Origin of the sequence: Laspinema palackyanum D2c, assembly GCF_025370875.1 — a bacterium.
Lineage (GTDB): Bacteria > Cyanobacteriota > Cyanobacteriia > Cyanobacteriales > Laspinemataceae > Laspinema > Laspinema palackyanum.
This window is the reverse complement of the sequence record NZ_JAMXFD010000010.1, coordinates 1-57,671: the sequence shown is the minus strand read 5'-3', so window position 1 is coordinate 57,671 and position 57,671 is coordinate 1. Positions and strand designations below refer to the sequence as shown.

The 57,671-nt window shown below is 46.7% G+C and carries 41 protein-coding genes; 34 read left to right on the top strand and 7 right to left on the bottom strand.

Going from position 1 to position 57,671, the window contains the following annotated elements:
- Window positions 1-77: 77 nt before the first annotated feature.
- From NG795_RS13930 to NG795_RS13855, 16 genes are all read left to right on the top strand, one after another.
- Window positions 78-350 carry a CopG family ribbon-helix-helix protein gene (locus tag NG795_RS13930; RefSeq protein WP_367289272.1) on the top strand — a complete coding sequence of 91 codons (273 nt, stop codon included), beginning with the start codon at window positions 78-80 and terminating at the stop codon, window positions 348-350.
- Window positions 350-715, top strand: a complete 366-nt coding sequence (locus tag NG795_RS13925; RefSeq protein WP_367289271.1) for a type II toxin-antitoxin system PemK/MazF family toxin — start codon at window positions 350-352, stop codon at window positions 713-715. Before NG795_RS13930 ends, NG795_RS13925 begins: the two co-directional genes overlap by 1 nt.
- A gap of 206 nt (window positions 716-921) precedes the next feature.
- Window positions 922-2,538 carry a protein kinase domain-containing protein gene (locus tag NG795_RS13920; RefSeq protein ID WP_367289270.1) on the top strand — a complete coding sequence of 539 codons (1,617 nt, stop codon included), beginning with the start codon at window positions 922-924 and terminating at the stop codon, window positions 2,536-2,538.
- Between the two features lie 72 nt (window positions 2,539-2,610).
- Complete coding sequence (locus NG795_RS13915; RefSeq protein WP_367289269.1) at window positions 2,611-2,796, top strand: WD40 repeat domain-containing protein; 186 nt, start codon at window positions 2,611-2,613, stop codon at window positions 2,794-2,796.
- 53 nt (window positions 2,797-2,849) lie between these two features.
- Entirely contained in the window at window positions 2,850-3,428 is a 579-nt protein-coding gene (locus NG795_RS13910) for a Uma2 family endonuclease (RefSeq protein WP_367289268.1), read from the top strand.
- A 113-nt stretch (window positions 3,429-3,541) separates the two neighbouring features.
- A complete protein-coding gene (locus NG795_RS13905) occupies window positions 3,542-4,540 on the top strand; it encodes an L-lactate dehydrogenase (protein WP_367289267.1) in 999 nt (332 codons plus the stop codon).
- Window positions 4,541-4,853: 313 nt separating this feature from the next.
- A complete protein-coding gene (locus NG795_RS13900) occupies window positions 4,854-5,486 on the top strand; it encodes a DUF6391 domain-containing protein (RefSeq protein ID WP_367289266.1) in 633 nt (210 codons plus the stop codon).
- 111 nt (window positions 5,487-5,597) lie between these two features.
- A complete protein-coding gene (locus NG795_RS13895) occupies window positions 5,598-5,957 on the top strand; it encodes a photosystem I reaction center subunit IV (RefSeq protein WP_367289265.1) in 360 nt (119 codons plus the stop codon).
- A gap of 3 nt (window positions 5,958-5,960) precedes the next feature.
- Complete coding sequence (locus NG795_RS13890; RefSeq protein WP_367289264.1) at window positions 5,961-6,818, top strand: DNA-formamidopyrimidine glycosylase; 858 nt, start codon at window positions 5,961-5,963, stop codon at window positions 6,816-6,818.
- A 343-nt stretch (window positions 6,819-7,161) separates the two neighbouring features.
- A complete protein-coding gene (locus tag NG795_RS13885; protein ID WP_367289263.1) occupies window positions 7,162-7,377 on the top strand; it encodes an NAD(P)H-quinone oxidoreductase subunit O in 216 nt (71 codons plus the stop codon).
- Window positions 7,378-7,407: 30 nt separating this feature from the next.
- Window positions 7,408-8,391: a malate dehydrogenase gene (gene mdh, locus NG795_RS13880; RefSeq protein ID WP_367289262.1), complete on the top strand. Its 984-nt coding sequence runs from the start codon at window positions 7,408-7,410 to the stop codon at window positions 8,389-8,391.
- A gap of 312 nt (window positions 8,392-8,703) precedes the next feature.
- The gene (locus NG795_RS13875; protein ID WP_367289261.1) at window positions 8,704-10,599 is read left to right on the top strand and encodes an ATP-binding protein; all 1,896 of its coding nucleotides are present in this window, start codon (window positions 8,704-8,706) and stop codon (window positions 10,597-10,599) included.
- A gap of 539 nt (window positions 10,600-11,138) precedes the next feature.
- On the top strand, window positions 11,139-11,321 hold the full coding sequence (locus NG795_RS13870) for a hypothetical protein (protein WP_367289260.1): 183 nt from the start codon (window positions 11,139-11,141) through the stop codon (window positions 11,319-11,321).
- A 127-nt stretch (window positions 11,322-11,448) separates the two neighbouring features.
- Complete coding sequence (locus NG795_RS13865) at window positions 11,449-11,586, top strand: hypothetical protein (RefSeq protein ID WP_367289259.1); 138 nt, start codon at window positions 11,449-11,451, stop codon at window positions 11,584-11,586.
- Window positions 11,587-12,207: 621 nt separating this feature from the next.
- Window positions 12,208-15,246: a PAS domain S-box protein gene (locus NG795_RS13860; protein WP_367289258.1), complete on the top strand. Its 3,039-nt coding sequence runs from the start codon at window positions 12,208-12,210 to the stop codon at window positions 15,244-15,246.
- A 172-nt stretch (window positions 15,247-15,418) separates the two neighbouring features.
- Window positions 15,419-20,857: a trifunctional serine/threonine-protein kinase/ATP-binding protein/sensor histidine kinase gene (locus NG795_RS13855; RefSeq protein WP_367289257.1), complete on the top strand. Its 5,439-nt coding sequence runs from the start codon at window positions 15,419-15,421 to the stop codon at window positions 20,855-20,857.
- Window positions 20,858-20,878: 21 nt separating this feature from the next.
- Here NG795_RS13855 and NG795_RS13850 read toward each other — a convergent pair whose 3' ends face one another.
- Window positions 20,879-21,817 (bottom strand): ATP adenylyltransferase family protein, encoded by a 939-nt coding sequence (locus NG795_RS13850; RefSeq protein ID WP_367289256.1) that lies wholly within the window; start codon window positions 21,815-21,817, stop codon window positions 20,879-20,881.
- 182 nt (window positions 21,818-21,999) lie between these two features.
- On the opposite strand from NG795_RS13850, the gene NG795_RS13845 reads away from it, so the two are divergent.
- From NG795_RS13845 to NG795_RS13820, 6 genes are all read left to right on the top strand, one after another.
- Window positions 22,000-23,397, top strand: a complete 1,398-nt coding sequence (locus NG795_RS13845; RefSeq protein ID WP_367289255.1) for a DNA phosphorothioation system restriction enzyme — start codon at window positions 22,000-22,002, stop codon at window positions 23,395-23,397.
- 69 nt (window positions 23,398-23,466) lie between these two features.
- Window positions 23,467-23,760, top strand: coding sequence for a hypothetical protein (locus tag NG795_RS13840; protein ID WP_367289254.1), 294 nt, complete (start codon window positions 23,467-23,469; stop codon window positions 23,758-23,760).
- Window positions 23,757-25,829: an AAA family ATPase gene (locus NG795_RS13835; RefSeq protein WP_367289253.1), complete on the top strand. Its 2,073-nt coding sequence runs from the start codon at window positions 23,757-23,759 to the stop codon at window positions 25,827-25,829. Before NG795_RS13840 ends, NG795_RS13835 begins: the two co-directional genes overlap by 4 nt.
- Window positions 25,830-26,094: 265 nt before the next feature.
- Window positions 26,095-27,018, top strand: a complete 924-nt coding sequence (locus NG795_RS13830; protein ID WP_367289252.1) for a hypothetical protein — start codon at window positions 26,095-26,097, stop codon at window positions 27,016-27,018.
- Window positions 27,019-27,275: 257 nt separating this feature from the next.
- A complete protein-coding gene (locus tag NG795_RS13825) occupies window positions 27,276-28,229 on the top strand; it encodes a hypothetical protein (protein ID WP_367289251.1) in 954 nt (317 codons plus the stop codon).
- A gap of 110 nt (window positions 28,230-28,339) precedes the next feature.
- Window positions 28,340-28,810, top strand: a complete 471-nt coding sequence (locus NG795_RS13820) for a DNA phosphorothioation-associated protein 4 (protein WP_367289250.1) — start codon at window positions 28,340-28,342, stop codon at window positions 28,808-28,810.
- Between the two features lie 137 nt (window positions 28,811-28,947).
- Here the strand turns inward: NG795_RS13820 and aqpZ are convergent, their stop codons facing one another.
- Together aqpZ and NG795_RS13810 are read right to left on the bottom strand one after the other, a co-directional pair.
- Window positions 28,948-29,682 (bottom strand): aquaporin Z, encoded by a 735-nt coding sequence (aqpZ, locus tag NG795_RS13815; protein ID WP_367289249.1) that lies wholly within the window; start codon window positions 29,680-29,682, stop codon window positions 28,948-28,950.
- A 78-nt stretch (window positions 29,683-29,760) separates the two neighbouring features.
- Entirely contained in the window at window positions 29,761-31,359 is a 1,599-nt protein-coding gene (locus NG795_RS13810) for a DGQHR domain-containing protein (protein WP_367289248.1), read from the bottom strand.
- Between the two features lie 186 nt (window positions 31,360-31,545).
- Here NG795_RS13810 and dndB point away from each other — a divergent pair, with 186 nt between their 5' ends.
- Window positions 31,546-32,700: a DNA sulfur modification protein DndB gene (gene dndB, locus NG795_RS13805; protein ID WP_367289247.1), complete on the top strand. Its 1,155-nt coding sequence runs from the start codon at window positions 31,546-31,548 to the stop codon at window positions 32,698-32,700.
- Between the two features lie 60 nt (window positions 32,701-32,760).
- On the opposite strand, the gene NG795_RS13800 is transcribed toward dndB, so the two are convergent.
- Window positions 32,761-33,936, bottom strand: a complete 1,176-nt coding sequence (locus NG795_RS13800) for a DNA sulfur modification protein DndB (protein WP_367289246.1) — start codon at window positions 33,934-33,936, stop codon at window positions 32,761-32,763.
- Window positions 33,937-34,209: 273 nt separating this feature from the next.
- Between NG795_RS13800 and dndC the strand changes: the two genes are divergently transcribed.
- From dndC to NG795_RS13770, 6 genes are all read left to right on the top strand, one after another.
- Window positions 34,210-35,835 carry a DNA phosphorothioation system sulfurtransferase DndC gene (gene dndC / locus NG795_RS13795; protein WP_367289245.1) on the top strand — a complete coding sequence of 542 codons (1,626 nt, stop codon included), beginning with the start codon at window positions 34,210-34,212 and terminating at the stop codon, window positions 35,833-35,835.
- A 110-nt stretch (window positions 35,836-35,945) separates the two neighbouring features.
- Complete coding sequence (gene dndD, locus NG795_RS13790; RefSeq protein WP_367289244.1) at window positions 35,946-37,928, top strand: DNA sulfur modification protein DndD; 1,983 nt, start codon at window positions 35,946-35,948, stop codon at window positions 37,926-37,928.
- A gap of 151 nt (window positions 37,929-38,079) precedes the next feature.
- A complete protein-coding gene (gene dndE / locus NG795_RS13785; RefSeq protein ID WP_367289243.1) occupies window positions 38,080-38,499 on the top strand; it encodes a DNA sulfur modification protein DndE in 420 nt (139 codons plus the stop codon).
- Between the two features lie 58 nt (window positions 38,500-38,557).
- Window positions 38,558-39,085 carry a DUF1499 domain-containing protein gene (locus tag NG795_RS13780; RefSeq protein ID WP_367289242.1) on the top strand — a complete coding sequence of 176 codons (528 nt, stop codon included), beginning with the start codon at window positions 38,558-38,560 and terminating at the stop codon, window positions 39,083-39,085.
- A gap of 118 nt (window positions 39,086-39,203) precedes the next feature.
- Complete coding sequence (locus NG795_RS13775) at window positions 39,204-42,155, top strand: DNA phosphorothioation-associated putative methyltransferase (protein ID WP_367289241.1); 2,952 nt, start codon at window positions 39,204-39,206, stop codon at window positions 42,153-42,155.
- Window positions 42,156-42,185: 30 nt separating this feature from the next.
- On the top strand, window positions 42,186-42,728 hold the full coding sequence (locus NG795_RS13770) for a Uma2 family endonuclease (RefSeq protein ID WP_367289240.1): 543 nt from the start codon (window positions 42,186-42,188) through the stop codon (window positions 42,726-42,728).
- Between the two features lie 95 nt (window positions 42,729-42,823).
- Here the strand turns inward: NG795_RS13770 and NG795_RS13765 are convergent, their stop codons facing one another.
- Window positions 42,824-43,399: a hypothetical protein gene (locus NG795_RS13765; protein WP_367289239.1), complete on the bottom strand. Its 576-nt coding sequence runs from the start codon at window positions 43,397-43,399 to the stop codon at window positions 42,824-42,826.
- Between the two features lie 267 nt (window positions 43,400-43,666).
- On the opposite strand from NG795_RS13765, the gene NG795_RS13760 reads away from it, so the two are divergent.
- Entirely contained in the window at window positions 43,667-45,118 is a 1,452-nt protein-coding gene (locus tag NG795_RS13760) for a bifunctional orotidine-5'-phosphate decarboxylase/orotate phosphoribosyltransferase (protein WP_367289238.1), read from the top strand.
- Between the two features lie 494 nt (window positions 45,119-45,612).
- Complete coding sequence (locus tag NG795_RS13755; protein WP_367289237.1) at window positions 45,613-48,090, top strand: ATP-binding protein; 2,478 nt, start codon at window positions 45,613-45,615, stop codon at window positions 48,088-48,090.
- 91 nt (window positions 48,091-48,181) lie between these two features.
- Here the strand turns inward: NG795_RS13755 and NG795_RS13750 are convergent, their stop codons facing one another.
- Entirely contained in the window at window positions 48,182-49,465 is a 1,284-nt protein-coding gene (locus tag NG795_RS13750; RefSeq protein WP_367289236.1) for a phospholipase D-like domain-containing protein, read from the bottom strand.
- A gap of 334 nt (window positions 49,466-49,799) precedes the next feature.
- Here NG795_RS13750 and NG795_RS13745 point away from each other — a divergent pair, with 334 nt between their 5' ends.
- Window positions 49,800-50,117 (top strand): hypothetical protein, encoded by a 318-nt coding sequence (locus tag NG795_RS13745; RefSeq protein ID WP_367289235.1) that lies wholly within the window; start codon window positions 49,800-49,802, stop codon window positions 50,115-50,117.
- 507 nt (window positions 50,118-50,624) lie between these two features.
- Here NG795_RS13745 and NG795_RS13740 read toward each other — a convergent pair.
- The gene (locus tag NG795_RS13740) at window positions 50,625-54,008 is read right to left on the bottom strand and encodes a hybrid sensor histidine kinase/response regulator (RefSeq protein ID WP_367289234.1); all 3,384 of its coding nucleotides are present in this window, start codon (window positions 54,006-54,008) and stop codon (window positions 50,625-50,627) included.
- A 771-nt stretch (window positions 54,009-54,779) separates the two neighbouring features.
- Here NG795_RS13740 and NG795_RS13735 point away from each other — a divergent pair.
- Together NG795_RS13735 and NG795_RS13730 are read left to right on the top strand one after the other, a co-directional pair.
- Window positions 54,780-56,081 carry a hypothetical protein gene (locus NG795_RS13735; RefSeq protein WP_367289233.1) on the top strand — a complete coding sequence of 434 codons (1,302 nt, stop codon included), beginning with the start codon at window positions 54,780-54,782 and terminating at the stop codon, window positions 56,079-56,081.
- A 417-nt stretch (window positions 56,082-56,498) separates the two neighbouring features.
- The gene (locus NG795_RS13730) at window positions 56,499-57,503 is read left to right on the top strand and encodes a hypothetical protein (RefSeq protein WP_367289232.1); all 1,005 of its coding nucleotides are present in this window, start codon (window positions 56,499-56,501) and stop codon (window positions 57,501-57,503) included.
- Window positions 57,504-57,671 lie beyond the last annotated feature (168 nt).

Sequence of the window (57,671 nt, the reverse complement as noted above, 5' to 3'; positions counted from 1 at the left end):
GCCCGCTACTAATCCCTCCCCTGGGCACTGCTCGGTTCAATGACTTAAACTAAATAGATAGCTTAGGAGGAAGGTCCATGTCTAGTCCTACCATTAAAACACAAATCCGTCTTCCTGCAAATTTGCTAGAAGCAACGGATAAAGCAGTGCAACAAGGAAAAGCCAAAAGCCGCGATGAATTTATTATGCAGGCGATTCGTCGGGAATTAGCGGCATTGAAACGAGCAGAAATTGATGCAGAACTTGCAGAGATGGCACAGGATCCTGAATATCAAGCGGAAGTCTTACAAATGGAGGCTGAATTTGCTACAGCGTCTTGGGAGGCGTTGCAATTGGCGGAGTCGGAATAATGAAAAGAGGAGAGGTATATCTGGCTCGTCTGGATCCTGTAGAAGGTTCTGAACAAGGGGGGAATCGTCCAGTGATTATTGTCAGTCGGGATGCGATTAATACTCACAGTCCAGTTCTGTTGGCAGTTCCTTGTACCAGTTATCATGCATCCAAGCGAGTTTTTGCCACTCAGGTTTTAATTAAAGCTCCTGATGGAGGGTTAGAGAGAGATTCAATCGTGAAAGCAGATCAGGTCAGGGTCTTGGCAAAAACTCGTTTATTGCGAAGGATCGGCAATCTTTCAGAGGCCACTCTTGCTAAACTGAATTCTGCTTTACTAATCGCGTTAGATCTACCCGGTCAAAATAGTAATGAGGAGAGTTAAAAAAGTGGGATTTAAGAATGGACAAAAACCTGGCACCCCAACCGAATTTAGGAGCAAGGCAGTCACCCAACCTGTCCCCAGCAGAAAATCACCGAGAAGATTAAGATTGTTATAGAAGGTGACCCCCCAGGCACTGCATCCGCCTATAATAATAAAACCCCTGCGATTCGTCGCCGCAACCACTCCTTCTCCCCCAAAGCGCGAGTATGCACTGCTGCCTAAATCCCAGTTGCCCGAATCCTCAGAACCCTGACGGCATCAAATTCTGCCAAAGTTGTGGCAATCCTTTGGTGGTGTTGCGAAGTCATTACTACCCCCGCCAACTCCTCTCCAACGAAGGCGGATTTGGGAGAACTTATCTGGCCGAAGACATTGACAAATTGCACGAAAAGTGCGTGATTAAACAACTCGCCCCCCAAGTCCAAGGAACCAGCGCACTCCAGAAAGCAAAAGAGTTATTTGAACAAGAAGCAAGACAACTGCAACAACTGGGAGAACATCCGCAAATTCCCACCCTTTATGCCTATTTTGAGCAAGATGGATATTTATATTTAGTCCAGCAATATATCGAAGGGGAACCCTTGCATAAATGCCAGCAGGGAACCTGGAAAGAAACTCAAGTCAGAGAATTATTAGAGCAATTATTGCCGGTTCTGGAATTCATCCATCAACGGGGTGTAATTCATCGGGATATCAAACCCCCGAATATCATGCAGCGCAAATCTGATGGCAAATATGTGTTAATTGATTTCGGGGCTTCTAAGCAATTAAAATCAACGGTGGTGGCAGGGCAAGGAACGCAAATCGGCACGAATGGATATTCCCCTTTTGAGCAAATGAAACGGGGAGAAGCGTATCCGGCCAGTGATTTATATAGTTTGGGCGTGACTTGTTTTTATTTACTAACGGGCAATGACCCTTTTGCGTTATTTTTGGATCAGGGCTATGGTTGGGTTGACTCTTGGCGAGAACATTTACTGCAACCGCTGAGTGAACAATTGCAGCAGGTGTTTGACAATTTACTGCAAAAAGAAAGTCAGAACCGCTATCAAAACGCAGGGGATCTGTTGAGGGATTTACAGAAAAAACTGACCCCAATACAACAGACTAAATTGCTACCAAAACCACAATTCCAACCACAATTCCCAGCACAACAGCACCAATCGAAACCACAACCGCCCCCCGTTTTGCGAATTTTAGCGGCAATTCTCCTGCTAGGCGGTGTAGGGTTAGTAATAACCCAGGCAGGGTCAGTAATAACCCGTTGGGGATCGCCGGATCGGGAATATTCAAACCGGGAATACTCGAACCCCACGGATCCCTATACCGACCCCCTCCTGACTCCGGATATTACCGAAGGGGCCACGATCGAACCTGGCCAGTACCTGCAACTGAGGCGTTCTTTCACCACTCAAGGGCCAGAGGATGGGGAGTTAATCTTGTTGAGGCAGCAAGGGGAGGCTATCCCTGGAAATCAACTGGGATTTATCCCCAGTGGCAGTGTTCTGTTGGTGATGGGTAAACCCCCAGCAGCAAGCGACACAGATGCCTGGGTTCAGGTCCAAGTTTGCTCGACCCCAGACCCGGTGGAATCGCCAGGGACTGCAACGGGTCCGGTTTCTCCGGGTGAAGGGGCCTCGGAACCCGTAACCGAGGAGCCAGCACCAGCCGCGCCACCCCTTGTCGGGGTCCGTCCGAGTAATATTGGGTGGATTTCAGAGAAGTTGTTACTTCCGCAGGTGCTGCCAAATTTCGTCCCCACCGCTACGGAACAAGGGGGATGTATCGATGAACCGAATCCTCAGTCCTTTTCGGTGCCGTAACTGTTGCCCTAACCGGGTTGTTGGGTCTGCAAACAGGCGATCGCTTATTTTATATTTTTGGCACATCCTGGGATGTGTTCCCCTCGTTACAAAATTTGGAATTTAAAAACCGGGGAACTGCTTGATACACTCACTGGGCATACCGACTCAGTTGAATCTCTTGCTATCAGTCCCGATGGACGGACTCTTGTCAGTGGCAGTGGAGGCGTTTGGACTGATCATGGTGACAACAGCATCAAGGTTTGGCGGTTACAATAACAGTATTTTTTTGATAACAGATTCTAGGAATTTATCAAGGGAAATCATAAATCATGTTCACTCAAACCGATAAAAAATATTATACTCCCGAAGAATACCGGAAATTAGAAGAACAATCTGATTATAAAAGCGAGTACCGCGATGGAGAAATTGTCCCCATACCGGGGGGAACTACCAATCATAATGAATTAGCGTTAACTTTAGCTGCTTTACTCAAACTGAAACTCAGAAAACAAAACTATCGGATTTATATGGGTGATATTCGGTTGTGGATTCCTCGCTATCGTCAATACACCTATCCCGATGTTATGGTGATTGGCGGCGAACCGATTTATACGGATACGGGAACGACTACGGTCACGAATCCATTGCTGATTGCGGAGGTTTTATCGAAGTCTACGCAAAATTATGACCAAGGCGATAAATTTATGTATTATCGCTCGATACCGGAAATGCGGGAATATTTGTTAATTGACCAAACTCGGTTTTATGTGATGCAATATTATAAAATTGAGGAGCATAACTGGATGTTAACCGAATGGGAAGGGGAAGCAGCCAGGGTCCGGTTGAAATCTGTTGATTTTGAGGTGTCTTTGGGTGAACTTTATGAAGGAGTGGAGTTTAAGGGATGATTAAATATTAGATGAATTTAACTTAATCTTTAACCAACCGTCTAAAAATTTTGCAGAATATCGAATTACCCTTTATCCTAGTACAGGTGAATATAAGCATAGGGAATCGTTTGATGTTTGAACAGTTATTTACGGAATTTACCGATCGCGATCGCACCGTCCAAAGCAATCGTCGTCCCCTCAAAGGCGTGATTATTGGTGCGGGTCAAGTGGGAATGGCTTGTGCTTATTCCATGTTAATCCAAAATACCCTGGATGAGATGCTCTTGGTAGATGTCAACCAAGAAAAACTCCAGGGGGAAGTCATGGACTTACTCCACGGTGTCCCCTTCCTTGACCCCACGGGAATCCGTTCTGGTACTTTGGCCGAAAGTGATGACCCAGATATCGTCATTATAACCGCTGGAGCAAAACAACAACCCGGGGAAACTCGCTTAGATTTGCTGAATCGCAATGTGCAGATTTTCAAAAAATTGATTCCGGATATTGTCCAATATTGTCCTCATGCAATTCTGCTGTTGGTGACCAATCCGGTGGATATTATGACTTATGTCACCCTGAAGTTATCAGGGTTTCCCTGTAACCGAGTCTTCGGTTCGGGGACGGTTCTGGATACGGCCCGATTTCGATATTTGTTGGCCAATCAATTACAGATTGATCCGCGCAGTTTTCATGCCTATATTATCGGGGAACATGGGGATAGTGAGGTTCCGGTTTGGAGTAAGGTGAATATTGCCGGGATGAATCTGTGCAGTGGTGGAATTGAGGACTGTTCTGAAGCGAATCAAGAGCGATTGCAAGGAATTTTTGACCAGGTAAAAAATGCAGCTTATGAGGTGATTAAGCGCAAAGGGGCGACCTCTTATGCCATTGGGTTGGGGGTGACGGATATTGTGAAAGCGGTGTTGAGAAATCAAAACCGGGTGTTAACGGTGAGTAGTTTTATTCATGGGGTTAATGGCATCAATGATGTCTGTCTGAGTTTGCCTGCGGTGGTGAATCGTGAGGGGGTGACTCGGGTGTTGGATTTATCTTTGACGCCTAATGAAGAAAATCTGCTGCAACAGTCGGCGACCGTCTTGAAAGAGGCGATCGCCAAGCTGGATTTATAAGTGAGGTAAGGTCTTTTTCACTCAGTCGCACATTTTAGTTGCAAGGGAGATAAGTATATCGATCGCCTCAAAGACATCAAGACCGCATGAGTGAGAAACCGGGTTTCTGGCCCAAGTTGCTGTTAATTGCTACAGATTTTGACAAGAAACCCGGTTTCTGGTCCCTGAGATGGAATCAGATACCGGCGTCTTGGTGAGGATAGCCGATCGCCCTCAAGATGGGCAATGGGTAGGCAAATTCGTTAAATTAAAACCAATCAACCCAACTATTTCTCAGCCTGAACCCACCCTAACTCCTTGGAGACTTAACCTCATGACTGCTACTTCTTCCCAGGCGAATCCATTTCCCTTTGATTTTGCACCGCATCCGACAGGAGATGCCGAACTGCTGCAACAACTCGCCTTTATTCCCGGATTGAAAGAAACTCTGGCAGTGCGTCAGGTTCATGCCTTGGAACACGCCACCGTTTGGGTATTGAGCGAAACCTCCGGTGAGAGGGCCCCCGAAACCAGCCAACCGGGGCGATCGCTGGATAATGATGGATTGGGGGGGATGTCCACCGATCGCGGATTTTATCTCTATGGTCAGGTTAACCTCCTGGACCTGCGTCGTGCCGTTCATGTCGCCCACGATCGCCTGACCCGGGGAGAATGGGACCTCGCCCTTCATCCCCGTTGTGGCACCAATCTGTCCGTGGGAATGTTGATCACCGCCGGGTTAGCTTTCGGAATCACGATGGTCCTTCCCCGAGACCCCATCTCCCAACTTTTGGGTTTAGGAGTCGCGGCAACTGCTGCCTCGCAGGTGACCCCAGACCTGGGCATTTTAGCTCAACGCTACCTCACCACCGCCATTCCCTATAATCTGGCCATCGAAGAAATCACCCCGACCCAAGATATGTGGGGACGTTCCGCCCATTTTATCGGGGTCCGTTGGATCGAGTAGTTAATAAAACTTAAAGATTGCAACATTCCAGAGTATCCCGTTAGAGTAGTACGCTGAGAAGCAATTCCACTTAAACTTTTCGTTCAATTCATCAGAAGGAAAAAAAAACACATGGTTCAACGTGGTTCTCAAGTTCGCATTCTGCGTAAAGAGTCGTACTGGTTTCAAGAAGTTGGCACCGTTGCCACTGTAGACCAAAGCGGGATCACCTATCCCGTGATTGTTCGCTTTGACAAGGTGAACTATGCCGGAGTCAACACCAACAACTTCGCGATGAACGAAGTCCAAGAAGTCGCCGGTCCCAAAGCTGGAAAAGCCTCTGCTGGCAAAGGTGGCACCACAACCAAGGCTGCTGCTCGCACAACCGGGACCGACGCCCGTCCCAAAGGCACCAAAACGACCGCCAAACCGGAAGCCGGTGCTAGCGGTACCGTAGAAGGCGATCCCAACCAAGGAACTGAAGCACGCTAACGGGTGCCGGAACTTCCTGAAGTTGAAACAGTGTGTCGAGGGTTAAATCAATTAACCCTCGGTACGAGTATTCTGGGTGGCGATGTTTTGCTGACGCGAACCATCGGCCACCCAGTTTCACCTAAAGATTTTTTGGCGGGAGTCCAGGGATGCGCGATCGCCTCCTGGCAGCGTCGAGGTAAATATCTCGTGGCGCAACTCTCCCAATCACCGGATTCCGATGGGGCTCACCGAGGCAGTTTAGGAGTCCATCTGCGAATGACCGGGCAACTGTTATGGGTCCAGCGAGAGGAACCCTTGCAAAAACATACCCGAGTGCGCCTATTCTTCGAGGGCGATCGGGAATTGCGATTTGTGGATCAACGCACCTTCGGTCAAATGTGGTGGGTCCCCCCAAATATCCCCACCCCCTCAATCATCACCGGATTAGCCAAATTAGGACCGGAACCCTTTTCCCCTGAATTTTCGGTTGAATACCTGACGCGCCAACTTCACAAGCGTCAAAAAGCGATTAAAACCGCCCTCCTGGACCAAACCATTGTGGCGGGGGTGGGGAATATTTATGCCGACGAAAGTCTGTTCCTGAGTGGGATTTTGCCCACCAAACTCTGTGCTCACCTGAGTGGGGCAGAAATTGAGCGACTGCATAGCCAGATTATTGAAGTTTTGCAAACGGCGATCGCTGCCGGGGGAAGCACCTTCAGCAATTTTCTCAACGTCAGCGGTGTTAATGGGAACTATGCCGGAGTCGCTTGGGTTTACAATCGCGCTGGGCAACCTTGTCGCGTCTGTGGTAGTCCCCTCCATCGGCTTAAACTCACGGGACGTTCTAGCCATTTCTGCCCCAATTGTCAGAGTTAGAGGATGGGGGATTGGGATTCATGTTCGTAGTAACGACTTCAGTCGTTCCCGCATGAGTTGGCGTTAGCCAAATCACGCGCACAATAGTCAGCGGTAAGAAGAGGGAGATGGGGGCTCATGTTCGTAGTAACGACTTCAGTCGTTCCCGCATGAGTTGGCGTTAGCCAAATCACGCGCACAATTGTCAGCGGTAAAAATAGGGAGATGGGGGTTCATGTTTGTAGTAACGACTTCAGTCGTTACTACAAACATCCTCCCGATCTCCCGTCTCTCCCCCATCCCCCGACCCCGGAAGGGATTAAAATTAAGGAGAGAAAGCGTTTTAAACAGTGCACAGCAAGTTATGGCAGTTAAAAAAGGTAGTATGGTTCGCGCCGTTCGCGAAACGTTGGACAATAGTTTAGAAGCAAGCGCTAGTGATTCGCGCTTCCCCAGCTATATTTTTGAAACTAAAGGGGAAGTTGTAGACATGAATGGGGACTATGCCCTGATCAAGTTTGGTCAGATGCCTGCCCCGAATGTCTGGCTGCGAATCGACCAACTCGAAGAATTCAAGTAAACCCTAAACTGTTCAACGGTTATATTAATCATGTCCTCCTCTCCCTTTTTTCCTCCCTCTTGTCATCAAGCTCGTGTTTCCATTATTGGTGCGGGTAAAGTTGGCAGTACCCTCGCCCAGCGAGTGGCCGAAAAAAATTTAGCCGATGTGGTGATGTTGGATGTCCTGGAAGGGATGCCCCAAGGGCTGGCCCTGGACTTGATGGAAGCCAGGGGGGTGGAGGGTCATGACCGGCAAATTGTGGGGACCAATGATTATGATGATACGGCGAACTCGGATATTGTGGTAATCACTGCCGGTCGTCCTCGCAAACCCGGGATGAATCGCGATGATTTGATTGAGATTAATGCCAAGATTGTTAAGACAGCAGCTAAGGAGGCGATCGCCCGATCGCCTGAAGCCATCTTAATTGTGGTCACCAACCCCCTCGATGTGATGACCTACGTTGCCTGGGAAACGACTCAACTCCCCTGCCGTCGGGTGATTGGTATGGCCGGAGTTCTGGATGCGGCGCGGTTTAAAACTTTTATTTCGATGGAACTAGGAGTGTCAATCCAGGATATCAAGGCAATGGTCCTGGGAGATCACGGACAATTAATGGTCCCCCTGCCCCGCTACACGACGGTTGATGGGATTCCCTTGATGGAACTGCTGGATGCTCAAACCATTGAGCGAATTGTGGAACGCACGCGCAATGGGGGCACGGAAATCGTAGAATTAATGAAGACCGGGAGTGCTTATTTTGCTCCAGCCTCTTCGGTGAGTCTGATGATTGAAGCGATTTTGCTTGACCAGTCGCGAATCGTTCCGGCTGCGGCTTATCTTCAGGGTGAATATGGGTTACGCGATTTGTTCATCGGGGTTCCTTGCCAGTTAGGACGTCGAGGGATTGCTCAGGTGTTAGAACTCGAACTGGATGAGGGAGAACGGGCGGCTTTCCAGGCTTCTGCTGAATCCGTTGCCCAGCATCTCAAGCAAGCTCACGAAATTTTATCAGGCAGTACCTTGGGTTAAGGCAAGTGGGTTGGCAAATCGGAGGTTTCTAAGGGAACGGGCGATCGCCTTCGGGACCTAGGGAGTCGGTTCAGTCGCAATTAGAAACCAGGTTTCTAGGGGACATCCCTGTTCATGAGTCACCAATTTGGACCAGAAACCCGGTTTCTTATCCTTTTGTGATCCTTTCTATGGATTTGATTCTGTACCGACGCCCGAGAAAGGGGTGGGACTAGAGAACCGATGGGCATTGTGTCAGGTTAAATGAGTTTCGCGGCACACTTTAAGTAAGAGCTGAATCTGAATTCGGTTTGCTCCTTTATACGTTTTGCTATGGATAGTTGTTCTATTTCTTCGATTAAAGACCTCAATGCGGCGATCGCCGCTCAGAATCCTTTCCCTTACCCGGCATCGGTCAGCGATCGCGAAATTTGGCGGGATGACCTTCCCAATCTCAATAGCTTGAACGATCGCATTCGTCAGGTGGTTTTTCAAGCCCTTGAGCGCTCTCGCCAAGGTCGTTCTGCTCTGAATGCGATCGCCGTAACCGGGAATCCCGGTATGGGCAAAAGTCATCTGATCAGCACCCTGCGTCATCAGGTCCAACAAGATGATAGTGCATTGTTCGTTTATATCAATGCCGGTCAATTAACCGATTTAAACCTCCTGCGCTATCAATTTCATCAGCGGGTGGTGGAGAGTTTACGCTATGCCGGTCAAGGGGGCGTCATGCAGTGGCAATGCCTAGCGGCAGCGATCGCCAATCATGCCATTCATGCGATCGACTCCAATGCACGGACCTTTTCTCCCTCCGAACTGATTGCCAAACTCAACAATCACACCCGGGCTAAAAATCAAACTTGGGTGACTCAACTCACGGAAGGATTCTGCAAACTTAAACCGGATCTCGCCGATCCGGATATTGTCCGGGGGATTATCTGGACCCTCTCTAGCACGGAAGCCCCCTACAGTATTAAATGGTTGTCCGGGATGGCGATCGCCCCTTCTAAAGCCACGGAACTCGGTTTACCCAATCGGTCCCGAGACTCCCGCGATGCCGATGCCTGGGAAATCCTCATGCATACCTTAACCCTAATTAGTGCTTATTACCCCCTAATAATATGTTTTGACGAGTTGGAGGCGGCAGATAAAAGCGATACGGGGTTAAAACGAGAACGGGTGGTTGCCAGCATTATTAAACGAATCTGGGATACCTTGCCTCGCGCCTCCCTAGAACAGGGATTGGTCCTATTCAGCGTCATGACGGAGGAAACTTGGCGCAATAAGGTCCAAGCGCTGCCCCCGGGAATCGCCAATTACCTGTGCAAACAAGGTGAACCGATGCAGTTATACCAAATCAGTCCTGATGGCATTGTGGAGTTGGTGCGCCTCTGGTTACAAGGGTTTTATGAACACTACCATTTAACCCCACCTAACCCGGTTTATCCCTTTGAAGCGGGTCAATTGAGGGCGTTAGCGCGGGAACAGTTGTCAGTGCGGGAGATTTTGGAATGGTGTGCGGAAAATTTCCATCCGGTGGAAGAAGACCCCTTTGAACAGGTGGAAGCGGCGTTTGAACGGGAACAAAATTTTCCCGCGACTCCGGACTCTGGGCTCGATAATGGGACAGTCGCTCAGGGGATTTATTTTGGGTTCCAACGGGTTCTGGGACAGAAGATTGCTGGGGTGGCAGTGGAGTCTGTGAGCGATCGCATTCAGGGCGATCGCCACAATCGCGGTTATATTCACTTTACCTTGACCACTCGTGAGAATGGCCGTTTATCCACCCTGGGTGTGGCGATCCTCCAAGAGATGCAGAGCCAAAAAGTGGAAGCGGCTTTAAAACGGTTGGTTCAATATGAAACTTTTGATCTCACCTGTGGCTGTTTAGTTCGCCCTTACGAGCAGGTGATTCCCCCGCATTGGCAAGCATCCCGTTATCTGCAACAGTTCGCAGGAGAACGGGGGGGACAGTGGGTGGATTTGAAAGCCCTGGAGATTCTCCCTCTAATTGCGATTTGGCGAGTGTATCAGCGCCGGATTGAGTATGGACTTCGGGCGGAACAAATTTTTGAGTTTATCGCTTACCGAAAACTCGCCACAGAAAATCCTCTGTTACAGGCGATCGCCCGCAGTACCCTTTCTCCGGAACGGGTCAAAGAGGCGACGCTCACTCCCGAGTCTGAATCGGTTAAAGGGATTAATTTAGCCACCTCTGACACCGTTTAGGGCAAGGATGAGTTGACCCCCACCCTTCACCGCACTGTCCCTGTGGGGTTGAATTTTCAGCGGATTATATCCGGGGAGTCTCTTTGTAAGCGATGATGATGGAGTTCCCTTTTTAATAAGTATTATTACTGAGTTAATTGGGTCGTTTTGCTGTGTAAACTAAAAGGAAAGAAACCGGATTGAGGGCGATCGCGTCTCAGAGAAAAATCAGCGGTTCCAGCCAAATCTCAAACTGTCCTAGTTTTCTCTATCAAAGGGTTTAAACCGCTTAGGCTGTAAATATTAGAACCGATGGGCCCATCCAACCGCCCATCCTTCTGAATTCAGGGAGAATCTACCCACCCTCGGCAATTCAGGTGCTTGTTTCTACTCAACTCTTAATTATAGCTAATCTCCATTGATCGGCCCCTTAACTTAATAATTCTTAACCGATTTTTTGGACTTTTGTAACTTTTGCTTTATAATCTGTTACAGAAGAGAAAAGCAAAGACCAGCGAGGGATCGCCTTGCTGAGTATGAGAACTAGACGAGGAAATGTTATGTCTGAGATATTCCCGGTTATCCTCCTGGCCCTTGGCACGATAGCGATCGCGTACTTCCTAGAGCTATTTGCCGCCATCTTTGGGGATGTATGGTTATTAATCGCCGCCATTCCCAGTTGGTCCTGGACTGTAGTCTTATTATTGGCCGTAATTGCTACTTATAAAGCCTTACCTGAATAAGTAATCATGCTTAATCCTGTTCGGTTAATCCGAGTCCACCCCTCAGAAATCCCCGGACAAATTCTGCACCCAACCATTTTATCCCCCGGGTGGTCAGCCCCATGCCCAAACTGACCCCAATAAATCGGTGGGAATCTATGACTTGGCGGGGTCAATTCAACGGCAACCACCGCCCAATCTTCCCTTTGGGAAATCTCACGATGGCAATATGAGCTATACTGTCGCCGCAGCAATGGCAGAACAGGTCATGAATGCTTCAGATTAAGAGTTGATCGCTACAAAACTCTTTCAACCCTGGGGAATGACGAGGGTCGGTTTTGGACCGATAGAAACTGCTGAGTCCGGCGATCGCGCCGGGAACCCGAACAGGATCATCCCCCCTTGATTGCAACGGCAGGGTCAGTTGATGTCTCTGGGGAAGATGATACTAAATCCGGTACTGATAGACCTATCAGTACCGAATTTAGTATGAACTGGGGTTGCGAGGGACGGATGAAGCCGTTGGTGCATGATTGGTAGTGGGATAGTTTGGGATAGTCTGCCAACAGTCAACGCCACGCAGGGGGGAGAGGCTCAACGGACAAATCTGCTCCTCTGGGAGTTCAATACAAAACAGGTGGGTAATAACCGGATTGGGTATAAAACAGGATATTATTATTAACATAAAATAAATATAAAGACTTTTTTAAAAGCTCTAAAACATTTTTTAGAAATTTTGTCAAGTCTCTCAAGAAATAAATAGGAAGAGTAAGGCGGGCGGGATATCAAATCAGTCCGACTACTCCGGAGAGTAGCGAGTCCAAAAGCGGTTGAAACCTCCGAGTTGTTCCCAAAAATGTAGTGAGTGAGGTAGGCTCCAATGGTCACACAGTCCCAACTTGTCGCGATGCAAAAAGAATACGCTGAACTCCAGAAAAGGCTTGAGGAGAGCGAAACCTTGTTGCAGGTGAGCTTTAGTCAAGCCCCGATGGGTATGGTGCAGTGTGGATTAGAGGGTCAAATTTGGCAGGCGAATCAGAAATTCTGCCAGATCGTCGGATACACAGTGCAGGAGTTGCGATCGCGAAGTTTTGAGGACCTGACCCACCCCGAGGACTTGAATAGAGAATTAGTCTGGGCCAAAAAATTAGTCAAAGGCGAGATTGATAGCTATTCCCTACAAAAACGATATTTGAGAAAGGATGGGGCGATCGCCCGAGTTTCCCTGCGGGTGAATTTGGTCCGGGATGGCAAGGGACTGGCGCATTCCCTCATGGGTTTTATCACAGAAATTACCGATGATCAAGGTAAAATTCACCCGTTCAAAGATGAGGTGAGACAGGAGAAAGCGGAACGGGAACGCGCCGAAGCGGCTTTGCATGAATATGAAGCCCGCTTTGAACGGTTAGCGAAAACTTTACCTGGAATGGTTTATCAATATCGTCAGTATTTGAACCAACCCGGGGAGGATATTTTTACTTATGTTTCCCCGGCTTGTCGAGAGATTTATGAACTCGAACCCGAAGCAGTCCTCAATAATTGTCACTTAATGTGGCAGATCATTCATCCGGAGGATAGTACGGGATTTGCGGACTCCTTCATCCGCGCGGCCCAAACGGGGAAAGAATGGTATTATCAGTGGCGGATTATCACCAGTTCGGGAAAACTGAAATGGCTGCAAGGGGCTGCCAAAAAGTCACCTCAACCCGATGGTGCGATGTTATGGGATGGGATGGTTCTGGATATTACCGATCGCAAGTTGGCCGAAGAGTCGATGCGTCAACAGATCGAGATGTTGGACCAAGCGAATGACTCGATTATCATTCGTGACTTAAACAACCAAATCGAATATTGGAATCAAGGTGCTCAACGATTATATGGATGGAGTCTCACCGAGGTTAGGGGAGAATATATTCATGAGTTTTTGCAGACGCGGTTTCCTGAACCGTTGTCAGAAATTATGGCAATTTGTTTACGCGAGGGGCATTGGCGAGGAGAGTTGGTCCATACCAAGCGAGATGGTACTCCAGTGGTGGTGGAAAGTCGCTGGACCTTGCAACGGGATGAACAGAATCATCCTCGGGCGATTTTAGAAATTAACACGGATATCAGCGATCGCAAACAAGCAGAACAGGCTTTAAAAGACAGTGAAGCGCGCTTTCGGACGACCTTTGAGCAAGCGGCAGTGGGGGTGGCTCATGTGGATTTTGAGGGCCGGTTTATTCGCATCAATCAACGGTTTTGTGACATTGTGGGATATTCCAAAGCAAAAATGTTAGCCCTGACCTTTCAGGAGATTACCCATCCCGACGATTTAGATGTAGATTGGGAATTGGCGCAGCAGGTGAAGCGAGAGCAAATTACTCATTATTCCATTGAGAAGCGCTACATTCGCCAGGATCAGACCTGGATTTGGGTGAATTTAACTGTGGCAATGGAGCAAGACGGGAATTATTGGATTTCGGTGGTAGAAGATATCAGCGATCGCAAGCAAGCTGAATCTGACCGACTCAAAAGTGAGGCTAAACTGCGAGAAAAAGTGGCCCGAGAGGAACTGCTGAATCGGCTGACTTCCCAAATTCGCAATTCCCTGGATCTGAATCGGATTCTGCAAACGGTGGTAACTGAACTACATCGGGTTTTGACTCTGGATCGCTGTTACTTTTTATGGCATGAAACGGAACCGACTGCGGTTTGGTCTTGCATTCAAGAGGCTAAACGGCCCAATTTAGACAGTTTCTTGGGAGAATACCCGATTCCAGAAAATAACTCTTTGTATGGGCAATTGACAGCAGGGGAAATGGTCTGGTGCGATGATTTGGTCCAATCGCCGGATCCGGACTGGCATAGTATTTATTTAGAACAGGGCTTCAGTGCGATTTTGTTAGTTCCCCTGCGAAAAAATAATGGCAAGTTAGGGGTGATTTGTTGTGCCACCTTGGGGGAACCCCGTACCTGGAAAACCTCGGACTTTGAATTGTTAGAGGCGGTCCGGGACTGCATGGAAATTGCCATTTCTCAGGCCCAACTGTATAAAGACGCCACGGCGCGATCGCAAAAACTCGAACAAACCCTCAAAGAACTCCAAAAAGCTCAAACTCAACTCATTCAAAGTGAGAAAATGGCGAGTCTGGGCCAACTGGTGGCCGGAATTGCTCACGAAATTAATAATCCCGTTAGTTTTATTTTTGGAAATATCATCCATGCTAGAGAATATCTGTCGGATTTGCTAGAAGTGGTGGAACTCTATGACCAACATTATCCGAATCCGGGGCCGGAGATTATGGATAAAGTAGAGCAGGTGGATTTAGAGTTTTTGAAGGAAGACTTTTCCAAACTTTTAGACTCAATGGAACAGGGGGCGATTCGCATCCGAGAAATTGTGACTTCCTTTCGGACTTTTTCACGGTATGATGAAGCGGCCCTCAAAGATGTAGAGATCCATTCGGGAATCGAGAGTAGCTTAATGATTCTGAAAAATCGGTTAGACTCTCAAGGGAATCGTCCCGAAATTGAAGTGATTAAAAACTATGGAACCCTTCCGAAGGTCCAGTGTTTTGCCAGCGAACTGAATCAGGTGTTTATCAATATTCTGACCAATGCGATCGATGCTATTGATGAAGCGTATTCTCGCCAGAAAAATCGCCAGGAACTGGGTAAAATCTGGATTCAGACTCAGGTTCTACCGGGCGATCGCATTGCGATCCAGATTAAAGATAATGGCTGTGGCGTTGCAGAAAATGCCCTCCCCCACCTCTTTGACCCCTTTTTTACCACCAAACCCATCGGGAAAGGGACGGGGTTAGGATTGGCCACTAGCTATCAAATTACGGTGGATCGCCACAAAGGTGGACTCCAATGTACCTCCACCCCAGGGATAGGGACGGAATTCACCCTTGAACTCCCCATTCACCAGGACCAATTTCACAAGGATGAAAAAGGATAAAAAAGACTGATAAATATTAGGCATCTCCCCCATCTCCCCCATCCTCCGGATCTCCCCCTCCCCATCGATCCTTAAAAAAATCTCAATCGTCGTTAACTCTCAGAGCAAGCGCGGTAGAATAGAAAGAAAGCAGAACACTTAAAAAAGTGCCAGGGACTGGAGAGACAATATAATGCAAGCGATCGCGGACTATTTGATCACCGAAAAAATTCATGAAAGTATTCATACCCTGGTGTACCGTGGATCTCGGCCCGGGGATGACAGCTCCGTGATGATTAAAATTCCCAATGCTGAATATCCGACTATGGGGGAACTGGTTCGGTTGCGGAATCAATATGCGATCGCCAAAAATCTCAACGTCCCCGGAATTGTCAAACCCTTAAGCTTAGAACGCGATCGCAATGGATTGGCTCTGATTCTGGAAGATTTTGGCGGAATTTCTTTAACAGATTATATCACATCTCATCCCCTTTCTATTTCCGATTTTCTCTATATTGGGATCCAAATTGCCGATGCCTTAGAAGCGTTATATCAAAATCGCATCATTCATAAAGATATCAAGCCGGATAATATTTTAATTCACCCCCTGACCAAACAGGTTAAGGTGACCGATTTTAGTATTTCTTCGCGGTTGCCGAAAGAAACCTTGACCTTGGTCAATCCCAATGCTTTAGAGGGAACCTTGGCTTATATTTCCCCGGAACAAACGGGGAGAATGAACCGATTCATTGATTATCGCACGGATTTTTATTCCTTGGGGGTAACGTTTTATGAACTATTAACGGGAACCTTACCCTTTGCCTCGACGGATGCGATGGAATTAGTCCATTATCATATCGCCAAACAGCCAGTCCCCCCGAACCGAGTAGTTCCGGAGATTCCCGAGGCGATCGCTGAGATTGTTATGAAATTGATGGCGAAAAATGCGGAAGAAAGATATCAAACAGCGGGAGGGTTAAAAGCGGATTTAGAAACCTGTTTGATGCAACAGCAAACCACGGGCAGCATTCAACCCTTTGCGATCGCCCAGCAAGATAAAGCGGCGCGATTCCAGATTCCGGAAAAACTGTACGGTAGATCCGGGGAAATTGAGCAATTAATGGGGGCATTTGAATCCGTTGCCGCCGGGACTGCTCAACTGATGTTAGTGGCGGGATATTCAGGGATTGGAAAATCGGCATTAGTTCAGGAAGTCCATAAACCGATTCTGGCAAAACGGGGTTATTTTATCTCAGGAAAATTTGACCAGTTCAAGCGAAATATTCCGTTTGAACCGCTGATTCAAGCGTTTCGCGATTTAATTCGCTACCACATCCTCACGGAAAGTCCCAAGGCGATCGCCACCTGGAAAAAACAACTCACGGCTGCTTTAGAAAAACAAGCACAGGTGATCATTGATGTGATTCCTGAAGTTGAATTTCTGTTAGGAAAACAACCGGCACTTCCGGAACTCCCGGCGGCTGAATCCCAAAATCGCTTTAATCGAGTCTTTCAAAACTTTATTCGGGTGTTTGCCAATGAACATCATCCCTTGGTGTTGTTTTTAGATGATTTACAATGGGCGGACATCGCCTCATTAAAGTTACTAGAGTTGCTGTTAAGCGACGCAGATTTACATCACCTGCTGGTAATTGGGGCTTATCGGGATAACGAAGTGAGTCCGGTGCACCCGTTGATGTTAATGGTCAATCGTCTCGAACAAACTCAGGGGGTGCCGATCAACCGCATTGAAGTTCCACCCCTGAAGCAAGAGGATTTGAATCAGCTAGTTGCCGATGCCTTAAACTGTCCACAAGGGCGCGCACAAAAGATTTCCGAACTGGTGTTTCAGAAAACTCAAGGGAATCCGTTCTTTGTCACCCAGTTTTTAAAATCCCTGGATGAGGATCATGTACTAGAGTACGATCGCGATCGCGGGTATTGGCAGTGTGATCTCACCCAAGTTAAATCCTTAGCGGTTTCCGAGAACATTGTAGAATTTATGGCGACTCAGTTGCAACGGTTACCGTCCTCCACCCAAACCGTTTTAACCTTAGCCGCTTGTATCGGACATCAATTCGACCTCGCGACCTTAGCGGTAGTCTATCAGCATTCCCTCGGGGGAACTTCAGCCCAGTTGTGGGAAGCGCTGCAAGCGGGGGTGGTGATTCCCGTCAGCGAATTGTATAAATTTTTCCAATCGGATTCGGGGTCTGAGGGAGAAGAACTCAACACCGAAGTCCCTTCGGTGCAGTATAAGTTTTTACACGATCGCGTCCAACAAGCCGCTTATTCTTTGATTCCTGACCCTGAGAAACAAGCCACCCACCTCAAAATCGGACGGTTACTCTTCCAAAATACCCCCGGGGAAGCGGTAGAAGAAAAAGTTTTTGATTTAGTCAATCAATTGAATATCGGGGCCGATTTAATCGAGAGTTTAGGGGAAAAATATCAATTAGCAGCCTTGAATCTGCAAGCGGGACATAAAGCCAAAGCGGCCACCGCTTACGAACCGGCATTACGGTATTTGGAGGCAGGGTTGGCTTTATTGAATCCCACCAGTTGGGGCGATCGCTATGATTTAACCCTCCCGCTTCATCTGGCCGCCGCCGAATCTGCCTATTTGAGTACCGACTTTGAACGCATGGAGTCCCTCGCCCAAATCGTCCTCGAAAAAGCCGAGACTCTCCTGGACAAAATTCAAATTTATGAAGTCAAAATTCAAGCCTACACCGCCCAAAATAAACAACTGGATGCCTTGGCTACCGCCAGAGAATCCTTGGCTTTATTAGGAATTAACTTACCGGAACAGCCCAGCTTTGACCATATTCAAAACGGACTAGGGGAACTGTTTTCCCGGTTAACGGCTCAGTCTGTCAAAGCCTTAAGCGAATTGCCCAAAATGAGCAATCCTGACAAAAAAGCGGCGATGCGGATTCTCAATAGTGCCATTGCTCCCGCCTATCAATCCGCCCCTTTATTGTTACCCTTACTGGTGTTTGAAGAAGTTAAGCTATCCCTCGAATATGGCAATACCGATGAGTCAACTTATGCCTACGCTTGTTATGGATTAATTTTATGTGGCATTGTGGGAGATATCGAAACCGGCCATCAATTTGGGAAATTAGCCTTAACGGTGTTGGCCCAATTCGAGAATCAGAAACTCAAAGCCCGGACGATGATGGTGGTGAATAATAATGTCCGGTTCTGGAAGGAACCCCTCCAGCACACGATTCCCCCTTTATTGATCGGGTATGAGAGTGGACTGGAAACCGGAGATTTAGAATATGCCGGGTTATGTGCTTATAATTACTGTATTAATTCCTTTTTTGCCGGAAAAGAATTGGGCCAGTTGGAAGCGGAAATGTCTTCCTACAGCCTGCTGATGGAGAAATTCAAGCAGACGAATACCCTCAACTATCAAAAAATGTACTGGCAGGTCCTATCTCACTTAATTCGAGGGGCTGATCATCCAGAGCATCTGGTGGGGGAACTCTATAATGAGTTCACTATGTTACCGCTCCATGAACAAACCAGCGATCGCTACGCTTTATGTTGTTTGTATTTGAACAAACTCATTCTCAGCTATCTGTTCAGACAAAGCAACGCCGCTTTTGAAAATGCCGGGATTGCGGCGAATTATTTAGATGGCTTGACCGCAGTTTATCCGTTACCTCTCTTCTATTTTTATGACTCCCTGGCTGCATTGGGTGTCTATGGGAAGCGGCCCGAATCTGAACAAAAAGTGCTGTGGGATAAGGTAGAAGAAAATCAAGAGAAGATGAAAAAATGGTCAGAATTTGCCCCGGATAATTTTCTCCATAAGTATGAATTGGTGGAAGGGGAAAAAGCCCGAGTTAAGGGGGATATTGCCGAGGCGATCGCCGGTTATGACCGGGCCATTCTCCACGCCCGGGAAAGCCAGTATATTCAAGAAGAAGCCCTGGCGAATGAACTCGCCGGTGAATTTCATCTCCAGCGAGGAAATCAACAAATCGCCCAATTTTATTTAACGGAAGCCTACTATGGATATGTGCGTTGGTCAGCCAGTGCTAAGGTGAAATGTTTAGAACAAAAATATCCCTTAGTGTTGGCCCGAGTCACCCAACGCTCAGTGATTCGGCCTTTCAGCATTCAGGAAACTATTTCCTCCTTTTCCACCAGCAGTACGAGCATCAGCCAAAATTCTTCCGCCTTAGATATGACCACGGTGATGAAAGCTGCCTTAGCGCTTTCCGAAGAACTGGTTCTCGATAAATTCCTCAATAAGTTAATGCGGGTCATTCTGGAAAATGCTGGGGCACAAACTGGGTTTTTAATCCTAGAAAAAGAGGGAAAACAAGTCATCCAAGCGGCGGGAAATATTGAGGAAGAGACGGTGACGACTACGATACCGTCTATTGAAATTAGTTGCGCGGGAATTCCTCTGGAAGATTTCTCCTGTTTGCCGTTGAGTATTATTAATTATGTGCATCGGACCGGGGAAGTTCTGGTTCTCAATAATGCAGCGGTGGAGTCGGTCTTTATGACGGATCCGTATATTATCACGAAGAAACCAAAATCAATTCTTTGCTTCCCGATCGCCTACCAAGGCCATACTGTGGCAATTTTATACTTGGAAAATAACTTGAGCACCGGGGTGTTTACCCGCGATCGCCTCGAAGTGTTAAAGTTGCTTTCCTCTCAGGCGGCGATTTCCCTAGAAAATGCCCGATTATACCAGAATTTAGAACAGTCGCTTCAGGACTTGAAAGAAGCCCAATTGCAACTGGTTCAGACGGAAAAAATGTCTACTCTGGGACAGTTAGTGGCCGGAGTTGCCCACGAAATCAACAATCCCCTCAGTTTCGTTCACGGCAATCTGAATATGGCCCTCCAATATGGCGAAGATTTACTGAATCATCTGCAACTCTATCGGCAATGTTATCCTGAACCTGTTGCCGATATCCAAAATCATGCCACGGCGATCGATTTAGAATACTTGCAAGAAGATTTCCTGGAAATGCTGCGGTCCATGAATCTGGGAACCGATCGCATCAAGGAAATTGTCAAATCCCTGAAGAATTTTTCTCGCAAAGACCCTGGAGTGTTTCAAAAAGCGGATATTCATGCCGGAATAGATAGCACTCTGCTGATTTTATCTAATCGCTTGAAAGCGACAGGTTCTAAACCATCCGTCACGGTCATCAAAGAGTATGGAAATCTTCCCTTAGTTTCCTGCTATCCTGGACAACTGAATCAGGTGTTTATGAATTTGATTGCTAATGCGATCGATGCGTTAGAAGTGGGGGTCTCTAATCATTTATCCTCGGTTACCAGGGGTTCATCTGGAGAGAATCACCCTGCACTTTTGCCGAAAGAACCCGAAACTAAAACCATTCGCATTCGGACAGAATTGAAAGAGAATAGTGTCGCCATTCAAATTGCTGACAATGGATCGGGGATGAATGAGGAGGTGCAGCAACAATTATTTCATACTTTCTTTACGACGAAACCGGAAGGAAAAGGAACGGGACTGGGGTTATCCATTAGTCATCAAATTATTGTGGAACGTCATCATGGCAAACTCCTGTGCAATTCCCAACCTGGGGAAGGCACAGAGTTTACCATTGAGATTCCGATTCGCCCTTAAAACCGGCGGGTTTAATCCGGATTAGGACCGAGGAACTCGCCCGACGGTTTCTAATATTTTCAGGGGACCAACTGCTTTGAGAATCTGCATTTCGTGGGAATTCCGGACAAATAGGGAACCGACAAAGGCGAGGGAGTTGATGGAAATGGACTCAAAACTTTCCTGCGATCGCGGAACAATCAGCATCCAGTCTCGGGTCATTAAAAGATTATAAGGACCTGCTTGTTTCGGTGTCGTTTCCCCGGCTTGTAAACCCACAGTTGCTAACAGTTTTAGATAGGATTGGAGGGAGAGTTCCGCTGCTGCCAAGGGATGGTTAAATAAGTCGGGTTCAAAAAAGGTGACGGCACAATCAAAGGGAAAGGCGGCGATCGTTCCCACCCCATCTACCACCGTTGCCGACAGGATTGCGGGTTCCAAAGGAATCCTCGGTCCATCGGAGGCGATCGGCAGAGGGACTAATTGCAAATGTTTGTGTCTCTGACTCGCCCCCGCTTCCTTGCCGCCATTATAAAACCCTAACCCATCAACCTGCTGTAAACAGCCCCACATTGCCTCAAAATCGGCCAAGGTGAGTAACATTTCCTGTTCCTCAAACTCCCGCGTCACTAATAACAGATGATAGTCTACGACATTAAATTTATTTAATAAACAAACATGAGTGGGGGAAATATCGGTGACAAATAAATCGCGTTCATAAGGTAAAAAGGGATTAAATTCTTGACCCGATTTCTGAGTTTTCTCGGCTTCGGATTGCTTGGCCTCCTGCTTGCGAACGAGATTCGACAAAATCCGTACTAAAAAGCGCAGTCCCAGGGTTTCTAAAAACTCAGAATCCGTGGGAATCGATTGGAGTGCACCGGATTCTATTCCATGTTGCGTACAGTGTTTCACCTTAAACCATAGGGTATCTGGTTCTAGGGTGAGGCTGCCTTGCATCCTCGGTTTGTCCTCTAGCATGATGGCAATGTGACGGATAGGATTACCGGATCTACTGTAGAACAGATTCGGACATTTGACTAGACTGGAGTCGGTGGGAACAATTCTATGGTGATCAATTTATCTATTTTATCAGAGGGGGAATAAAAAGTCCAGGATTTTAAGATAAAATAAAAAATATTTTTTTATCCCCAATTTGACAAATGAGTGCATCGAATTCTGCTGAAAGATCGGGACCGGGGGTTCCGACCCTGCCGCCTAATTTGACGCTGCGATCGTATCAAAAGCAGGCGATCGCCAGTTGGTTTGGCAACCAGGGACGAGGAACCCTGAAAATGGCAACGGGAAGCGGCAAAACCATCGCTGCCTTGGCGATCGCCACGGAACTCTATCAGCGCATCGGATTACAAGTATTGCTCATCCTCTGTCCCTACCGCCACCTCGTCAATCAGTGGGCGCGAGAATGTGAGATGTTCGGATTGGCCCCGATTTTAGCCTTTGAAAATGTTTCCACCTGGCAGAGTCAGCTTTCTACCCAACTCTACAACGTCAACGCCAACCTCCAACCTTTTCTCACAATTATTACCACCAATGCCACCCTGATCAGTGAGGGATTACAGTCTCAATTGCGGTACTTCCCTGCAAAAACCTTGATTATAGGAGATGAAGCACACAACCTGGGTGCACCGCGTCTCGAAGAAAGTTTACCCCGGCAAATTGGCTTACGATTAGCCCTTTCTGCCACTCCTGAACGCTATTTTGATGAGACTGGAACAGCGGGTTTACTCGACTATTTCGGCCCGGTTATTCCCCCGGAACTGACCCTTGCTGATGCAATTCGCGCAGGGGCATTAGTGCGGTATCTCTATCATCCAATTTTGGTGAATTTAACTGAGAATGAAGGCTATGCTTATTTGAAATTAACCAAGCGAATTGGGTGGATATTACGCCATCAAGAAAACATGGACCTCAATCATGAAGATTTAAGAGGATTAGTCATGCAACGGGCCCGGTTAGTAGGGTCAGCAAGTAATAAATTAACTGCGTTGCGGGAGTTAATGAAAACTCGCCTACATACCAGCCATACTTTATTTTATTGTGGCGATGGGACCGTTGAAGAGTCCGCTTCCCGAGGCAGTAATCGCCAACTGGAAGCAGTTTCTCACCTGCTGGGGTCTGAACTTGGCTATCGGGTCAATACCTATACGGCTGACACGGCGATCGAAGAACGAGAAGAACTCCGACGGCAATTTGAAAGTGGAGAATTACAAGGATTAGTGGCAATTCGCTGTTTAGATGAAGGGGTGGATATCCCCGCGATTAAAACCGCTGTTATTCTCGCCTCTAGTGGCAATCCGCGCCAGTTTATCCAACGTCGGGGCCGAATTTTGCGCCCTCATCCCAACAAGGAACGGGCGACGCTCTTTGATACCATTGTTATGCCACCAAAACTTGACCGAGAAGCATTAGAAGTTGAGCGAAATATCTTAAGAAAAGAATTGCACCGTTTCATAGAATTTGCTGATTTAGCCGACAATGCCGGAGAAGCACGAATGCAATTACTCCAACTTCAGAAATTTTACGGATTATTAAGTCTTTGACAGTTGGGGTTAATCCAGGTAAAATTGATGACAATTGGGTAAAACTTCAATCGGGGAGAAAATCACAAAATGTACGCCAGTCACCCGCCAGAATCAGATACAACCCTGGGAGTCCCCTATCCTTCCGGGACAGTTCCTGTCAAAAAACACCTCATTTTCGCAGAAAATCAGCCCACCTATCACCCCAGCAATCGACCCCATGAGGAACTGCGGGATATCGAAGAACCGATCACCGGTGCCTCCCCAGAAGTCCGCGCCATTATTGAGCGGGTTTTACAAGCAGAAAAAGATAAACTCTATATGAAAATGCCCCGAAATATTAACGATGATATCCTCAGAATTGTTAAGGAAGTAATTCAATGAAACTGATTTCTCTGACGCTTTGTAATTTCCGCCAATTTTATGGGAGAACCCCGGAAATTTTCTTATCCCGAGGGTCGCATAATACCACCATTATTCATGGTAATAATGGGTCCGGGAAAACTACGCTGATGAATGCCTTTACTTGGGTGCTTTATGAACAATTTTCCGGTGCTTTTGCCGGACCCGATCGCCTGGTGAATAAACGCGCCATTACTGAAGCAAAACCCGGTGAACCTGTTGCCTGTTGGGCGCAGTTGGTGTTTGAACATGACAGCAAACGCTATCAAGCAAAACGCCTAATTCGCGCTTACAATACTGAGACAGGAATCACTCATGGTTCCAGTGAGTTATTTATGACGATCGCTGGAGATGATGGCAGATGGTCCCCTCCTCCACCGCAACAACATCCCGATGATATTATTGGCCGTATTTTACCCGAAAGTTTACATCAATACTTCTTTTTTGATGGAGAACGCATCGAGTATATCGTCCGTTCCGAGAAAAAAGCCGAAATTGCCGAAGCAACTAAGAAATTACTGGGATTAGAAGTTTTAAATCGGGCAATTCGGCATCTCGGGGAAACCCGCAAAAACTTAGAAAATGAATTAAAAGCGATTGGCGATCCGCAAACCAAACAGTTATTAAAAGAAAAGGCAACCCGGGAGAAAGACGGCACTCGCCTTCAGAAACGACAAACGGAGATTACCAAAGAGTTAGAAGCACAAGCGCAACTCAAGAAAACTATCAGCGATCGCCTCCTGGAATTAGGCGGTGCCGAAGAATTGCAAAAGCGGCGCAAAAATTTAGAGGAACAAAATACCTCCATTCGTAACCAATTAAAACAAGCAAAAGAAGCGCTAAAACGAGCCATTTCTACCCAAGGTTATATCACTTTGCTGGGAGAATTTACCGGCGAATTTAGAACCCTAGTCAATGATTTACGCAACCGAGGGGAATTACCGGCAGGGATTAAACAACCCTTTGTCCAACAATTGCTCGATCGCCAACGCTGTATCTGTGGTGCCGAACTCAGCGAAGGCAATCCTGCCAGACAATTGGTGCGATCGTGGATGGACAAAGCAGGCATGGCAGACATTGAAGAAACCGCCATTCGCATGAGCACCCAAGTTGAGGCGATCGACAAACAAGTACCTGATTTTTGGCAAGAAATGGACCGCCAACAGAAGGCAATAGAAGGATTTAGAACCGAACTTTCTTCCATAGAAACCCAACTCGATGAAATCAAAGACAAACTGAGAAGCTATCCCGATGAAAACATCCAAGAGTTGCAGAAACGCCTAGATGAAATCGAGCGCAAAATGAGCGAACTGGACCGAGAATCCGGGTCTAATCAAACTCAGCTAGATAGCTTGCAGGGGGCGATTGACCGATTAAATAAACAAGTTGAAAAGCAGAAAACCAACGAAGAAAAACAAGAGTTAGCCAAAAAACGAGTGTTCGCCACCCAGGATGCGATCGACCGCTTAACCGAGGTGCGATCGCGCCTTGAAAACCAATTTAGAACCCAACTCGAACAGCGAGTTCAGGAAATTTTTAGCGAAATTTCCTTTACCCCCTATCTCCCCAAACTCAGCGACAAATACGAACTCACCTTAATCGAAAATACCAGCGGATTTGAAGTCCCCGTTGCCGCTTCCACCGGCGAAAATCAAATCCTCAGTTTATCCTTCATTGGCGGTATTATCGATGGCGTTCGCGAGTGGAGTAAAAAGAACACCTTGATGGGACCGGATAGCAGTACCTTTCCCATCGTCATGGACTCCCCCTTTGGCAGTTTAGACGAAATTTATCGCCGCCAAATTGCTAAAATCCTCCCACAACTTGCCAATCAACTCGTTGTTTTAGTCACCAAAACCCAATGGCGGGGAGAAGTCGCCCAAGAAATGAAACCTTATATCGGCAAAGAATATGTCCTCGTGTACAACTCTCCCAAACCCGATTGTGAAGAAGACTGGATCGAGTTAAAAGGAATGCGCTACCCATTAGTTAAGTTCAGTCCCAATGAATTTGAATATACCGAAGTCGTGGAGGTAGACGAGGCATTTTAAAAGAAGTGGGGGACGAGAAACCGGGTTTCTAGCAAAAGTTGCTGCAATTTAGCATAAACTTGGTTAAGAAACCCGGTTTCTAACCTTACCCTAGGACCAGAAACCGGGTTTCTCGCCAAAGTTGTGCAATTTAGCATAAACTTTATTAAGAAACCCGGTTTCTAACCTTACCCTAGGACCAGAAACCGGGTTTCTAGCAAAAGTTGCTGCAATTTAGGATAAACTTTATTAAGAAACCCGGTTTCTAACCTTAAACAAATGACAAATGACCCGATTTATTCATGACCAATTTGCCAAAGATTACTTAGAAGAATTGCTGTCCCCCTACGGAGAAGTCAAACCCTCCCGACGAGTTGCGGGAGAAGTTCGAGAAATCGATGTTTGGTTTGCACCCTCCCCGGAAGCGGATGCCAATCTTGCGGGATTAGGATTATTAGGACGATTAGCAGGGACCCCAGCAATCTTTGAACCCTTTCGTAACCCCGCTAACACCGACGACATTTGTAATTGTCTCTTAAAATTGCTAGAAGTTCGGGGAGATTACCAACGAGAAGCGAACCGGAATAATACGCGGGTTCAAGAGTCAGACTTACCCAGATTATGGATACTCACCCCCACCGCCTCGGCCAACCTTTTAAATGGATTTCGAGCTATCATAGAACCAAATTGGTTGCCTGGGGTGTACTTAATGGGGGACTCCCTCAGAACGGCGATCGTCGTGATTCACCAACTACCGCGCACCTCAGAAACCCTATGGTTGAGACTTCTGGGACGGGGAACAGTCCAAAAACGAGCGATCGACGAACTCGAAGCACTTCCACAGGACAACCCTTTTCGGGCAGTTGCCTTAGAAATGCTTTACAACCTGCGACAAAATTTACAAATTAATCAAAGTAATGATGCAGAAGAACGGGAGTTAATTATGCGATTAGCACCACTTTATCAACAAGACCGAGAACAGGCAATCCGCGAAGGAGAACAAATAGGAGAACAGCGAGGGATTCAGCAGGGACAGCGCCAATTGATAGAAAATTTCTTGCGGGTACGCTTTGGGGAATTAGATGAGGAACTTTCCGCGTTGATTGACCCGGTGTTGGCATTATCTCCGGAGGAATTGAGCGTCCTGATGCTGCAATTAGGAAATTTATCTCGGGAAGAATTATTAGGGAGATTTTCTGCAACTAACTAAATCTTTGATTCTGTCTCAACCCCTGAGAACCGCTAACCTAGCACATTTTTAAGAAACCCGGTTTCTAATCTGTTACCCAGGACCAGAAACCGGGTTTTTCGCCAAAGTGGTTGCTATTTACCATGAATTTTGTTAAGAAACCCGGTTTCTAATGACCCGCGATCGCACGAGAAGACGAAACAGGGACAATCCTGCTGCAACTTGACACAATTTAGGCTACAAATACGTCTTAAGACCGTGTAAAATTTGATAACTCAATGAAAGCAGCACAAGTCCTAGCAGGCGTTTTAGTCGCCTTTACCCTATCTAATGGTGCCGAATTGGTGCCACCGGGGAGAGGGACCCGCCTCCCTGAGTTGGGGGATACCTTCGAGGAAGTCGGTTGGAGTTATAACTTCAATAACCCTAAACTCCACAATCAATATCACAATCCCGGTTCGGGTCCCGTTGAAGTGATCCATGCCGGGAATGCTCCCACTAGCGTTTCTGTCAATGGCAGGTGGATCGAGGGACCGACTCGGGGACATCCGGATATTGTCGAACAAGTCAGAACCCCACCCGGAGGCATACCCGGAAGTCAATATTCCTTGCGTCTAAGAACTACAAATTCTGGCACTCCTAATATTACGGAAGGGACAATTCAGCAAGATGATTTACTGAATATTATTCCCGGAAAAACCATCGGGGATGTTCCTCTCGGTTCTGGGTTGAGTGTGGTGACGCGAATTTATTTACCTCCCCTGAATGAATGGCACGATATGGGTGGATATCATATTGGTTTTCGCGTCGGTGCCACTGGACGTAAACCGGATGGTCAATTAGCAGATTATTGGCCCGGAATTTGGATTTGGATGGACAAAGAAAGTAGTGGTCGTCGCTCTTTTCGCTGGGTGGTTCGGGCCAATAATGAAGGGGTAGATGTCAATGCTAGTGAACAAAAATTTACCAATACTGGATGGTGGACTCTTGGCATGGCATTCAATCCAGATGGTTCAATTAGTTACTATGCCAGTCCGGGGGTTGATGATTTAACTCCGAGAGATTTACTCACCTTTCGCGCCGGTTCTCAGTCTGCTGCTGCGACTTATACCCCTTATGGATTTAAGTTTGATAATTTGGACTATTTGTTCTTTTCTACGGGGAATACAGATGGTCAAAATTCCACTGAATTTATCATTGATGATGTGGGGGTTTATCGAGTCGGACCCTAAAATGATGATTTTCCCACGATGAAAATGCCCCCATCTGTGCTATCTTAACAAGATGGGGGCGTTGCTTCCTGAAACCTGTTCACTGTTCAATAAAACACAGGCCGATCGCAATGGGTGCATATCGAATTAAGGTTGCCAAAGATAAAGCAGATTTAGTCACCTCCTTAACCTCATCGGACAACAAAACCGGCGTATTTCGTCACTTTACTGATGTTCTCGTTTTTGCTGCCGCCTTGGGTGCAAAACGCAAAAAACGAGTTCCCCTCGGCGCAATTTCTAAAACCGAACCGGGTCCAATAGACATCGATACCTTTGTCACGAAAGGATATGATTTGGTGATTAAATTGCTGGCGATCGCCGAAACCAAAGACTCCAAAATTATCGCCCCCAACGACCCCGATTCTGAAGAAAAACGCGCGCATATCTTTGAAGAATATGCCAACGGCGGCCTAGAAATCCTCCGCGAAGAGTTACGGGGTGCTGTAGACTATACCGAACGAATCCTTCTCATTCTCCTCTCAGAACGCTTCAAAAAAACCACCTCAGAACCCGATGATTTTGACCTCAGTCGATTTTTGTAAATCCAGGAGTTTTGCAGTTGATATATAAAATGACCGCTTTTAAAAACTCGGTTAGGGATTAAAAAACCCGCTTTCAAAAAGCGGGTTTCCATATTTATCACACAAACACAAACACTCACAAACACTCACAAAATTAATTAGATTTTTAGCTTCATGCGCCGCAGTTTGACATCACCCACCAGTGTGGAATAGACAAGTCCAGCACAAGCGGCACCGGCCAGGGGTGCTAACAAGAATAACCAGAGTTGTGCCATCGCCCAACCCCCGACAAAGACTGCAGGTCCGATACTGCGTGCAGGATTGACTGAAAGATTAGTAACGGGAATGCCAATTAAATGAATCAGGGTCAATGCTAACCCGATCGCCACGGGTGCGAAACCTTGAGGAGCCCGGCGATCGGTTACTCCCATAATCACAAACAAAAACATGAAGGTCAAGACAAATTCAGTCACCAAAGCGGCTAACATTGAATAGCCACCGGGAGAATGTACTCCATAACCATTCGCGGCAAATCCATCCATGAGAGTAAATCCAGGTTTACCACTGGCAATCAGATAAAGAAGTCCCCCAGCAAAAATCCCCCCACCGATTTGCGCGCTGATATAAGGCACGAGATCGGTTTTTGGAAACCGTTTTCCCACCCATAAACCCAGGGAAACCGCTGGATTCAAGTGACACCCCGAAATGTGACCGATCGCGTATGCCATCGTCATCACCGTTAACCCAAATGCCAGGGACACCCCCAAGAGTCCGATTCCCAAAGCATTGTTTGAATCGGGGAAAGAGGCCGCAAGCACTGCACTGCCACATCCCCCAAAGACCAACCAAAACGTTCCAATGAACTCTGCAAGACACCGCTTAGTTATTGACATAATCTGCCCTTATTCCTGAATTAAGCAGAAATTATATCACGCCTCCCCAGGGACAGTGGTAGCTTAGGGAACAATTCTTTACAAAACCTCCGGCAAACCCACCTCCTTCGGTTTCACAAATTTTCCCTCAAAACTGACTGCTTTCCCTTCAAAAGTACGCGCATCCGCTAACGCTTTGCGAAGATTGGCGCGTTCATAATCATCCTCAATTCCCCCTAAAATATAAACTAACAATTTCGCCGCTAAATCCCGACCCGAAACTAACACCCGCCTTTTACTCGGGTCATACAACACCCCATACCAAAGGGACCGGGGATATTCCATCCCACTAAATCCCCCATCCACATCAAATTCCTGCAACTTCTCAATCAACTCTTTCAGGGAAAACCCTTTCTCAAACACTAAAATTCCCATCGCTTGCGCTAAGGCAATTTGTCCAATGGGACGAAAGAGTAAATTCCCATCGCCGTTGCCTTTTTCATGACTAAATCGGCGCATTTCTGGAGTTTCGGTTCCCGATTCAAGTTGCTGATAGCTGACTAAGCTGGATAATCCATCAAATAATGCTTCAAATTCCCGTAAACCTTCCTCTAGTTCGTCATCTTCTGGACGAATCGGAATAAATCCTTTTTTATTCGCAGGTTGCCACTGGGGAAACTTCGGGCCCAAGTAGCGTTCGGACATATCCTTAAGCGCCTGAAGGGTAGTTAAAACCGTTGATTTAGCAGCAACCGTAGCACTATCCCAATTCACCCGCGCATTCCGTTTCTTTTGTTCTTTCAATAAGGGATGAGTGACCGCAACTTTCCGCGCTATAATTGAAAATCCGTCATCTTCATTCAGGACCGCGAGTTGTCCTTTACTCAGGTTGACGGCCATCAGGTTAACATGAACGAAAATCGACCGAACCCTCCGCCTTGCTTCATCTCGTGTTTCTCCTTCCAAGACTGCGGGAATGAATTCGATGCCGATTCTTTCGGAGGCTAATTTTTGCAGATGTGCCGATTCGACTTGATATTGCTCTTTTAAATCATCGATGGTAATTGCCGCACCTACGGGTTTTTTGTTTTTGTTATAGCGTTGGAGTCGTCCGGTTTTAATCAGTTCCATTAATCCCTGGACTCCCATCAGTCGATGTTGACCATCTAAGGCAAAAATTGCAATTTTTTCAGACAGTTCTAAGAGTCCGATGGTGTTGTCTTTGTCTAAGGAAATGAAGTCACAACTAGATTGACGCGATCGCCCAGTTTTATCCCACTCTGGCGCATCGGGATTATCCACCCACGCCGGACTTTGTACGACCAACAATGCCGGAAATTTATGGTTTTTTCGTGCCACTAAATACAGGGTCAAAGCTGCTTGGCGGGACCAATCTAGGGGACGTTGTAGCAGTTCGTCAATGGTTTCCCGGTCCCGGACAACATTATCGGTTTGGGGGTCATACTTTTTCTGAAAGAGTGGCAGTTGGGAGGCGAAACGAACCCGACTGCTTAACCATTCTAAGGTGACGGATCCAATAAATGCCTCGGTATTCCCCATCTGGGTTTTCTGAACCAGGAGGCGATCGCTACGGGAGAGATGGCGATCCAGCAATAACGCCAACGCTTCGCGATCGCTGTTTTCCTGTTCCAGGATTTTATTGGCAAGGTCCGTTGCTGGTTTCCGGGGAGGGTTCATGAGGACGTTCACATCGATAGGCACATCCTTAAACATAGCAGGAAACTTCCCAGACTGACCCACCCTTTCTCAAACCCTTTCCCCGTAAGGGTTTTAACTATTTTGCTAAAAAGCTGGTTTTTAAAAACTTTTTGTGCTTTACTAAAACAAAGGGATTAAATCCGGTTTGCTTATAACATATTAATCTTGATTCGTCAAGAGCAGTCTAAAATAAAAGGGGGAGTTGCCAGTGGGATACCATCTACCGCACATACCGGGAGGGCGATCGTGCTAAATACCGCGTTTGAATATGTTTTACCTGTCGTTCGGGGAATACAGGCGGGACGGGAATACTATGTGTCCATGTGTCCCCTGCGACTCCTGCCGAAACTGTTCCCCCTGGAACAGGTGGAAACGCCGCCAGAAAGTCGGGGGAGGCGATCGCTGAATCGGACAAGGGTGCCGCAAATTACCCAATATATTTTGGATAATCCCCGCAGTTATACTATCTCGGCGATTACCGCCTCTATTGATGCGGATATCACCTTTGAACCCCTGGGAACCGAAGCGGAAGGGCGAAAAATCGGACGCTTGCGAGTGCCGATGGATGCGCGATTTACCATCAATGACGGTCAACATCGGCGGGTGGCATTTGAATCGGCATTGAAGCAGAATCCGGATTTGGGGTATGAAACGATTCCCCTGATTTTGTTTCTGGATGTGGGTTTGAAGCGATCGCAGCAAATTTTTAGTGACCTCAACCGCTACCCGGTGCGATCGGACCCTGCCTTAAACTTGCTGTATGACCATCGCGATGACAAAGCGGCATTAGGGAGAGGAGTATATCAGCAAGTGGAGGTATTCCGCACCCTGACGGAAACCGAACGCAGTCATTTAAGCACCCGGTCTGGTAAACTGTTTATACTCCCCCATATTTGTCAGGCAACCTTGACATTATTGGCAGACTGGCAAGGGGAACCCCTGGAAGCACAAATCAAACAGGCAGTCGATTACTGGAATGCAGTCAGTCGGCATATTCCAGATTGGCAACTTGTATTAGACCGCAAAGTTAGTGCCTATGAGATTCGGCGAGATTACCTGCATACTCAGGCGATCGCCTTAATCGGGTTAGGCGCAGTGGGTGCCACGTTACTCAGGACTTATCCAGACACCTGGCAAGACCATCTGGATCCCTTACGGCAAGTCGATTGGTCGCGATCGCATTTAGACTGGGAAGGGAGGGTGATTTTCAAGGGTCAACTGTCCCAAGGGTCAAATAGCGTGATGCGGATGACTGCTTATCTGAAAAAGCGCTTAAATTTGCCGTTAACGGAGGAAGAGAAGCGTTTGGAAAATCAGTAGAAGTTTTAGGAGGGAGAATTTAGGGCGATCGACTCCCTCTAAAATAGCTAAAGGCACACTTTACATCCATCCTAGATGTGTTTTTGCCCGATTTACAGCAATTCTTACAGCACTAGAAACATAAGAAATTTTGTAGGGTTTGGCTGGATTTTTAGGCTTGGGGTCAATTAACACAACATTGTCTTTCCATAAATGACTGTCTCTTGACCAATTTAGTAGAGCTATTTGTGATACTTGGCTGGATTCAAAAGACATACTATTGGGGTGGTAGGTGTAATAGAGTAATCGTCCAAGAATATCCAATCCTACACTTATTCCCAAGACACAGTTCTCTCTAAATTCAGCTACTTGTTCAATCGTCAAATCTTCAGGGTTTGTTTCAAAAATATGTCGAGTATGACTACATTCCGAAAAAAACTCATTCAGTGTATTTACTAAAGAATCTGATGCGCGATCTACATCATATCCTCTTAATTCATTATTTGGGTCGTTAGTGAAGGCACAGCTTACGGCTCTGATAATGTAATTATTGGTGTAAATCAACTTCTTTTTAAGAGCAGGAGAATTTTTGATTTTTTCCGTCTTCCCTCGAAACATGAAAACTTCATCGACAACTCGTTTAGTAATGCCGACTCGACCTTCAAATTCCCCAAAAGACAACAGCAGTGATTTATCCAGTTGCTTGGTCTGCGCCATGTCTCTAAAATCAGTCTGGCACTGGTTAAAATCCGGTTCTAAAACCAGGGTAATGGGGAAATCATTATCGCCAATTACCTCGCCAAATTCACCGATAATTAAATCTTGGATGGCACTTTTACGATGTTGTCCATCTGTAATATCTAATTTGACTCCCCGAGGAATGACTACTAAGCAAATCCCTCTCCCCAATTCAATGATCTCAATCTTGCTGGGATCGACATTTGCCGTTAGGGTTCCCAAAATCCAGGGTTTACCGTTGCTGGCACGTTTCAGAATATACTCTTTGATTTCCTCGGCATGACCCTTAACTTCTGGGCGATTTTTACCCGAATCCGGGTCGTTATCACTAGAGGGTTTTGCTTGGAGAAGCGTCGGCAAATCATCGGCAGGGACATTGATTTGCACCATCTGGCGCTTCCCTTGGCGGAAAATCAGACCGGGATAACACTTTTCGCGATGATGTTTTGCGAAATAGGGCTCAAGGAACGGATCCAGGCGAGGGGAAGTTTCTGTCTCGGGTAAGTGGTTGTCCATCATATAAAATCGTAAGAGTAGGGAGAACTGACATCCGATAAGGAATTGAACACCGATCCACCCGAGTTGGTAACCTCGATTCAGGAGGGGACATCTCGGATAGATTAATACAAGTCTATTCACTCATTATAAAAGTAACTAGAGGGTGTAAAGCATGAATAAAATATGTAAAAAAAGTCAAAAATTGAGGATGCCCTTTTACCTCTTAAATTAAAAATGTTTTCAATTTTACCATAGATCACTAAATTTAGCAAGATAGCAAGGAGTCTTCATCAAATGTCAGAACAATCGCAAATGTCATTATTCCCACCTCGCAGTGTGGATGAATTAGTCGAGGACATAGAAAAACTAACCCAAGAAGTTCAATCTTTATATTGTTTAGATGAAGTTCCCTGGATTGTGGGATATTCAGGGGGGAAAGACAGCACGGCAACATTACAGTTAATCTGGAATGCAGTCGCTCAACTTCCAATGGAAAAGCGAACCAAAACTATTCATGTAATTACGACCGATACTCTGGTCGAAAATCCAATTGTTGCCACATGGGTTCGCAAATCGCTGGACCGGATGAAAGAAGCAGCTATGGAACAACAAATGCCATTTGAGCCAAATTTGCTTCACCCAAAAGTTAAAGATACATTCTGGGTCTGTTTAATTGGAAAAGGTTATCCAGCACCTCGTTCCCGTTTTCGATGGTGTACAGATCGTTTAAAAATTCAGCCAGCTAACAACTTCATTCGTAGCATGGTTAGGGACAATGGAGAAGTCATTCTTGTTTTAGGTATGCGGAAGGCTGAAAGCGTCAGCCGTTCGGCAACCATGCAAAAACACGAAGAAAAAAGGGTGCGCGATCGCCTAAGTCCTAGATCAAGTCTGATTAATTCTTTAGTCTATACTCCTATCGAAGACTGGCGCAATGATGAGGTATGGCTTTATTTGAATCAGTGGTCAAATCCCTGGGGACAAAGTAACAAAGATTTATTTACTATGTATCGGGGTGCAACAGCAGACAATGAATGTCCCCTCGTTGTTGATACCTCTACCCCAAGTTGTGGGGATTCTCGCTTTGGTTGCTGGGTTTGTACTCTTGTCAATCAAGATAAATCCATGCAAGCCATGATCCAAAATGATGATGAAAAAGAATGGATGATGCCATTGTTGGAAATTCGTAATGAATTAGATATTCATGAAGACCATGATAAACGAGACTTCCGTCGTATTTATGGGAAAGTTGAACTCTTTGAGCGCAACAATGAGGGGGAAATGACGGTAGTGCCTATTCCTGGACCTTACCTTAAAAAATGGCGGGAGCATTGGCTGAGAAAAGTTCTATCGGCTCAAACGGGAATCCGAAAAAATGGTCCTGAAGATATGCAGGATATCACCCTGATTACTTTAGAAGAACTCAGCGAAATTCGGAGAATTTGGCTGGAAGAGAAGCATGAATTTGACGATAGCTTGCCTAAGATTTATGAAGAAGTAACCGGGGAAGTGTTTGAGGACCCTCGTCCTGGCGCTGGGAATCAGTTGTGGGGAAGTGATGAGTGGGAGGTTTTGCATGAAATCTGCAACCCGGATACGATGCACTTGGAATTGATGTCTAAATTGATTGGGACGGAGTATCAGTATCATACAAAATCCCGACGGACGGGGGTGTATGATGCGTTAGAGAAATGCTTTGAAAGTAGTTCGCGATCGCAGGCAGAAGCAATTGAAAATGCTCATTACAAGCGGGACTTAAAAACTGCTGCTAAGGAAGGGGATGTTTATGCGATTAAACAGCTTAAAAATCGGGATATGAAACCCTTGGGGACTGATGAGGATGTTGCTGGGGTTAAACAGTTAAGTTGGGGGACGATGAAATATCCAACTCTCGATGCTGATGATGATGTAGAGGATTAATTGAAGAGACCCCCCCTAACCCCCCCTTGCTAAGGGGGGGGATTGGAATTCTGCCTAGTAGGGGGGATTGGAATTCTGGTTACTGTTGACTTTATTACCTTGACTGTATCGTGATTTTTATTGAACTGGTTCTGCAAAACTTTGGTCCTTATATGGGACGACAAGTGATTGATTTACGTCCCCAAATTCATGGGGAGACTCGTCCGATTATCCTGTTTGGGGGGATGAATGGTGGGGGGAAAACGACCCTGATGGATGCCATTCGGTTGGCACTTTATGGTCCTCGCGCTCAATGTTCGACCCGAGGCAATTTGAATTATAGTGATTTCCTGACTCAATGTGTGACTCGGGATTCGGATCCGGTGGAAAAAACTCGGATTGAGTTGGTGTTTGAGCATTTTGAAAATGATGCGGCGGTGGAGTTGCGGATTGTGCGCTATTGGGAAGCAAATCCCAAGGATGGTAAGGATACTTTAGGGATTTTGGAAGGAGATTGGCCGCGAACGGATTTGACGAATATTTGGGATGAATATATCGAGAATTTGTTGCCGTTGGGGATTTCTAATCTGTTTCTGTTTGATGGGGAACAGGTGAAGGAGTTGGCGGAACAGGAAACGCCGCCTCCGGTGGTGGTGGATGCGATTCAATCTTTATTGGGGTTGGAGTTGGCGGAACGGTTATCCATAGATTTGGATATTTTGGTCCGGCGAAAGCAGAAGAAGTTGGCGAGTGCAAAGCAGTTGGCGAGTTTGGAAGAAATTGAACAAAAGTTATCAACATCTAACGATGAATTGGATAAGGCCAAACAAGAGTTAGGGGGATTGCAAAATAAGTTAGAACAGGCGCATGAACGGCAGCGGGATGCTTGGGATAAGTTTATTTCGGAAGGGGGGAAAATTGCGGCGGAACGGACTCAACTGGAAAAGGAAAAGCGCAGTTTAGAGGGAAGTCTGGAACAGATGCGCGAGTCTTTGGGAGAATTAGCTGGGGGGAGTTTACCCCTGGTTTTAATTCAACCGTTGCTGAATGATGTGCAGGTTCAAGGGGAAAGGGAGGCGAAATCTCTTCAGGCCAAAATTGCGCGGGATGTGGTGAAGGAACGCAGCAGTCGTCTGGTAGAATATCTGGACAAATTGAAGCTGAAACCGCAGCAGTTGGATAAGGTTAAGTTCTTCCTGGAACAAGAGGATGAGGCGCTTGATAGGGAAATTGGTTCGGAAGAGGATTTCTGGTTATCAGCGGATGAAGAAACCTTGTCTTTGTTGGCGAATGTGTTGCGTCATGAACTGCCAAGTCAGGTGAAGTTGGCGGAGGAAAAGTTGCAGTCTTTGGAAGCATTGGAGATGGAAATTACCTTCAATGAACGACAACTGGCATCGGCACCTTCTCCAGAGATTTATGAACAACTGGATGCGGCATTGAAGGCCGCACAAGCGGCAGTGGTGAAAGCTCAAGCGGACTATAATAATGGTCAGCAGCGATGCGATAAGTTAGGGAAAGATATTGAGGGGTTCAAGAAGGAACTGGCGGTGTACAGTGAAAGGAGTATTGAACGCCAAAATGATGAGCATATTATTGAGTCATCGAAGAAGGTTCAGGAAACCCTGAAATTGTTTAAGGAACGGTTGACCCTGCGGAAGTTAAATAAGTTAGAGGTGGAGGTAACGGACTGTTTCCGCTATCTGTTACATAAAGTGGATTTAGTCCATCGGATTGCGATTGATAAGCAAAGTTTTGGATTGTCCCTGTACAACCCCGAGGGTCAACCTGTGCCGAAACATCGTCTTTCGGCAGGGGAAAAGCAGTTGTTGGCGATCGCCTTTTTGTGGGGATTGGCGCGAGTGTCGGGACGGCATCTACCAGTGGCGATCGATACCCCATTGGGACGGTTGGATTCTTCCCATCGGAATAATTTAATTGAACGCTATTTTCCCTCGGCATCTCATCAGGTGATTCTGCTATCTACGGATACGGAAATTAGCAAGACTGAGTATGAGCACCTTGTAGAACAGGAGGCGATCGCCAATAGCTACCTCCTCAAATATCAACCCGCAACCCGAAAAACTGTTGTAGAAAAGGGCTATTTCTGGTAAACTATAAAACTCTGGCAAATAACGGAGGGATCCCCCCAACCCCCCTTAAGAAGGGGGGCTTTAAAGAATTTTGCAAGAGGTTTATTAAATTACCCCACACCTCTATTCTTAACCCACGTCGGGTTTATCCACCTTTATTTTTACACCATCAATGGAACCACCCCTCGACCGAATTAAACTCTCTCAAACTGCAAAAGAACAACTCAGCAAACTCAAGCGTTATACTAAAATTGACCAATGGAATATTTTATGCCGTTGGGCATTTTGTAAGTCTTTGTCGGAAAATTCTACCCCATCTCCGGTTCCAATTCCGGCAGATAGTAACGTCGAAATGAGTTGGCGAGTCTTTGGGGGGGAAATGTCAGATATTTTAATTTTGGCCTTGAAACAACGCTGCCACCAAGATGGATTGGGGACGGATAAAGAGACTTTGGCAACACAGTTTCGCTTGCATCTGCATCGCGGAATTGGGTATCTGGCAGGGGACCCGAATATCAAGAAAATTGAGCATTTAATTGATGTGGCAGTGGCGAGTCAGACAACGGAGAAAGAATCAAAGGGGAAACGGTGAACCAGTAGTTGCCTTTGCCGCTAGAATGAGAAGAGCATTTTACATCAAACGGTGATTTATGTACAAGTTATCTCCTGTCAAAGTTCTCACTCTGTGTTTTTCGGTCACCTTGGCACTCTTGTGTTATTTGGGTCCAACTCCGGCGGCATTCGCTGCTGAAATTTCCCCAAATGCGATCGCCAGTCTGTTCTCCTTTTCGGGAGAACGTCCTGATAACTTAGGCGTCAGCATGGGAAAATTATCTCCTTGTCCAACTTCTCCCAATTGTGTCTCTTCTCAAGCGGAAGAAACGGATAAAAAGCATAAGATTGAACCGTTACGATATGAATCTTCGGCCAAAAGAGCATTTACTCATCTCAAGGAGATTATCGAAGAAACAGAGAATGCCAAGGTAATTAAATCTGATGCTCATTATCTGTATGCTGAGTTTACCAGTTCTTTGATGGGATATGTCGATGATGTGGAATTTTTTCTTGATCGCAAGTCCGATGTCATTCAAGTGCGATCGGCGTCGCGGTTAGGACAGTCTGATTTAGGGGTAAACCGCAAACGAATCGAAGAGATCCGCAGTAAATTTAGCGCATAATTCTCCATCGGTTTCTGCCGTGACGGGGTAGCGGCAATAAAAATTTAGACTGGCGGCAGCCGTTTTGTGGTATGAAAAAGGTGGGTCACGATCGCTGCTGAGTTACACCTCCAATCTTATGGATAAATCCAGTTTGCCGCTACCCCCAACTAAACTAGACCGTTTGGCATCGGTTCACCGCCATCTCCCCCGTCCCCTGCGTCTCGCCGGAGAAGCGGGAATTCTGACTGCTGAAACCACGTTTTTGGACTATGGGGGAGATGCCAATCACCATCCTGCGGATGTTGTTTATCTTGCCGATATCCTCAATATAATCCAGTCCCCGGAAGAACGTGAGGATGTCTTGCAGGATGCCTGGAAATTGACCGAAAATGTTTTAATTATCGCTGCCTCAGTCACCGTTTCCGAAGTCAATCGAGGAAAAATTGCTTATGGGAAAGAGGGCGTAATTCCCATAAATTCGGTTCAGACCTATTATGAACAAGTAGAACTTAAAACTGAACTAGAACGCATCTTATCCGTCGAGGCAACCCCAGCAGGATTGGGGGTTTATTTCATCTTTCGCAATCCGGCAGATGCTCAAATTTATCACTTCAATTTAGGGCGATCGCGCTCAATAATTCCTCCCCTCAACCCGGATGCTACTGCATTAATTGAACAGGAAGAAATCCTCACCCCGTTGATGGAGTTTATCGGGGACTGGGGACGGTTACCCCAGATTAAGGAGTTATCCACCGCCAAAGCAATTATCCGAGAATTTGGCAGTTTAGAACAAGCATTCCATCACATTCAAGCAGCAACCTCCGAGGAAATTTGGCAGCAAATTCAGGAAAAATGCCGTCAAGATGCCTTAATTTATCTAGCAAGTCTAATTTGGGAGAAACAGCGCGTTCCCTCCTTCTCGGAATTTTCCCCGCAAATTGCAGCTAATTTTCGCGCCTTATTTGGGAATTGGAATAACGCAAAACAAGCGGCGCAAAACTTGTTATCCCAATTAGAATCACCGGATGGAGTCGCCACCGCTTCCCAAAATAGTCCCCTCGGGAAAAAGCTACCCGGTGCATTGTATATTCATGCTTGGGCACTAGAATCTTTAGACCCAATCCTGCGTTTATACGAAGCAGTTGTCCGTCGTCATTTGGGACGAGTCGATGGCGCAACCTTAATTAAATTCAACCTTGATAAACCGATTATTTCTTATTTATTTTATCCCGAATTTGACACTGACCCACATCCGGCATTAGAGGCAAGTCTACAGATTCATTTCCCCGAAGGTCGAATTCGCTATCGAGACTATCGCCAAGCAGATAATCCTCCCGTTCTCCACCGTAAAGAAACCTTTGTCACCCCAGATTATCCGCTGTATGAACTGTTTGAAAACCTCACCCAAGCAGAAGAAAAATTAGGACTATTAAAAAAGTCTCGGGGGATTGGAACGCGCAATGGATGGTTAGAACATTTGGCCGATGCTGGGGTCGAAATTCAGGGACATACGGTGATTGTCACATCAGAACCAAAAACAACAAATAAAACCCTAAAAACCACCCCCAAAATCGAACGCCATCGCGCTGCAATTGTCAGAAATGCCATATCCCGTCCCATGCGATTAGGATTAGAAGCGGGATTTTTTACTGAAGGAACGACCTTTTTTGATTATGGATGTGGTCATGGGGGAGATATTAAACGCATTGCCGAACAAGGATTTCCGAGTAGTGGTTGGGACCCGTATTATTCTCCAGATACACCTCGGACTCCGGCAGATGTGGTAAATTTGGGTTATATCATTAATGTAATTGAAGATTTAGAAGAACGCCGACAAGCGCTGATTCAATCCTGGGAATTGACCCAAAAAGTGTTAATTGTTGCATCTTTAGTGTTAGTGGATGACCGCAATTCTGGTCAAGTTGCCTATGGAGATGGAGTAATTACGCGCCGCCATACTTTTCAGAAATATTATGAACAGGAAGAACTGAAACAGTATATCGAAACTGTGCTCCAAGTGGAAGCAATTCCTGTGGCGTTGGGGATTTATTTCGTCTTTCGGGACCAACAACTGGCACAACGGATTCAGGCGTATCGGTTCCGCAGTCGGACGACGGTGCCTAAACTGCTGAAAAGTTTTGATGAGTATCGGGAAATCCTGACGCCACTCATGGAATTTGCCAGCGATCGCGGCAGACTGCCAGTTCCCGGAGAACTCCCCCAAGAACCGCAAATTATCGCCGAATTTGGCAATTTGCGCCGCGCCTTTAAAGTGATTATGGAGTTCACTCACCCGGAAGAATGGGAGGCAATCACCGAAAAACGCCGCAAAGACCTCCTGACTTATATTGCTGTTACTAACTTGTTAAAACGAGTCCAACTGTCTCATTTACCCTTAGAAATTCAAAATGATATTAAAGCACTCTTTCCCTCCTATCGGACTGCCTGTATTATGGCAGAACAACTGGTTTTTAGTTTAAATGATATTCAATTAGTGGCAAGTAGCTGTAAAAATAGTTCCGTGGGATTGCTCAAACCTAATAGTTTCACCGTTCATGTTTCCGCCTTAGAAACCCTCGAACCCTTACTGAGAATTTATGAAGGGGTCGTGAGTCGGGCAATTGGCCGGATGGATGAGGCCACTTTAATTAAGTTTAGCCTGAAAAAGCCGAGAATATCTTATTTATTTTACCCCAATTTTGACAAAGAAACCCATCCCCGCTTACATACCCGGATGGATATTGACTTAATCGATTTGCGGGTGATTTATCGAGACTATGACAAAGATGATAATCCCCCTATTCTCCATCGCAAAGATGCCTGTGTCACTCCGGACTATCCCCAGTATGAAAAACTGGTTAAACTGACCCATCAGGAAGAAAATCGGGGATTGCTAGACCGACCCTGGGAGATTAAAACCCTTAAAAGTTGGCAAAAACGGTTAGAAGAAAATTGTGCCGAGATTCGGGGAAATACCGTATTTTGGCGCAAAGATGCTGACCCCTATCGCTTGAAAATCCTCAAAGCAGCAACAGCATTGCGATCGCGTCAGAAAAAGCAAGTTGAAACTGAACCGGATTTAAGCTAAAATTAAATAAAGCTACAGAGAGGTTAAGTTATGAGTTTAACAATTGCCGACCTGGAACAAGTCCAATTAGAACATCCCGAGTGGAACCTGGAATTAATTGATGGAGGTATTAAGGCAATGGGTCCATCCGATGATACATCTAGCGAAATTGGTGCTCAATTTACCTTTTTGCTGAAACTGTGGGTAAATCCCCGGCGATTGGGGCGAGTTTATGACTCCAGTGGTGGGTTTATCCTGCCGAATACGGACTTGCGAGCACCGGATGTATCCTTTGTTCTTGCGGACCGAATCAAGCGCAGTAATCGGGATTTTGTGCGCCTCGTTCCAGATTTGATGGTAGAGATTAAATCTAAAAGCGATCGCCTTAATCCCCTCGCCGATAAAATTAAACTATTTTTAGCATTAGGAACAACAGTCGGGATATTAGTGGACCCCGATAAAGAAACCGTAACCGTCTATCGTCCCACGGGAGAAACTACCGTTTTAAATAGCGAAAATACTTTAACAATTCCCGAATTATTCCCGGGTTGGGAAATGCCAATTGCTGATTTATGGCCGCCCGTATTTGAGTAATTAACCCGCCTGTTTTTGTAGGGCCATGAATACTTCTATAATTAGCCCGCGCAGGCGGGCTTTGTTCGTATAGCCCCACCCTTCAGGGTGCGGGTTCATTTAATACTTTTCGCCAACTCCACCCACTCCTCAATCCCCTTCTTAGTCGGCTGTCTCCCGCGAGTAAAAGTCCAAATATCCCGCTTCTGTTGGGGACCATAACTAATATGAATCGGTCGATTTTCTCCATAAAAATAAAGGGAATCAAAAGGTAATTGATGGGCCAACATCCAATCCACCAAAGCTGCACTAGATAAATCGAGAATCATAAAATCGCAGGAGGCACCCAGGCGCTTACAATAATAATGGCCCTTCTGATTCACCTCATGGGCCAAATGTTGGTCCAATTCCGGGGCCACCCGACCATTTTTTTGTCCCGTTACTGGGTCTTTTTTCTCCAGATAGCGCTTTAAATCTTTGGAACAAAATCCATAAGTCAAGCGGAACCGATCGCGTCCGAACTCGTCGATAACTGGATCGACAATGGCATCAATTAATGCCAAAATTGCCGGAATCGTTTCCTGGGGGTTCTCGGGAAAGGGATTAATCTGATCCTTGTAGGTTCTATAGGTTTGCGTACAGGTACAAAATTCTTCTAGGGTGAGGTATTTGCCAATTTTTTCTCCAGTCATCGTTGCGATCGCTCATTAATGGTAAAATAAGCCAGAGTGAGGGCAACAACAGATTCCTCTGTTCCTACCTCGTCCGTTCATTCCCTAAGTTATACTCCATTGATATCGTAAATATCCGGTTTTAACCAGAATTCACAGGATTTGTGAATTGCAAATTGCTAATTTTAGACCGGGTTAGGCGACAATCGCCGTGGGTGATTTCCCCGGTGAGTAAAACCCGGGGAGGTGAGCAAAATTCGTGCAAAATCGATTCAATCTTCACCCATTATGATTAATTTTAGCGATAAATTGCAAAGTGCGATCGAGCGCAATAATAGCCTACTGTGCGTGGGACTCGACCCTGATCCCGAAGCCCTACCCCCCCGATTCGGGACCCCGGATAACCCCGCCACGGTGATCGCGCAGTTGACAGATTGGCTGCATTTTATCATTGCCCAAACTGCTGAACTGGTCTGTGCCTACAAACCAACCCTCGGATTTTACACCGCCTTGGGTGCGGAGGGCCTTAATTTATTGCAGCAAATTTTACAAGCGATTCCCCGTTCCCTCCCGGTGATTTTAGATGTCAAACACTCGGATTTGAACAGTAGTACCGTATTTGCCCAGACAATTTTTGAACGCTGGCAAGTGGATGCCGTGACCCTGAGTCCCTATCCCGGGCAAGATTTAGCCGCCCCATTTTTACTGTATCCCGATAAAGCCGTCTTTGTCCTGTGTCACACCTCCAATCCGGCGGCACAAATCCTGCAACATTATCCTAAAAATGACGCCCCATTATACCTGCAAATTGTCAAAGAAACCCGAACTTGGGGGACTCCGGAACAGGTCGCAGTCGAGGTGGGAACCAATACGCCAGAAGTCTTGAAACGAGTCCGGTCCGTTGCTCCAGAACGGCTGATTCTCGCCCGCAGTATCTGGTCCGAAGGAACAGTTTTAGCTAACATTCTCAAAGCCGGTTTAAACAGTCAAGGAGATGGTTTAATCCTGCCGGTTCCCCAAGATTATTTAAGTAGTGAAAATGCCGGTTCCCTAATTTTAGGGCTGCGAGAAACGATTAATCAAGTGAGAGTTCGCATCCCCTCGGAGGCACAAGCTTGTCCCGTGTGGTTTCCAGATATTCCCGCCACTGATGCTCATCCCCATACGGATTTAATTCTGCAACTCTATGATTTGGGTTGCATCATGTTTGGAGAATATGTCCAAGCATCCGGGGAAACTTTTCCCTATTATGTTGACTTGCGAACAATTATCTCAAATCCGCAAATTTTTGATAAAATTATTGGTGCTTATGCTGAGGTTTTAAAAACTCTCAAATTTGACAGGATTGCCGGAATTCCCTACGGGGCATTACCCACGGCAACGGGACTCTCTTTGCGGTTGAATTATCCGATGATTTTTCCTCGGAAAGAAGTGAAAGCACATGGAACAAGACGGTTAGTGGAAGGTCACTTTAATCCCGGGGAAACCGTGGTGGTGGTGGATGATATTTTAATCAGTGGAAAAAGTGCGATGGAAGGGGCGCAAAAGCTGCAATCGACCGGGTTGAAGGTGGAGGATATTGTGGTCTTTATCGACCATGAAAAAGGGGTGAAACAGCGATTAAAAGACAATGGGTATCAAGCACATTCGGTCTTGACTCTTTCGGAAATTGCCGAAACTCTTTATGATGCAGGGCGCATCACCGACTGCCAATTCCAGTTTTTTAAAGAGTCCCATTAATTCCTCTTGGGAAACTTGGATTTTGCCCGATGATGCGGGTAGATTCGGCCATTGACTCCCTGTATAGCCCACAAGGGACGAGAGGGATTCGGGGGTTGGAGGGGTGATCACGGGGGAAACTCGCTGTCCTGGGGCTGCAAAAGGGCGATCGCAGCCGATTCCGTTGCCCCCTCTCACAAACCCGAGATTTCAGCTACAGGGGGCGATCGGTCTGGGTTTTGCTAATCCTGAACCCTCTGGGCTTCCCCGGTTTTCTGACACAATTGGGACTCGCCAAATCAGGAGATTAAGAATTGTTACAAAAAGATTTTTTTCCTCGAAAAGTAAAGTACGAGCCAACGGTTATGATAAAATTTTAAGAAAATATTAAGCAAAATAACCGGCTAAAATAAACCGTCCAATGCAATAACCCGAAAGGCCCAATTTCCTCTTTCTTTAAACCCAGTTGTCGTAAAACACGGTCCTAGATTCACCCAGACAGTCGGAGAATTCAGATGATGCAGTCAGAAACACTAAGTTGGGCAAACTACGAACGAGAACCGATCCAAAGTCCCGGTTTAATCCAACCCCACGGGATCCTATTTGTCTTGTCAACGGAGCTCAATATATTACAAGTTAGCAACAATACCGTTAAGTTTTTTGGACGCCCACCGGAAACGTTTCTGGACCAACCTTTAGAGACTTTACTGGATGCCACTCAGATCAATGTTATCAAAGAATCTATCAATTATCAGACGTTGGGGAGTATCAATCCTCTCAACATAACGATTCATACGGACTGGAAAACCCTCTACTTTGATGGCATCATTCATCATTCTCATCCCGATTGTTTAATTTTAGAACTCGAACCCGCTCTTTCTCCGAAAACGGTGGGATTTTTAAGCTTTTATAAGTTAGTCGAAGCGGCTGCATCGACGATTCAAAATTCCAAAAATTTTCAACAACTCTGCGAGTTTGTGGTCAAAGAAATTAGGAATATTACGGGATTTGACCGGGTAATGCTCTATCGGTTTGACCCTGCCGGACATGGAACGGTTTTGGCTGAGGAAAAACTGGAGTCTATGAACTCTTGGTTAAACTTAAATTATCCGGCGGAGGATATTCCCCCCCAGGCCAGACAACTTTATTCAATTAATTTGCTTCGCTTAATTGCCGATGTCAACTACAAGCCGGTTGCCATTGTTCCGACAATTAATCCCCTAGACAAAAGACCCCTTGACTTGAGCCATTCGGTTCTTCGCAGTGTGTCCCCTTGTCATATCGAGTATCTTCAAAATATGAAGGTTCGGGCATCAATGTCGATCTCGATTGTCAAAGAGGGGAAACTGTGGGGACTGGTTGCCTGCCATCATAACTCCCCCAAATATGTGTCTTATGAAGTGAGGAAAGCCTGCGAATTCTTTGGTAAGGTGATGGCATTGGAACTCCGGTCTAAAGAAGATGATAGCTTTTATGAATATCGCCTGCAATTGCAAGCCACCACGGCAAAATTAGTCGAATATATGTCAAGGGAGACTAATTTTATTGACGGATTAGTAAAGTTTCAACCGAACTTACTGAATCTGGTCAGGGCTGATGGGGCGGTAATTTATTTTAAAGAAACCTATCAGCAAGTGGGGAATACTCCCAGTCGCGATCGCATTGAGCGGCTGATTCATTGGTTGGAACAACAGAACTTTCCCACCGTTTATCATACAGATTCCCTAGCGAGTGTTTATCCAGAAGCGGAAACTTATAAAGATATTGCTAGTGGATTGCTGGCGGTGGTGATTTCCAAAGAACCCAAGCATTATGTGTTATGGTTTAGAACCGAGGTGGTTCATCAAGTCAGTTGGGCGGGAGACCCGAATACCCCCTTTGAACTGTTACCGGGCAGAAATCCTCGACTGCATCCTCGAAAATCCTTTGAAGTGTGGCAAGAACTGGTCAAATTAACGTCTTTACCCTGGAAACCCTGTGAAATTGAGGCGGCATTAGACCTCAAAAATGCGATCGTCACCATCGTTCTGCGGCAAGCGGATGAACTGGCTAAATTAAATGTCGCCTTGCAGCAATCCGAAGCGAAAACCCAGGAAAAAGCCAATCAGCTTGCCAAAGCCTTGCAAGAACTCCAACGGACCCAAACCCAGTTAATCGAACAAGAAAAGATGTCGGAGCTGGGGGAATTAATTGCCAGTATTGCTGCGGAAATTACGAATCCGATTAATTTCATCACGGGAAATATTTCTCATGCTCAGGAGTATGCTGAGGATTTATTAAATCTCTTGTATCTTTATCAACAGCACTATCCTGAACCTGTCCCAGAAATCTTAGAAACCATAGAATCAATCGACCTGGAATTTACTTCCCAAGATTTTTCCAACATGATTGAATCGATGAAAGGGGGGGCGGAACGCATTCGAGATTTAGTTCATGCCTTGCGAAATTTCATGCGCTTGAATGAATCTGACTTGAAAGCGGTGGACATTCACGAGGGAATTAATAGCACGTTATTGATTTTACAACATCGATTAAAAGGGAAAGGGGGTTTGCCGGGAATTCAAATTGTCAAAGCTTATGGAAACCTACCCGAGGTGGAGTGCTATCCCAGCCAACTCAATCAAGTGTTTATGAATCTGTTCTCCAATGCGATCGATGCGTTAGAGTTCCACCCCAATCACCCGGGACAAAAAACCATTTTGATTCGCACGGAAGCCCTGGGAGGCGATCGCGTCTTAATTAGTATTGCCGATAATGGGATGGGGATTAACCCCACCCTTCAAGACCAAATCTTTGAGCCGTTTTTTACCACTAAATCCACAAAAAAATCCATCGGGGTTGGGTTGGCGATCGCCAAGGAAGTTGTCGTGGAGAAACATCAAGGTGAGATTCGCTGTATTTCCGAACTGTCCCAGGGTGCCGAGTTTATCCTGGAAATTCCCACCAAACAGTCTTATCCAACTCCTGTTCAAGCGGTTGATGCCGCCGGATAAACCCCTGAGCACTAGAAATGTTTGTAGTGACTCCTTGATTGAGTCATCTTAAGAAACCCCTGAAGGGGTTACTACAAACGCAGGAATTGCACTAAAGTTGCCATTCAAAGAAGCGAACGGTTTGTCCCACCATTCGCTTCCAGAGCGCTCGCTTGCGCCAATCTTCCAAACTGGCTACTTTGGATTTAGAAAAACCCCGTTGAAAAATTTGCTCAACTTCTTTTAAAACATTCGGTTCCCCGGTGGAAAAATCTAATTCATCGTTATGAAAAAAACTGCGGGGGTCGAAATTGGCACTTCCGGTGGTCATCCAGCGATCGTCTATTAATAATAGCTTAGCATGGGTCATACTCGGTTGATATTCATAGATTTCAATGCCTGCGGCTAACAGGGGTCCATATCCTTCATAAGAAGCGTAATAAACCTTCTTTTTATCACTTACTGAACTGGTGGTGAGAATTTTGACATCCAACCCACTCTTTTTGGCTGCAATCAGCAAATCCCGGGAATTCAGGTCCGGAAAAAAATAGGGACTCGCCAACCAAATTCGCTTTCGGGCCGCTAATAAACTGGTTTGAAATAAAGCTCGAATCGGGGAAAATCGGTAAGTGGGATTAAATGAAGGAGTCACGAGGGTAATTGGCTTCTGTGCCGGGTCTTTTTTAAACGTTTCTGGACCGAGATTTGATACCCCACTCGCATAAGTCCAATGCTGAACAAAGACCCCTTCTAATACAGCAACAATCTCTCCTTCTAAACGAAATTCACAATCAAACCACGGTTCTTTTTCTCCGGAACCGGACTCGCCGTCCCAAAAATCGGAAATTCCTGCACCTCCAATATAGGCCACTTTACTATCAATCGCGAGTAATTTTCGGTGGGTTCTCCCGGCATAATCCGCAGGAGCTTTCCAATCAAAGGGATTGAAAAACAGCACTTTAACTCCGGCAGATTTTAAGCGGTTCCAATATTTATCGGAAATTTTTTTACTACCATAGCTATCTACCAGTAATTGAACCTCCACTCCCGCTGCGGCGCGCTCGGCAATGGCGGCGGCAAAGTCGTTGGCTCGTCGTCCCGGGGTGATGAAAAAGGTTTCAAAATGGATAGAATGTTTTGCCTTGGCGATCGCATCAAGTCTGACTTGTTGAATCGTGGGGGAATCATTCCAAACATCGGTAATTAAAGCGGAGGTGATTAGAGAATTGGATAAGCTTGCTTGGGCGATGGTAAAGCGGGGTTCTCCCGGAGTCGGCGGATTTTTCACCTTGTATTCTACGCGATCGCGAAAGGTTCCGCGAATATACAGCGCAATCAGGAGAAGTATCGCCAGGACAATAATTGTTCCGAGAATCCATACAAGTACCGAATTCATTGTTTCTCCTCGTCATTTTCCGGCTTAATCTCACTATATGACTCTACTTTTCCTCTAATATTGCCGTGAGCTTCACCGTTTGGGGATTGACTCGGATATTTTGGAACATCTCTAGTCCGGAGACTAGATGTCCCATAGCCTCTCACCTCAATTCCCTCCCCCCGCCCGTTTCAGCACTCGCAATTTTAGAAGTGAGTTTATCACATAGATTAAGCTATTTTAATTATTATTGACGAAATAGATATTTTATGTATCTATCTAAGGATAGAGTCCCAACTTTTGATCAAAAGACAGACCCAATCCCGCCCATTTTATTCCGAAATTAGGTCGCAATATGAGCAGCATTCAACCCAGACAATGGATTAAAGCAACAGCCCTGTTACTCGGTATCATCTTAGCTTTGAGCTTAACATTTCCCGCCCAAGCCTTAGTCTGTCGCACCCTGGGCGATCGCTCTGTCTGCATTGTGCGGATTCAGCGCAGTGCTAAATATCATTGGGAATATCGAGTTGCCCTTCGCCTTGACGGGGTAGATCAACCTTTGGAACGCTACAACTGTCGCGATCGCCTTCGAGTCCAAACCAATGGGACGCGAGTTTCCTTTGATGAAGATGGAGTGGGAGATCTGATTTGTCGCCTGCTTAAATCCTAATCCATCGATTTACAGGGGTGCAATTCTGCGGTAGCATCTCAAGAATAAAAAGAGACCTAACCCCCCACAGCCCCCGAACCACCTCTGATCAGGCCCTCTCCTACAAGGAGAGGGAGAATAAGGAAATTTTTTTATTGCTGTACGGGGGAGAAGAGGAAGAAATGGTTTTTTAGGTTAATCCACCGGACCTGATCTAACAAGTCTTGCAGCAGTTGAACAATTACTCCCACTCCTGAATACTGTTGTTCAAATAATTTAGACCAGCGGATAACTGGGGATGGTGCTATTTTTTACCCGGCCATTTTGTCCCCATTTCCGTGAGAGCAGAAAACATTAAATAGAGAATTAACGCCCCCATACAGGTCATAAAAACTAGCCAATCGTGACTCATCAAAAACTCCCGGTTTTACCAACAAGCGTTAAGAAACTGGATTTCTGACATGAATCGGGGATGTTCAGGATTACCCCTATCCCAGGTTGGGGTAATTTATAGAATCCCCCGACTTGCTACTCCGAGTCAACCCCTTGATCGGTTTGGAGAAGTTTAGCGATCGCCTCAATGAACAGATCCGGCTCAATGGGTTTAGATAAATGTAACTGAAAACCGGCTAAAAGAGCTTGTTGACGATCTAGTTCACTGGCATAAGCAGTGAGGGCGATCGCCGGAATTTTGCCCCCGAGTTCTGGAGGAAATGAGCGCACCTGACGCATCAACATATAGCCATCCATATCGGGCATTCCGATATCACAAACCAGCAGATCATAGGGATTGTGATTCAAAGCAATCAGTGCCTCAGCAGCAGTGGCGCAGGAAGTCACCTGTGCTTGAGATTCCTCCAACGTAAAAGCAGCCAACTCCCGCAGATCCGGTTCATCATCCACCAGCAGCACCCGCAGGCCCTGTAAATTCTCCATCCGACCCACCGGGGGGCGATCTTCCGCATCAGGGGTGGGTTCCACAGACATCAGGGGTAAATGGACCGTAAAGGTTGACCCTAAGCCCTCACCGGGACTTTCTGCCATCACTGAACCCCCATGCTGTTCCACAATATAGCGGACGATCGCCAATCCCAAACCCAGACCCCCAAAAGAGCGCGTTGTCCCGCCATCTTCCTGGCGAAAATATTCAAACACATAAGGCAGAAACTGGGTAGCAATCCCTTTTCCCGTATCCTTGACCTGAATCTGAGCCATTGAATCCACCTGGCCTAAAATCACCTCAATTTGCCCATTAGCCGGGGTAAATTTCACCGCATTAGAGAGCAGATTCCAGAGCACTTGTTGGAGGCGAATCACATCACCGGCAACGGGACTCATCTTTGCCTCAAAGCGCGTTTCGATGTGAATAGATTTCGCCTCCGCTGCCAAGCTTACGGTTTCTAGCGCACCCGTGATGGTCGAAGTTAAATTAACAGGTTGGACATTCAGGGTTAATTTGCCCCGCAGAATCCGAGAAACATCGAGTAAATCCTCAATTAATTGAGTTTGTAAGAGGGCATTGCGCTCGATGGTTTCCAAGGCTTTATCAATAGTTTTCTGATCAAACTTGCGAGAACGGAGCAACTTGGCCCAGCCTAAAATCGGATTCAGGGGCGATCGCAATTCATGAGAGAGGACCGCTAAAAATTCATCCTTAATCCGGTTAGCGGATTCCGCATCTTCTCTGGCGGCTCGTTCGCGCTTGAGGAGTTGTTCGCGCTCTTCTTCCATCTGTTTGCGCTGGGTCAAATCCAGGACAAAAGCGATCGCCTTATCCTCGGTTTCTTCTAACCGGGCCGCCCCGAGTAATACCGGGACCCGACGACCATCAGCGCGGATACATTCCATTTCAAAGGGAGTGAACGCCCCAGTTTCTTGTAATTCCTGACTGATGCGGCGATCGCCCTCAAAATATTCTGGAGGAGCAATTTGCAGCCATTGGATTTTACCCGAGGCTAAATCAGTGCGAGTATAGCCCATCATCTGAAGAAATTCATCATTGGCTTCAATCACTGGACCTTCAATTTCCACCACGATCGCCCCAATAATATTGGATTCCACCAAGCGGCGAAATTTTGCCTCACTTTGCCGTAACTCCGCCTCAGCGCGATCGCGTTCTTGGGTGCGTCGAACCAGGCGATCGCGCATCGTCCCAAACACCAAAGATAAATTCGCCAGTTCCGTAATATTGCTATCCGGCAGAGGTGCCATTGAATTGCCCTTGCCTAACTCTTGTGCGGCAAATGCCAGAGTTCTCAGGGGGTGGGTCAAGCGGTGAGAGAGGAACCCCCCGATCGCCAACGAAGCCGTTGCCACGGACAACAGCACCGCAAAATCCCGCTCCCGTCTAACATTTAGGGCCCCTAACACTTCATCTGCCGGACGTTCTACAATTGCACCCCAGCCAAAATCCGGGACTCGGGCATATCCCACCAATTCTCGGACGGGTCCATTCCAGTAGCTGAGTTTACCCAAGGAAATAGAACTGTTCAAAAGGGCAGCCACCGGAGGCACTTGGGCGAAGTTCGCAAAGGAATTGACCAACTCGACATTCGGATGAGCAATCACCCGTCCTTTGGTATCAACCAGATAAGCTTTCAGATTCGTATCTGCCGCCATCCGACCGAGTTGATCCGTAATCCGTGACGAGGCGATCGAACCGGAGAGAGCCCCGGCAAATTCTCCCTGAGAATTTTTGATCGGCACCAGAAAAAATGCCACCGGCAGATTCACGGTTCTACCCACCTGGAAATTCAGAATAGGCTGGGCCGTCAGGCGTGCCTGTTGAAACGAGGCCATCTCCCGAATTGAGGGACCCAGGGGCCGGTTATCGCTGCGGGCAATTTCCTGACCATTGGCATTAAAGGTACTTAACACCTGAATATCAGGATAAGCCCCATGAACGACTTGGAGGAGAGCCTGCTGTTGTTCCGGCTCCATTTCCGCCAATCCGGGCTGATTCCCCAGAGCAATCAGCGCGGAATTGTGCAGGTTGATATAGGTGGCGATATCTTGAGAGAGGGCAACTGCCAGGGACTGCTGGACCGTCAGGGAGTGATCGATAATCGCTTGCTCTTGGGGAAGGGACACCAGGGTAGTTAAAGAAACCAGAGGTAAGGTAACGATGCCAATCGAGGCGACGGCAACTCGGGTTTGTAACGAATGCGGATCAAGTCGGTTCAGGCGCTTGCCAATCCCGGGGAGGAATGCCAAAGCCGTTCCCAATGCCGCGTAGGAGAGTACCCCATTCCAAAGAGAAAACCCCATCCCCAGAATCCAGGTCCAAAGGAAGATCCCGGCGAAGAAATGCACCCCTTGAAACAGCCAGCGAGGGACTTTCGGATAAAGCTGAACCCCGACAACACTCATGCCGATCGCTAAATAGAGGAGGGCGTAGGGGATTCGGTACGAAGGCAGCACCGGGGACAAGGACTCCTGTAATGCTGGATTCAACAGGATGAGAAACAGCAGCGCTTCGATCGCCATTCTCAATCCCATTGCCACAGCAAACAGGTCGATCGCCCCAGTCTGCGCCTCCCTCTGCCTATATCTACGCTCATCCTCATTGCCTAGAAACGGGGCGATCGCCAGCGCCAATCCCAAGATTAACGCCCCCACCACCTCCATCAAGTTACCCCCAGAGGCATATCCGATGCCAATCTGGAACAACACCACCCCCGCCATCAGATGAGCGCCCAGGATACTCCACCGCAGGGGTAGCAGGGTCGCCACCCCAATCAACCCAGCGCCCACCATCACTTGCAACGCGCCCAACTCCGTCACATAAGATTGAAACGGGGCAAAAATATCGCTGGCGACCTTGTGTGGCAACATCAGCATCAATGTTCCCCGGATAGCAAGATAAATGCCAATAAACCATTGAAGTGTATCAATCCGAATAGGGCGTTTCATCAAGTTTTCTCGTCAATGGTGAATGATGGAACCCAGGGCATCAGGTGAATCGCCAGTTTGGGAGCAGGTCAATCGAATACGGCCAAATTTTTCTGGGGTGTGAACTTATGATTTTAGCATGGACAGCAGAGGCTAGACTTGGCACTCGACCCTCCTAGGACCCCGGTATGGATTGAGTTAAAAGTAGTGGGCACTGCCCACCTTTCTGTGCAGGTGGGCATTGCCCACCCTACTAGCGCGTCCAGCTTAAAATTGTGGGTTCTATCCCTCCTAACCCGCCTTGCCAAGGCGGGAACTCAGAAATTTTTACCCACAATTTTAGCCTAGACGTGCTACTACTCGTTTTTAAAGACCTATCACAACCGAATTCCGTATTATGAGCAGACATTTGGTCAAGAACCCCGGTTTCCAACTCAGTCTAAACCGACTCGACTCATCATGTCCGCGAAAAACTCAAAACTTATGGAATCTTTAATATTAAGCGCTAAATGTAGAGGCGATTCGCTTGCTCGCCTCTACATTTATCTGGAATTTTCAAAATCTGCCTAAATCCTGTCACAGTTGTCACCCCTAGAAGATTTGCAGCAGTTGCCTGGACAAATTCTGCCGAAAGCAGACGCCCAATAAGCTTTTCTAGGCTCTAACTTCCCTGAATATAGCCAGGGTATTGCCTTGACTATAGACTTTTAAATGAGCGCTAATTAATCGTGATGTTATCGCCAATCATGCTAATATTTCAAATATTTATGTTAAAATTTGGGTCAAGTGGTCGTGCAAACTTATTTAAGTTACCCTCAACTATTTCTCTTTGCTTATGACCGACAGGTTCCCGGTTCTGAAGGGGGAAATGGGAACAACTGGGATGCGTTACGCGATCGCCTGCAAATTCATCCCGAGGCGAATCAACCGGGCGATCGCGATTATCTGTTTCGCAACCCCCATGGACAAGGGTTTTACCTCCGCTATGCCATGGGAGATACCCAAAGTCTGATGGTCGCATTGATGCCTCATTCTGAAGAAACCACCGATATTACCCTCTTATCTCGCTTTCGCCAAACCCTGGATGTTTCTGCCAATTTGGGCAAAACTTGGCTAATTTTAGGCTATGTCAACAGTCGCTCAGATTCAGCTCATTTTCAAGCCGCTCACGCCGCCTATCAAGGATTTTATCCCTCCAAATCTGTTCCGGCTTTTCATCCTAGCAAATTGCTGAATTGTTCATTGTTTGAGGTCCGGGACTCTCCTCAATATGGGAAGAATCATGACCCAGAACTTGAAGGGGTTATGATTTGTATTTGCCCTTCAAAATCTGCATTAAAGCGAATCACTGACTTATATTCCGAGTGGTTGTGGTTATTTTTAAATCGCCATCAAATTGGGTCTGCCTATCGCAACAGTCAACTCATCCAAACCGCCTTAGAAAAACAAGGGATTTTCAGAACTGGAGCTATTTTACCTGAACTCCCCGAACTCATGCGATCGTCCCTGGGGGCCCTTCAAAATTTGCCCAATCTCCAATCGCAATGGTCTCAAACTCTCCTCATTTTAGCACAACATCGCGCGGGAGTGGCAGGATTAGAAACCCAGCGCCATGCTTTAAGTACCCATTTAAGAGAGTATGAGAAACGGTTGCAGCGGATTCAAGAGCAACTCAAGGATGACATGGCCACCAGTGACTTAAAAGTTTGGGTTGAATTTAGAGATTATATCGCCCCCCAATATCAAGCGGAAGTCGAACAACAATGGCGGGGATTTAAAATGGGATTGCAGGGTCGAGAACAATCTCTACAAGACATAGAAGCAGTGCTAAACCGTGCTCAAATGAAAGAACGCGATCGCCGGATGGAAAATGCGATCGCTGCTGCTGCAATGGGAGTCAGCACCACCACGGCATCGACCCTTTCTCTAACTCAGACGATATCCCAAATATCGCCATCCGAATCCCCAGGTGAATTCACACCCACTCAGATTGGATTAAATTATGGATTAGTATTTTTCCCCAGTATTTTCCTGGGAATGCTGTTTGCAGGAATGAGTTGGATGGGATTAAATCGCTGGCGATCGCCTCGTTGAAACTCCCCCTCAATTCCCCCTACTGCACTTTTCATCCCGGGGATTCAAACTAAATCTATCCACAGGAGGATGTCAACTCGCCCTGTCAGCAAATTAGTCTTAAGTGGCTTGAATGCTTAGGCGATCGCTGCAATCCTAGCACCTGAATTCTCAGGGGGATTCCTGAAAAAAATCCTCGGACTCTTCTGATTCCTCAATCCCCAGTTCTCCCCAGGATCAAACTATGCCTACAGAGGATTGGCAACCCCTCATTTCATCTCTTACTCTAAAACAAGACTAACCCAGTTTTTACTCCTTAGATTCCCGAGTCTCTAACTTATTATATTTTCAGTGGTGCATCCCCCTGAAAGAGAACGGGTTCTCAGTTCCATTAACAAGCAACCCTAAGTTACCAGTCAAACTCAACAAAACATAACCATGCAACCTGTTAATCTCTCTAAAATAGTTTTGGCAAGTGCCTGTACATTGAGTGTACTGACTGTGCCTTTATTCAATCTCCCCGGTTTTGCTCAAACCTCACCCGATGGCATGGGAACGACTTCCCCCACAGCACCTGCCGGGACCGATCCCGAGGGAACCACCGATTTGGAAAACACGGACCCTTATTATACCAATCCTGACCCTTATACCACGGACCCTGAAGGAGTAACCCCTCCCGAAACGACGGACCCAGAAGGAACAACGGATTTTGAGACAACCACCCCTGAGACAACCGACCCTTATACCACCGACCCTTATACCACCTCACCGGAGGGCACCCCAACTCCCGACACCTTTGACTCGGATCCGACTCAACCCGATGGTACTCTAACCCCAGGTGCAACCCCAGGTACAACCCCAGGTACAACCCCAGGTACAACCCCAGGTACAACCCCAGGTACAACCCCAGGTATGTCTCCGGATATGACAACCCCAGGTATGTCTCCGGATATGACAACCCCAGGTACGACTCCCGGTACTACCAGTCCAGGTACGACTCCGGGTACTACCAGTCCAGGGATGATGTCTCCAAGTACGACTCCAGGGACAACCACACCCGATACGACTCCGGGTACGACTACCAGTCCAGGGATGATGTCTCCAGGTACGACTCCGGGTACGACTACCAGTCCAAATCTGACCGATCCAGGCACAACTCCGAGCACAACTCCCGGAGGTACAATGATTGTACCGCCTGCGACGACGACACCGCGTACAACGACACCGAATACAACGACGACACCCGGTAGTACCACCATTATCGAGCGTACCAATACCGAAACTACAACGACCCCAGGGACAACCCGTTCAGCGACTCAAACAGTCCGAACCCGCGATCGCTCCCCGAATTGGGGACTTTTCGGGTTACCTGGACTCATCGGTTTAGCGGGTCTAGCAAATCTGTGGCGTCGTAATCGCCGACCCGCAGTTCACTCTCGCTAACCATTCGGGATAAGTTTTGAATACAAGAAACGCCTGAAGTAGTTATCTTAGTTCAACGTCACGACTTCAGTCGTTATCCAAGTTCAACGTCACGACTTCAGTCGTTCTTAATTGTTCGTAGTAACGACTTCAGTCGTTCTTAATTGTTCGTAGTAACGACTTCAGTCG

Bases quoted from the DNA above. Each gene is read 5' to 3' on its own strand.
- NG795_RS13915 (WP_367289269.1), top strand. From the start codon at position 2,611: ATGTGTTCCCCTCGTTACAAAATTTGGAATTTAAAAACCGGGGAACTG.
- NG795_RS13845 (WP_367289255.1), top strand. From the start codon at position 22,000: ATGAGTGCATCGAATTCTGCTGAAAGATCGGGACCGGGGGTTCCGACC.
- NG795_RS13910 (WP_367289268.1), top strand. From the start codon at position 2,850: ATGTTCACTCAAACCGATAAAAAATATTATACTCCCGAAGAATACCGG.
- dndC (WP_367289245.1), top strand. From the start codon at position 34,210: ATGTCAGAACAATCGCAAATGTCATTATTCCCACCTCGCAGTGTGGAT.
- NG795_RS13750 (WP_367289236.1), bottom strand. From the start codon at position 49,465: ATGAATTCGGTACTTGTATGGATTCTCGGAACAATTATTGTCCTGGCG.
- NG795_RS13870 (WP_367289260.1), top strand. From the start codon at position 11,139: ATGTCTGAGATATTCCCGGTTATCCTCCTGGCCCTTGGCACGATAGCG.
- NG795_RS13830 (WP_367289252.1), top strand. From the start codon at position 26,095: ATGACCCGATTTATTCATGACCAATTTGCCAAAGATTACTTAGAAGAA.
- NG795_RS13820 (WP_367289250.1), top strand. From the start codon at position 28,340: ATGGGTGCATATCGAATTAAGGTTGCCAAAGATAAAGCAGATTTAGTC.
- NG795_RS13825 (WP_367289251.1), top strand. From the start codon at position 27,276: ATGAAAGCAGCACAAGTCCTAGCAGGCGTTTTAGTCGCCTTTACCCTA.
- NG795_RS13875 (WP_367289261.1), top strand. From the start codon at position 8,704: ATGGATAGTTGTTCTATTTCTTCGATTAAAGACCTCAATGCGGCGATC.
- NG795_RS13885 (WP_367289263.1), top strand. From the start codon at position 7,162: ATGGCAGTTAAAAAAGGTAGTATGGTTCGCGCCGTTCGCGAAACGTTG.
- NG795_RS13800 (WP_367289246.1), bottom strand. From the start codon at position 33,936: ATGATGGACAACCACTTACCCGAGACAGAAACTTCCCCTCGCCTGGAT.
- NG795_RS13840 (WP_367289254.1), top strand. From the start codon at position 23,467: ATGTACGCCAGTCACCCGCCAGAATCAGATACAACCCTGGGAGTCCCC.
- NG795_RS13730 (WP_367289232.1), top strand. From the start codon at position 56,499: ATGCAACCTGTTAATCTCTCTAAAATAGTTTTGGCAAGTGCCTGTACA.
- NG795_RS13755 (WP_367289237.1), top strand. From the start codon at position 45,613: ATGATGCAGTCAGAAACACTAAGTTGGGCAAACTACGAACGAGAACCG.
- NG795_RS13745 (WP_367289235.1), top strand. From the start codon at position 49,800: ATGAGCAGCATTCAACCCAGACAATGGATTAAAGCAACAGCCCTGTTA.
- NG795_RS13835 (WP_367289253.1), top strand. From the start codon at position 23,757: ATGAAACTGATTTCTCTGACGCTTTGTAATTTCCGCCAATTTTATGGG.
- NG795_RS13930 (WP_367289272.1), top strand. From the start codon at position 78: ATGTCTAGTCCTACCATTAAAACACAAATCCGTCTTCCTGCAAATTTG.
- NG795_RS13740 (WP_367289234.1), bottom strand. From the start codon at position 54,008: ATGAAACGCCCTATTCGGATTGATACACTTCAATGGTTTATTGGCATT.
- mdh (WP_367289262.1), top strand. From the start codon at position 7,408: ATGTCCTCCTCTCCCTTTTTTCCTCCCTCTTGTCATCAAGCTCGTGTT.
- NG795_RS13780 (WP_367289242.1), top strand. From the start codon at position 38,558: ATGTACAAGTTATCTCCTGTCAAAGTTCTCACTCTGTGTTTTTCGGTC.
- NG795_RS13850 (WP_367289256.1), bottom strand. From the start codon at position 21,817: ATGCTAGAGGACAAACCGAGGATGCAAGGCAGCCTCACCCTAGAACCA.
- NG795_RS13765 (WP_367289239.1), bottom strand. From the start codon at position 43,399: ATGACTGGAGAAAAAATTGGCAAATACCTCACCCTAGAAGAATTTTGT.
- NG795_RS13775 (WP_367289241.1), top strand. From the start codon at position 39,204: ATGGATAAATCCAGTTTGCCGCTACCCCCAACTAAACTAGACCGTTTG.
- NG795_RS13920 (WP_367289270.1), top strand. From the start codon at position 922: ATGCACTGCTGCCTAAATCCCAGTTGCCCGAATCCTCAGAACCCTGAC.
- NG795_RS13770 (WP_367289240.1), top strand. From the start codon at position 42,186: ATGAGTTTAACAATTGCCGACCTGGAACAAGTCCAATTAGAACATCCC.
- NG795_RS13855 (WP_367289257.1), top strand. From the start codon at position 15,419: ATGCAAGCGATCGCGGACTATTTGATCACCGAAAAAATTCATGAAAGT.
- NG795_RS13810 (WP_367289248.1), bottom strand. From the start codon at position 31,359: ATGAACCCTCCCCGGAAACCAGCAACGGACCTTGCCAATAAAATCCTG.
- NG795_RS13895 (WP_367289265.1), top strand. From the start codon at position 5,598: ATGGTTCAACGTGGTTCTCAAGTTCGCATTCTGCGTAAAGAGTCGTAC.
- aqpZ (WP_367289249.1), bottom strand. From the start codon at position 29,682: ATGTCAATAACTAAGCGGTGTCTTGCAGAGTTCATTGGAACGTTTTGG.
- NG795_RS13900 (WP_367289266.1), top strand. From the start codon at position 4,854: ATGACTGCTACTTCTTCCCAGGCGAATCCATTTCCCTTTGATTTTGCA.
- NG795_RS13760 (WP_367289238.1), top strand. From the start codon at position 43,667: ATGATTAATTTTAGCGATAAATTGCAAAGTGCGATCGAGCGCAATAAT.
- NG795_RS13860 (WP_367289258.1), top strand. From the start codon at position 12,208: ATGCAAAAAGAATACGCTGAACTCCAGAAAAGGCTTGAGGAGAGCGAA.
- dndE (WP_367289243.1), top strand. From the start codon at position 38,080: ATGGAACCACCCCTCGACCGAATTAAACTCTCTCAAACTGCAAAAGAA.
- NG795_RS13905 (WP_367289267.1), top strand. From the start codon at position 3,542: ATGTTTGAACAGTTATTTACGGAATTTACCGATCGCGATCGCACCGTC.
- NG795_RS13925 (WP_367289271.1), top strand. From the start codon at position 350: ATGAAAAGAGGAGAGGTATATCTGGCTCGTCTGGATCCTGTAGAAGGT.